Annotated in this window: 61 protein-coding genes (1 of these 61 running past the window's edge); 49 read left to right on the forward strand and 12 right to left on the reverse strand. The window is 46.8% G+C overall.

Annotated elements, in window-relative coordinates:
• The 19 genes from QP794_RS11150 to QP794_RS11240 all read left to right on the forward strand — a co-directional run.
• Nucleotides 1-222: IS3 family transposase (locus QP794_RS11150; protein ID WP_285076508.1), on the forward strand; the 222-nt coding region annotated here is incomplete at its 5' end.
• 297 nt (nt 223-519) lie between these two features.
• The gene (locus QP794_RS11155; RefSeq protein WP_285076509.1) at nt 520-1440 is read left to right on the forward strand and encodes a phosphate/phosphite/phosphonate ABC transporter substrate-binding protein; all 921 of its coding nucleotides are present in this window, start codon (nt 520-522) and stop codon (nt 1438-1440) included.
• A 34-nt stretch (nt 1441-1474) separates the two neighbouring features.
• Nucleotides 1475-2242 (forward strand): phosphonate ABC transporter ATP-binding protein, encoded by a 768-nt coding sequence (gene phnC / locus QP794_RS11160; protein WP_285076512.1) that lies wholly within the window; start codon nt 1475-1477, stop codon nt 2240-2242.
• A gap of 1 nt (nt 2243) precedes the next feature.
• Nucleotides 2244-3092 carry a phosphonate ABC transporter, permease protein PhnE gene (phnE, locus tag QP794_RS11165; protein WP_285076514.1) on the forward strand — a complete coding sequence of 283 codons (849 nt, stop codon included), beginning with the start codon at nt 2244-2246 and terminating at the stop codon, nt 3090-3092.
• Between the two features lie 23 nt (nt 3093-3115).
• Complete coding sequence (phnE, locus tag QP794_RS11170; RefSeq protein WP_285076516.1) at nt 3116-3841, forward strand: phosphonate ABC transporter, permease protein PhnE; 726 nt, start codon at nt 3116-3118, stop codon at nt 3839-3841.
• 47 nt (nt 3842-3888) lie between these two features.
• Nucleotides 3889-4893: a tyrosine-protein phosphatase gene (locus QP794_RS11175; RefSeq protein WP_285076518.1), complete on the forward strand. Its 1005-nt coding sequence runs from the start codon at nt 3889-3891 to the stop codon at nt 4891-4893.
• 156 nt (nt 4894-5049) lie between these two features.
• Nucleotides 5050-5703: a GntR family transcriptional regulator gene (locus tag QP794_RS11180; RefSeq protein ID WP_285076519.1), complete on the forward strand. Its 654-nt coding sequence runs from the start codon at nt 5050-5052 to the stop codon at nt 5701-5703.
• Nucleotides 5704-6114: 411 nt separating this feature from the next.
• Nucleotides 6115-6558: a GNAT family N-acetyltransferase gene (locus QP794_RS11185; RefSeq protein ID WP_285076520.1), complete on the forward strand. Its 444-nt coding sequence runs from the start codon at nt 6115-6117 to the stop codon at nt 6556-6558.
• Nucleotides 6559-6612: 54 nt separating this feature from the next.
• Nucleotides 6613-6822 (forward strand): hypothetical protein, encoded by a 210-nt coding sequence (locus QP794_RS11190; RefSeq protein WP_285076522.1) that lies wholly within the window; start codon nt 6613-6615, stop codon nt 6820-6822.
• On the forward strand, nt 6806-7174 hold the full coding sequence (locus tag QP794_RS11195) for a hypothetical protein (protein WP_285076524.1): 369 nt from the start codon (nt 6806-6808) through the stop codon (nt 7172-7174). Before QP794_RS11190 ends, QP794_RS11195 begins: the two co-directional genes overlap by 17 nt.
• Nucleotides 7175-7213: 39 nt before the next feature.
• Nucleotides 7214-7714: a GNAT family N-acetyltransferase gene (locus tag QP794_RS11200; RefSeq protein WP_285076526.1), complete on the forward strand. Its 501-nt coding sequence runs from the start codon at nt 7214-7216 to the stop codon at nt 7712-7714.
• A gap of 50 nt (nt 7715-7764) precedes the next feature.
• On the forward strand, nt 7765-8277 hold the full coding sequence (locus QP794_RS11205; protein ID WP_285076529.1) for a DUF6886 family protein: 513 nt from the start codon (nt 7765-7767) through the stop codon (nt 8275-8277).
• A gap of 212 nt (nt 8278-8489) precedes the next feature.
• Nucleotides 8490-9038: a glutathione peroxidase gene (locus QP794_RS11210; protein ID WP_079344136.1), complete on the forward strand. Its 549-nt coding sequence runs from the start codon at nt 8490-8492 to the stop codon at nt 9036-9038.
• Between the two features lie 159 nt (nt 9039-9197).
• Nucleotides 9198-10058: an AraC family transcriptional regulator gene (locus QP794_RS11215; RefSeq protein ID WP_285076533.1), complete on the forward strand. Its 861-nt coding sequence runs from the start codon at nt 9198-9200 to the stop codon at nt 10056-10058.
• A gap of 53 nt (nt 10059-10111) precedes the next feature.
• On the forward strand, nt 10112-10882 hold the full coding sequence (locus QP794_RS11220) for an acyl-[acyl-carrier-protein] thioesterase (protein ID WP_285076535.1): 771 nt from the start codon (nt 10112-10114) through the stop codon (nt 10880-10882).
• Nucleotides 10883-11062: 180 nt separating this feature from the next.
• Nucleotides 11063-11308 carry a hypothetical protein gene (locus QP794_RS11225; RefSeq protein WP_024632073.1) on the forward strand — a complete coding sequence of 82 codons (246 nt, stop codon included), beginning with the start codon at nt 11063-11065 and terminating at the stop codon, nt 11306-11308.
• A gap of 129 nt (nt 11309-11437) precedes the next feature.
• Nucleotides 11438-12040: a nitroreductase family protein gene (locus QP794_RS11230; RefSeq protein WP_079344139.1), complete on the forward strand. Its 603-nt coding sequence runs from the start codon at nt 11438-11440 to the stop codon at nt 12038-12040.
• Nucleotides 12041-12189: 149 nt separating this feature from the next.
• The gene (locus QP794_RS11235) at nt 12190-13818 is read left to right on the forward strand and encodes an S-layer homology domain-containing protein (protein ID WP_285076539.1); all 1629 of its coding nucleotides are present in this window, start codon (nt 12190-12192) and stop codon (nt 13816-13818) included.
• Between the two features lie 197 nt (nt 13819-14015).
• Entirely contained in the window at nt 14016-14978 is a 963-nt protein-coding gene (locus QP794_RS11240) for an NAD(P)/FAD-dependent oxidoreductase (protein ID WP_285076541.1), read from the forward strand.
• A 100-nt stretch (nt 14979-15078) separates the two neighbouring features.
• Here QP794_RS11240 and QP794_RS11245 read toward each other — a convergent pair whose 3' ends face one another.
• Nucleotides 15079-15267, reverse strand: coding sequence for a hypothetical protein (locus QP794_RS11245; RefSeq protein WP_024632069.1), 189 nt, complete (start codon nt 15265-15267; stop codon nt 15079-15081).
• A 129-nt stretch (nt 15268-15396) separates the two neighbouring features.
• Here QP794_RS11245 and QP794_RS11250 point away from each other — a divergent pair, with 129 nt between their 5' ends.
• The 8 genes from QP794_RS11250 (at nt 15397) to QP794_RS11285 (ending at nt 20634) form a co-directional block, all read left to right on the forward strand.
• The gene (locus QP794_RS11250) at nt 15397-15852 is read left to right on the forward strand and encodes an FAD-binding oxidoreductase (protein ID WP_285076543.1); all 456 of its coding nucleotides are present in this window, start codon (nt 15397-15399) and stop codon (nt 15850-15852) included.
• 18 nt (nt 15853-15870) lie between these two features.
• A complete protein-coding gene (locus QP794_RS11255) occupies nt 15871-16842 on the forward strand; it encodes a D-arabinono-1,4-lactone oxidase (RefSeq protein ID WP_285076545.1) in 972 nt (323 codons plus the stop codon).
• On the forward strand, nt 16839-17384 hold the full coding sequence (locus QP794_RS11260; protein ID WP_285076547.1) for an MFS transporter: 546 nt from the start codon (nt 16839-16841) through the stop codon (nt 17382-17384). The genes QP794_RS11255 and QP794_RS11260 overlap by 4 nt, the downstream gene beginning before the upstream one ends.
• Before the next feature lie 108 nt (nt 17385-17492).
• On the forward strand, nt 17493-17840 hold the full coding sequence (locus QP794_RS11265) for a DUF3243 domain-containing protein (protein WP_024632066.1): 348 nt from the start codon (nt 17493-17495) through the stop codon (nt 17838-17840).
• 281 nt (nt 17841-18121) lie between these two features.
• Entirely contained in the window at nt 18122-18688 is a 567-nt protein-coding gene (locus tag QP794_RS11270; RefSeq protein ID WP_285076550.1) for a hypothetical protein, read from the forward strand.
• A 156-nt stretch (nt 18689-18844) separates the two neighbouring features.
• The gene (gene cyoE / locus QP794_RS11275; RefSeq protein ID WP_285076553.1) at nt 18845-19702 is read left to right on the forward strand and encodes a heme o synthase; all 858 of its coding nucleotides are present in this window, start codon (nt 18845-18847) and stop codon (nt 19700-19702) included.
• 198 nt (nt 19703-19900) lie between these two features.
• The gene (locus QP794_RS11280) at nt 19901-20383 is read left to right on the forward strand and encodes a tetratricopeptide repeat protein (RefSeq protein ID WP_285077405.1); all 483 of its coding nucleotides are present in this window, start codon (nt 19901-19903) and stop codon (nt 20381-20383) included.
• 47 nt (nt 20384-20430) lie between these two features.
• Entirely contained in the window at nt 20431-20634 is a 204-nt protein-coding gene (locus QP794_RS11285; protein ID WP_024632062.1) for a hypothetical protein, read from the forward strand.
• Here the strand turns inward: QP794_RS11285 and QP794_RS11290 are convergent.
• A complete protein-coding gene (locus QP794_RS11290; RefSeq protein WP_285076556.1) occupies nt 20631-21506 on the reverse strand; it encodes a LysR family transcriptional regulator in 876 nt (291 codons plus the stop codon). The genes QP794_RS11285 and QP794_RS11290 overlap by 4 nt on opposite strands.
• A gap of 166 nt (nt 21507-21672) precedes the next feature.
• On the opposite strand from QP794_RS11290, the gene QP794_RS11295 reads away from it, so the two are divergent.
• The 3 genes from QP794_RS11295 to QP794_RS11305 all read left to right on the forward strand — a co-directional run bounded on the left by QP794_RS11295 (nt 21673) and on the right by QP794_RS11305 (nt 26646).
• Entirely contained in the window at nt 21673-22620 is a 948-nt protein-coding gene (locus QP794_RS11295) for a DMT family transporter (RefSeq protein WP_285076558.1), read from the forward strand.
• 214 nt (nt 22621-22834) lie between these two features.
• Complete coding sequence (locus QP794_RS11300) at nt 22835-23842, forward strand: LacI family DNA-binding transcriptional regulator (protein WP_285076561.1); 1008 nt, start codon at nt 22835-22837, stop codon at nt 23840-23842.
• A 254-nt stretch (nt 23843-24096) separates the two neighbouring features.
• Entirely contained in the window at nt 24097-26646 is a 2550-nt protein-coding gene (locus QP794_RS11305; RefSeq protein ID WP_285076563.1) for a beta-mannosidase, read from the forward strand.
• A 135-nt stretch (nt 26647-26781) separates the two neighbouring features.
• Here the strand turns inward: QP794_RS11305 and QP794_RS11310 are convergent, their stop codons facing one another.
• A complete protein-coding gene (locus tag QP794_RS11310; RefSeq protein ID WP_285076565.1) occupies nt 26782-27456 on the reverse strand; it encodes a hypothetical protein in 675 nt (224 codons plus the stop codon).
• 43 nt (nt 27457-27499) lie between these two features.
• The gene (locus QP794_RS11315; protein ID WP_024632056.1) at nt 27500-28021 is read right to left on the reverse strand and encodes a zinc metalloprotease; all 522 of its coding nucleotides are present in this window, start codon (nt 28019-28021) and stop codon (nt 27500-27502) included.
• A 226-nt stretch (nt 28022-28247) separates the two neighbouring features.
• Here QP794_RS11315 and QP794_RS11320 point away from each other — a divergent pair, with 226 nt between their 5' ends.
• The 5 genes from QP794_RS11320 (at nt 28248) to QP794_RS11340 (ending at nt 32296) form a co-directional block, all read left to right on the forward strand.
• Entirely contained in the window at nt 28248-28925 is a 678-nt protein-coding gene (locus QP794_RS11320) for an SOS response-associated peptidase (protein ID WP_079344152.1), read from the forward strand.
• Nucleotides 28926-29119: 194 nt separating this feature from the next.
• Nucleotides 29120-30250: an NADH-dependent flavin oxidoreductase gene (locus QP794_RS11325; RefSeq protein WP_285076567.1), complete on the forward strand. Its 1131-nt coding sequence runs from the start codon at nt 29120-29122 to the stop codon at nt 30248-30250.
• Nucleotides 30251-30401: 151 nt separating this feature from the next.
• A complete protein-coding gene (locus QP794_RS11330) occupies nt 30402-31169 on the forward strand; it encodes a DeoR/GlpR family DNA-binding transcription regulator (RefSeq protein WP_024632053.1) in 768 nt (255 codons plus the stop codon).
• 19 nt (nt 31170-31188) lie between these two features.
• Nucleotides 31189-31647, forward strand: a complete 459-nt coding sequence (locus QP794_RS11335; protein ID WP_285076570.1) for an OsmC family protein — start codon at nt 31189-31191, stop codon at nt 31645-31647.
• 58 nt (nt 31648-31705) lie between these two features.
• On the forward strand, nt 31706-32296 hold the full coding sequence (locus tag QP794_RS11340) for a DUF2062 domain-containing protein (protein ID WP_024632051.1): 591 nt from the start codon (nt 31706-31708) through the stop codon (nt 32294-32296).
• Here the strand turns inward: QP794_RS11340 and QP794_RS11345 are convergent.
• Nucleotides 32274-33203 carry an AEC family transporter gene (locus tag QP794_RS11345; RefSeq protein WP_285076572.1) on the reverse strand — a complete coding sequence of 310 codons (930 nt, stop codon included), beginning with the start codon at nt 33201-33203 and terminating at the stop codon, nt 32274-32276. The two genes, QP794_RS11340 and QP794_RS11345, sit on opposite strands and share 23 nt — an antisense overlap.
• 214 nt (nt 33204-33417) lie before the next feature.
• On the opposite strand from QP794_RS11345, the gene QP794_RS11350 reads away from it, so the two are divergent.
• The 13 genes from QP794_RS11350 to QP794_RS11410 all read left to right on the forward strand — a co-directional run bounded on the left by QP794_RS11350 (nt 33418) and on the right by QP794_RS11410 (nt 49425).
• Nucleotides 33418-34500: a lactonase family protein gene (locus QP794_RS11350; protein WP_285076573.1), complete on the forward strand. Its 1083-nt coding sequence runs from the start codon at nt 33418-33420 to the stop codon at nt 34498-34500.
• Between the two features lie 403 nt (nt 34501-34903).
• Nucleotides 34904-35536: a 3-hexulose-6-phosphate synthase gene (gene hxlA, locus QP794_RS11355; protein ID WP_024632048.1), complete on the forward strand. Its 633-nt coding sequence runs from the start codon at nt 34904-34906 to the stop codon at nt 35534-35536.
• A 6-nt stretch (nt 35537-35542) separates the two neighbouring features.
• On the forward strand, nt 35543-36106 hold the full coding sequence (hxlB, locus tag QP794_RS11360; protein ID WP_285076575.1) for a 6-phospho-3-hexuloisomerase: 564 nt from the start codon (nt 35543-35545) through the stop codon (nt 36104-36106).
• A gap of 284 nt (nt 36107-36390) precedes the next feature.
• Complete coding sequence (locus tag QP794_RS11365; protein ID WP_079344158.1) at nt 36391-36756, forward strand: winged helix-turn-helix transcriptional regulator; 366 nt, start codon at nt 36391-36393, stop codon at nt 36754-36756.
• A gap of 399 nt (nt 36757-37155) precedes the next feature.
• Nucleotides 37156-38958, forward strand: a complete 1803-nt coding sequence (gene pepF, locus QP794_RS11370) for an oligoendopeptidase F (protein WP_285076577.1) — start codon at nt 37156-37158, stop codon at nt 38956-38958.
• Nucleotides 38959-39075: 117 nt separating this feature from the next.
• A complete protein-coding gene (locus QP794_RS11375) occupies nt 39076-39582 on the forward strand; it encodes a DUF2500 domain-containing protein (RefSeq protein WP_285076579.1) in 507 nt (168 codons plus the stop codon).
• A gap of 240 nt (nt 39583-39822) precedes the next feature.
• Nucleotides 39823-41316, forward strand: coding sequence for a rhamnulokinase (locus QP794_RS11380; protein ID WP_285076582.1), 1494 nt, complete (start codon nt 39823-39825; stop codon nt 41314-41316).
• A gap of 1 nt (nt 41317) precedes the next feature.
• The gene (locus QP794_RS11385; RefSeq protein WP_285076584.1) at nt 41318-42079 is read left to right on the forward strand and encodes a DeoR/GlpR family DNA-binding transcription regulator; all 762 of its coding nucleotides are present in this window, start codon (nt 41318-41320) and stop codon (nt 42077-42079) included.
• A gap of 67 nt (nt 42080-42146) precedes the next feature.
• Nucleotides 42147-42875: a (Fe-S)-binding protein gene (locus QP794_RS11390; RefSeq protein WP_285076586.1), complete on the forward strand. Its 729-nt coding sequence runs from the start codon at nt 42147-42149 to the stop codon at nt 42873-42875.
• Nucleotides 42872-44389, forward strand: a complete 1518-nt coding sequence (locus QP794_RS11395) for a LutB/LldF family L-lactate oxidation iron-sulfur protein (RefSeq protein ID WP_285076588.1) — start codon at nt 42872-42874, stop codon at nt 44387-44389. Before QP794_RS11390 ends, QP794_RS11395 begins: the two co-directional genes overlap by 4 nt.
• On the forward strand, nt 44379-45104 hold the full coding sequence (locus tag QP794_RS11400; RefSeq protein ID WP_285076590.1) for a LutC/YkgG family protein: 726 nt from the start codon (nt 44379-44381) through the stop codon (nt 45102-45104). The genes QP794_RS11395 and QP794_RS11400 overlap by 11 nt, the downstream gene beginning before the upstream one ends.
• Before the next feature lie 220 nt (nt 45105-45324).
• Nucleotides 45325-45879, forward strand: coding sequence for a glutathione peroxidase (locus QP794_RS11405; RefSeq protein WP_285076592.1), 555 nt, complete (start codon nt 45325-45327; stop codon nt 45877-45879).
• A 372-nt stretch (nt 45880-46251) separates the two neighbouring features.
• A complete protein-coding gene (locus QP794_RS11410; RefSeq protein ID WP_285076595.1) occupies nt 46252-49425 on the forward strand; it encodes a bifunctional cytochrome P450/NADPH--P450 reductase in 3174 nt (1057 codons plus the stop codon).
• Nucleotides 49426-49638: 213 nt separating this feature from the next.
• Here QP794_RS11410 and QP794_RS11415 read toward each other — a convergent pair whose 3' ends face one another.
• Nucleotides 49639-50055, reverse strand: coding sequence for a hypothetical protein (locus QP794_RS11415; protein ID WP_285076596.1), 417 nt, complete (start codon nt 50053-50055; stop codon nt 49639-49641).
• Between the two features lie 125 nt (nt 50056-50180).
• Between QP794_RS11415 and QP794_RS11420 the strand changes: the two genes are divergently transcribed.
• Nucleotides 50181-50525: a hypothetical protein gene (locus tag QP794_RS11420; RefSeq protein ID WP_079344167.1), complete on the forward strand. Its 345-nt coding sequence runs from the start codon at nt 50181-50183 to the stop codon at nt 50523-50525.
• A gap of 209 nt (nt 50526-50734) precedes the next feature.
• On the opposite strand, the gene QP794_RS11425 is transcribed toward QP794_RS11420, so the two are convergent.
• The 6 genes from QP794_RS11425 to QP794_RS11450 form a co-directional block, all read right to left on the reverse strand.
• Nucleotides 50735-52381 (reverse strand): MGH1-like glycoside hydrolase domain-containing protein, encoded by a 1647-nt coding sequence (locus tag QP794_RS11425; protein ID WP_285076598.1) that lies wholly within the window; start codon nt 52379-52381, stop codon nt 50735-50737.
• Nucleotides 52382-52404: 23 nt separating this feature from the next.
• Nucleotides 52405-53721: an ABC transporter substrate-binding protein gene (locus QP794_RS11430; RefSeq protein ID WP_285076600.1), complete on the reverse strand. Its 1317-nt coding sequence runs from the start codon at nt 53719-53721 to the stop codon at nt 52405-52407.
• An 80-nt stretch (nt 53722-53801) separates the two neighbouring features.
• Nucleotides 53802-54641: a carbohydrate ABC transporter permease gene (locus QP794_RS11435; protein ID WP_285076602.1), complete on the reverse strand. Its 840-nt coding sequence runs from the start codon at nt 54639-54641 to the stop codon at nt 53802-53804.
• A 5-nt stretch (nt 54642-54646) separates the two neighbouring features.
• Nucleotides 54647-55561: a carbohydrate ABC transporter permease gene (locus tag QP794_RS11440; protein WP_285077406.1), complete on the reverse strand. Its 915-nt coding sequence runs from the start codon at nt 55559-55561 to the stop codon at nt 54647-54649.
• A 121-nt stretch (nt 55562-55682) separates the two neighbouring features.
• Nucleotides 55683-57284, reverse strand: a complete 1602-nt coding sequence (locus QP794_RS11445; protein WP_285076604.1) for a response regulator — start codon at nt 57282-57284, stop codon at nt 55683-55685.
• A protein-coding gene (locus QP794_RS11450; RefSeq protein WP_285076606.1) for a cache domain-containing sensor histidine kinase crosses the window boundary here: on the reverse strand, nt 57256-57671 show its 3' end. Its footprint extends 1402 nt past the window's final position; the window shows 416 of its 1818 coding nt (coding positions 1403-1818); its start codon lies beyond the right edge, outside the window; its stop codon occupies nt 57256-57258. The genes QP794_RS11445 and QP794_RS11450 overlap by 29 nt, the downstream gene beginning before the upstream one ends.

Here is a 57671-nt window from a genome sequence, read left to right on the forward strand (position 1 = left end):
AGTCAATCCATGTCACGTAGAGGAAACTGTTGGGATAACGCTCCACAAGAATCATTCTTTGGGCATTTTAAAGATGAAACGAATTTCAAAACGTGTATGACTTTGGAAGAAGTTACGCAAGAAGTGAAAAGCTACATGATCTATTACAATCATTATCGAGGTCAATGGAACTTAAAGAAGCTGCCGCCTGCGCGTTACAGGCAGCAACTTGAAGTGGCCTAACCTTTTTTTAATTGTCCTTTACAAGGGGTACATTTTATAAAGGGCTGCCTGCGAAGGTGGCCTTTTTTTGTATATGCTAACTTTCCATACGGCTATTTAGAAATTGTTGAAAAATTGAAAATATAACTTAATCCTATAATTTAGTTTTTTTATTCAATTTTATGATTACTACCACCCTTAAATGTTTTACAAATTCGGTGATTTACCAAATCATTCTTCTTACATTCAACTTGTATCCTACTTGTGTACCAGAGAAAAAAGAATGGAATCAAACCAAATTTCAGGAGGGTATACATTGTGAAAAATAGTAAACGCAAAGGTTATCAAAGCTTGATCCTCTCGCTTGTATTTATGCTTGTCATCCTGTCTGGATGCGGGGCATCAGCAAGTTCAAGCTCCAGTGAAGGTGGAATGCCGAAAGTAATCCGAATCGGGATTATGCCAAGCGAAGAGGGCGAGATGAACCGTTCCCAGGAACAGTTAGCAACAGACATTACTGAAGCAACCGGCATCCCTTCTGAAATTTTTGTAGCTGAAGATTATAACATGGTTATCGAAGCCCTCCGTGCAGGCAAAATTGAAATTGGATTAATCGGACCATTTGGTTACATCATTGCAACGGAACGTGCCCATGCCAAACTGCTTGTCCGTTCTGAAAGTGATCAACAATCGAATACGGTCATCCTCGTTCGTAGTGACTCTCCTTATCAAAGTGTACAAGATCTGAAAGGAAAAGATTTTCTGTTTGCCGATCCGGCATCCACATCAGGCAATCTGTATCCACGTGCCACATTGATGAAAGAGCTTGGTCTTTCCAATAAGGAATTGGATTCCTTTTTCGGCAGTGTAGCGTTCTCCGGTGGACATGATAAATCACTACTTGCACTGGCAAACGGCAATGCGGATGCGATTGGTACGTCAAGTCTCATGGTGCCGATGATGGCAGAATCAGGACTTGTCAAAGAGGAAGATTTCCGCGTAATTGCCGAATCGGATCCGATTGTCGGTGGAGCTCCGCTGCTTTATCGTCAAGAATTGCCAGAGGAATTGGTTACACAGCTGCGTGATCTTATGTTGGATTACGATACGAAAAATCCTAAATTCCTCGAAAGTGTAGGCGCAGCCCGTTTTGTAGAAGGCAGTGACAGTGATTTTGATCCCATCCGTGAAGTCGCCAAAGCACTGGACATGTCCCCAGAAGAACTGCTGAAGAAGTAGGTTTAAAACTTGAAAGAGATAAGGAGGAATTAATATGACACTTTTACAAGTGGAAGGGTTGTCCAAGGTCTATCCAGACGGAACAAAAGCGTTGGATAACTTGAACCTGATGATAAATCCCGGAGAGTTCGTTGTCATCATTGGACCGAGCGGCGCCGGGAAGAGCACCTTGCTGCGCAGCCTGAACCGAATGATCGAGCCGACAAACGGAAAGATTCAGTTTAAAGGCAGTGAAACTATGGGCATCAAGGGTAAAAAGCTCCGTGAACTCCGCCGTCATATGGGCATGATCTTTCAGGGATATAATCTGGTCACACGCGTGTCCGTTCTTAATAATGTGCTGCATGGACGATTAGGCTATATGAATCCGCTCAAAGGGGCACTGGGTCTCTACTCAAAAGCAGATACAGAAGCAGCCAAGATCATGCTTCACCGTGTGGGTTTACATGAGCAAATGTACAAGAGGGCAGATGAACTCAGTGGGGGTCAGCAGCAGAGAGTAGGCATTGCACGTGCACTTTCACAGAAGCCGGATTTGATACTGGCGGATGAACCCATAGCCAGTCTCGACCCTGCTTCCTCAGAAACGATCATGCATTATTTGTATACGATCTGCAAAGAGGAAGGCATTGCCTGTCTGTGCAATCTGCATCAGGTAGATATCGCGAAGAAATACGCAACCCGTATCATCGGGATTCATAAAGGGTCCAAGGTGTTTGATGGTACACCTGATGAACTGACGGAAGAAATGATCCGGCTCATTTACAACCAGACTAACCCCAAAGTGAAGGAGACAGCCTGACATGAATGCTGCTCAGTTGCAATCTGCCCGAAAAATGAAACGCACGCAGATGATATTGTTCTTTATCGTGCTGTTGGCTCTCATCATCTGGTCTTCCATCGGCGCAGAGTTTTCATTAGGAACTTTGTTCGCAGGGGTAGGGGAGAGCTTCCGATTTATCATTTTTGATTTTCTTCCACCTGATCTTTCTTCGCTTTCCCAGCTCATTGAACCTGCACTGCAGACCCTTTATATGAGTATGGTAGCGATGGTCATCGGGTCGATTGTAGCAGGGATGCTATCCTTTTTAGCCGCGGCCACGACAAGCCCGCACCCTTACCTTCAAGTATTTGTTCGTGCGGCTACATCGCTGTTTCGTAACATCCCGGTAATTATTTGGACGATTCTGCTTGTTGCAGCATTTGGACTTGGGGCTGTAGTCGGTACGATGTCGCTGATCCTGATCTCGATCGGGATGTTGACCCGTTCCTTTGCCGAGGTGCTTGAAGAGATTGATATGGGGCAGGTAGAAGCGGTTCGTGCTGCTGGCGGAAGTTATTTTCAAGTGTTGTCCCAAGCAGTATTTCCACAATTCTTACCCGGGTTTATCGGCTGGAGCCTGTACAACTTCGAAATCAATGTACGCGCATCCACGATTGTAGGCATGGTTGGAGGCGGTGGTCTCGGATTTATCTTGCAATCAAAATTGAAGTTGTTTCAGTATCAGGAAGCTAGCATGGCCGTGCTGCTTGTGCTCGTTATCGTTCTTGTTGTGGAAACGATCACCAATCGCGTAAGGAAGCGAAGCAATCATTTACGCTGTATACTTCCATCCCAGAGCCACCCAAGCCGAAAAGGAGCAAGTTATTAGTCATCGGTCTGCCGCTAATTGCTGTGCTTTTTGTGTTCAGTCTCGTTCAGCTGCAGTTCGACTATTCCAAGATTGCCCAGGGCTTTACGAAACTAGGCGGTTACATGGGAACCATGTTCCCACCTGATTTCTCGGCCTGGCGCCATGTCCTGCTCGCTGCTGTAGAATCATTGCAAGTTGCCATTCTTGGATCGGTGCTGGGGATCGTCGTAGCGTTCTTTCTCTCCTTTTTGGCTGCAAGCAATTTGACGCCTCATCCGTTCGTTGCTTGGATCGTTCGAAGCGCTGCTTCCTTGCTTCGTGCGATTCCTACAATCGTGTGGGCTCTCATCTTTATCGTGTCTGTTGGTCTTGGACCACTTCCCGGAGTGCTTGCGATTGCTGTCTCTGCGGCAGGTATGCTTGTCAAAGTATTTGCCCAGTCACTGGAAGAAATCGACAAGGGCGTACTCGAAGCGATGCAGTCTACGGGTGCTAGCTGGCTGCAGATTGTCATACAAGGTATTTTGCCTACGGTGAAAACAGCCTTTATTGCCTGGTGCGTGCTGCAGTTGGAAGGCGGTATCGCCGAATCCACTATTCTCGGTGCAGTTGGCGCGGGAGGCATTGGATATGAGATGACTCATGCAATGAAATCCTATAACTTTGCGGCTGCTTTGTTTGTCGGATTGGTCGTTTTCGCCATGGTATTCAGCGTGGAGTTTGTGGCAAACCGATACAAAATGAAGCTAAAAACACGTTTGAACTAATTCATTCAAATTCATAATGATGAATACTACTTTGAGGAGGAATATCAATGTCAACATCTAATTCACTTTTGAAACAAGGCCCTCAGGTTCAGGCTAAGTACAGCGATAATAACGGGATTATGTTAGCCTGGAATATGGCAGAGAACATGGAGGCGGAGGCAGTCTACCATTCTGTTAGTCCGGAATTTATGGAATCCGGCAGCACGCTGCTTGATATAAAGATTGACCCGGCAGGAACGGTATTTACGAGAACGGTGTCTCCTGGCCGCAACTATTATCATGTGAAGTTCACGAATGGGTCGGTGTCTACCATTAACGATCGCATGATTTACACTGATGGCGTAATTAATTTCCGGGATATGGGTGGTTACCTCACAGAAGATGGTCGTACGACCCGATGGGGGATGCTGCTGCGATCTGCTGACTTACATGAGCTTAGTGAGCAGGACCTACAAACGGCAGCCGCGCTGGGTATTGACTGGATTTGTGATCTGCGCAGCGATTTTGAAGTAGTCAGCCGTCCAAGCCCGGCCATTGGTCATGCGATCAACACGAATATTCCCTTTATGGCGGAAGTAAGTCCTGAGGAAATGCAGAAGATCGGGCATGATCTGCATGCAGGATACAAAGCAATGATTTTAAATACGGACAAATGTACACTTATCCTAAATGAACTATTAAAAGAAGAGCGGGATACCTCCTTATTCCACTGTGCCGCTGGTAAAGACCGGACCGGAGTTGTATGTGCATTGATCCTTCTCACCTTGGGGGTTCCACGTGATGTGGTTATTGAAGACTACGAGTTGACGAATCTCGCGGTGGACGGACTCATGCAGCGTTTCCTCTCCGGTAGCAACAAGGATTATCAAAAATATATGGCCCAAATGCCTGAACTACAGGGAGCGATTCCGGAAATGATGAAAGCGGCCTTTATACAGGCTGCCCTCGAAGCCATCGACGAGAACTACGGGTCTTTCGAGCAGTACCTTACAGAGGGGCTTGACATTAGTGCAGAGCAAAGGACAGCTCTTCAAACCAAATATCTGATTTAAAAAAATGGAGTCCAGACATGGGAATACAGTGTTGGACTCCTTCTTGTCTCAGTCTGGTTGCGTAACTTCTTCTAGGACTGGTAATATAGGGTGAAATGTGTAGATCGCGTTAAAATTCAAATGAAGTCCTCATCAATGGGAGAAAGGGATTATGATATGAACAAAATATCGCTTGTCGATACAGCTTACATGATGCTGCGTGAGCGAATGGTTAGCGGAGAATTGATGCCTGAAACCCTGCTATCAGAGAACGAATTGGCGGAGGAGTATCAAATGAGCCGTACACCAATCCGTCATGCCATTGCTCGTCTTGAATCAGAAGGTTATGTGACTTCTCTCAAAAATCGTGGTGTATTGGTCAAGGATGTAGGCGGGAAGGAATTCCTAGATCTGATCGAACAGATTCAATCCATGCTTTTTTACTGTTTCGAAATAATGAAAAATCCGAACAGAGAGATCTATTTAGATCTTGAATCGCTTGCAGCTCATGTTGAAGTACAGCGAACCGCCGAGAAAAGGAATGACTATGCCTTATACACCGAACATCATTTTCTTTTTATGCGGGAGATTGTTGGATCCTTGAATAATGGCGTAATGCTAAACACATTTGACTCATTTCGGGATAAACTTTACATGTATTCCATGGTCCGCTTCAAGCGAACTCCGCATATCAAGCACTATAATGCGATCGGAATTAATCGGGATACGCTGCAAGCATTATCCAGCAATGATTATAAGGCAGCTCAAAAGGTTGTGTTATCCCTCATTCCGATAACCAGAGAACGCATGCTGGCCACAGGGCAATTTTAACTTCTTTCCTCACGTCAAAGGCTTGTTGTTTTAAGACATTACTCCTCGGAATTCTTTGTTATACTTTTTCTATAACATTGCGATTGGGGGTTATTCAGATGGCAATGCTGAATTGCTTGTTAGCTTGAAATAACTCATGCAAAGCCTGATCGGGGGCGATATTTTGCGTGGGGTGCGATAGTGTAGACTCTTTCGCCCATACTTAACTTTATCTTCTAGTAGCAGGCTTTGCCTGTATTATTATAAATCGCTGGAGAAAGCTTTAAATATAACAATCTTCATTTTATTTATTATTGGAATGGTATAATCAAGTCGGGGATATTGATATTTTTTATTAATATCAGTTGAATGATCATTGAGTTTTTCCAGTGCACATAGCCCCAAATATTATGAATCGTGAGGACCTAAAATATGAATAGTCCTACTCATAACGATGAATTGAAAATTGTATTTGAAGATCATGAGGAGGATTACCATGCTGTCTGTAGTAACCTGTATCAATACAATTTAAGAGAAACAAACGGTTTGTTAAAGAAACCTGGAAAAAGCATCAATTTGTTTCTAAGAGATAAGACTGGCAAAGCAGTGGGTGGGATCTTCTGTGCAACGTACTGTTATACTTTATATATTGATAACTTTTGGATTGATGAAGAATACAGAGAAAATGGGTATGGGAAATCATTAATCATGCAAGTAGAGAGCATTGCAGTTAAAGAGGGCTGCAAACTTGCACACACAAGTACATTCTCTTATCAGTCTCCTGAATTTTACAAGAAGATGGGTTATGAAGTGTTTGGAATGATAGATGAATATCCGGAAGGAATTATTCAATATTTTTTGAAGAAAAGATTGTAAATTTACATAAGAATCTCAAAATCATTTATATAACACATACAAAGGAGAAACAATATGACGATCGTTGGAATATTGGGGACGATTCATAATCCAGAATTAAGAGAGAAATATAATAGCTCACTTACCTTGTATCAGGATTTGATTACAGAATTCAACCCGGATATTATCTGTGGTGAAGTGCATCCCCTAAGTTGGAAGAAGTATAACGTGGATAAACAGGATAAGGGATACTGGGGAGAGCCGGCCAGTGAGTATTGGGAATGATTTTGATCCCTTTAACGGTTTCACAGAAGAGGAGCGCAAAGCGTTGGAGAAGATCGATGATGAATGGTTTGCTAAACAAATGAATACATATGACGTTGGATCGATTCCCTTTAACTCGGATGCGTTTGATACTATGACCAAACAAAAATATGAATGGCTGGATAAGATTAATCCAAAAGCCAATAACTTTAGATGGATCGTACGAAATCAGATTATGATTCAACGTGTGAAGAACACATATCATTCAAATCCGGGTAAGAAAATTCTATGTGTTGTGGGAGCAGATCATAATTATATTTTCAAAGAGGAATTGAGTAATGAACCGATTGAATTGATATATCCTTTACGATAGTTCAATCCATATACTATGAACCTTTAGGAGGCTTATGTCATGATCAGATTGTGCAATAGCATGGATACGGATGCAATGGTTGAGATCATTAATGATGCAGCAAAGGCATACCATGGAGTGATTCCTGAGGATCGCTATCATGAACCCTATATGTCATTGGAAGAATTGAAGCAGGAAATCCGTGATGACGTCGTATTTTGGGGTTTTGAAGATGATCATAGATTATGGGGCGTTATGGGAATTCAGGATAAAGGCGATGTTGCTTTAATTCGGCATGCGTATGTAAGAACTCACCAACGGGGGAGCGGAATCGGCACAAAGCTGTTGGCTCATCTGGTGGCATCAACCGATAAACCGATATTAATAGGAACGTGGGATTCCGCAGAATGGGCTATCAAATTCTATTTGAAAAATGGTTTTACCCTAGTTTCATCGGATGAGAAGAAGCAGTTATTAACTCGATACTGGAATGTCCCCGAAAGACAAATCGAAACCTCTGTCGTTTTATGTGACGGGAAGTGGAACACTTCTCGGAATTAGAAAGCATTAGTCGGAGATTAAATCGTAACTAAATGATGAGAGGTGCTTGTATGCTTTATCATTTTAGCGAGGTTTCAGATATCCAAGTCTTTATTCCGAGGGAGAAACAAAACAGACCTGAATTTCCTGCAGTGGTGTGGGCCATTGATGAAGAGCATGAATATTCATATTACTTTCCAAGAGATTGCCCGAGAATCATCTGTAATAAGACAAACACGATAAGTGATGAGAATAACGAGAAGTTTTTCAAACATTCTAATGCCAATATCATCGTTACGGTTGAAAGTTCATGGTATCCAAAAATCACGAATCAGATCATGTACAGGTATCATTTCGATGACACCAATTTCGAGCTTTTTGATCCAACCGCGGGATACTATATATCTTATCAGGTTACTAAGCCTCTACATATAGACCGCATGGATGGTTTAATAGAGAGATTATTGAAGAAAGGAATTGAACTCAGATTTACTCCAAATCTTTACCCGCTGAGAGAGGCGATACTTACATCGGATTTCGATGAATTGGGAATACATAGATTCAATAATGCAACTAAAATGTAGAGAGAAAACTTTTCACCAAGATCCATCATGATAAGCTGCTTAAAAGAAAGAGGAAATTCATCATCGAAAATCAGCCCGTAATGAGATTGATGTGTTCGTAGCGTTGCAGTAGTTATAGACTTTTTTTGCGATACAGAATCTTCTATTTCGTATATAATAGAAATTCATATGAGTCTATATAACTACATAACATCGCGAGGTGCACTAATCTTATGCCAACCATCTATGACTTTAGCGTAACCAAAACGAGTGGTGAACGTTTCCCGCTCTATCAATACGAAGGAAAACCTGTACTGATCGTGAACACAGCGAGCAAGTGCAAGTACACACATCAGTTCGACGACATGCAGAAACTGTACGATCGTTATAAAGAGCAAGGCCTTCAAATCATTGGTTTCCCATGTAACCAATTTGCGGAGCAAGAGCCGGGAAGCAGCGAAGAGGCAGCATCCTTCTGTCAGATTAACTATGGCGTGAAATTTCCCATGTTCTCCAAAATGGATGTCAACGGCGAAGCGGCGCATCCCTTATATGACTTTTTGAAGAAGTCGGGACCTTTTGCAGGCTTTGATGAGTCAGATATACAAGCGAAACTGCTGAAGCTGATGGTGGCAGACAAAGCACCGGAATGGCTGCATGGGGATGCAATCAAGTGGAACTTCACGAAGTTTCTGATTGATGCCGAAGGAAATGTGGTCAAACGTTTTGAACCTGTTGACTCGATCGACGAGATTCAGGCGAGTATTGAACAGCTACTTTAAGTTATCTTTCATAATCTCAAAGGGCCATGACACGTACCGTGCATACAAACGGATATGTGCATGGCCCTCTATATTTCAAAACTCCGCCCAGTACTATCCGACATGATGTGAAACGGGTAAAATGGGAAGAAACCTCTCCAGAACAGGAGGTGCTTGAACGTGCCAAGTATCATGCAAATTAGTGGTCCAATGGAATATAACTACCGCTCCACCAGCGCGTACGATCCTGGAGTGTCGGACGGATTTCATTCGCATCCGCATTACGAGGTGTATTATTTTCATGATGGAGAATGCACCTATCTTATTGGAGATCGAGTGTACAACCTTGAACCGGGTGATCTGGTCCTCATGCATGGCATGACCCTTCATCGACCACATCCAATGCCGGGCAGGCCGTATGTGCGAACGACGCTGCATTTCGACCCTTCGGCTCTCCGCAGCAGTCTGCACCCGGAACGGGTCAGCGATGTACTGAGGCCGTTCGAAGAACTGAGAAACTGCCGCATCAATTTGACAGGGAATACCCGCTCCGAATTCGAAACCTTGCTGCTGAATCTTCATCAGCTTATGGTGAATCCGGGGGATTTCAAAGAGGAGCGCATGAACGTTCGATTATGTGATCTGCTGTATGTTATAGCTGGCATCTGCCGAGGCAGGGTCGAGGACCACAGTCCCTCTTCCGAGAAGGAGCGGCATGTACAGCATATCATTCGTTATGTGGACACCCATTACATGGAGGACATCGGTCTGGATGATCTGGCAAGTGAGCTTCATCTGTCCAAGCCTTATCTGGCAGGACTGTTTAAAGAGATGACGGGCAGTACCATCTTTAAATATGTGTATGACCGCCGTATCAATCAGGCCAAGCTGTTATTCCAGTTCCAGCCGGAAATCAGTGTAACAGAAGCCAGCCGGTTGGCCGGGTTCAAACGGTTATCCCATTTCAGCCGAATGTTCAAACAAAGTGTAGGGTGTGCACCTGATCTGTACCGCAGTCGTTTACATCGATCCCTTGATTAATGTAGGTTACAGTCCAGAGATTACATACTGCACAGCCTGAGGAGGTTTATTCAATGCAATCTGAACAACCATTCAAGCTTCATTACCGAATTGGATCAGCTGATGCCGATTACCAATCTCAATGTCGTCCATCTGCCTTACTGGAGCTTATGCAGTTGGCAGCAGACCGTGATTTAGCAGGCATGGGAGTTACCGTATCGCAGATGCTGGATCAGGGATTCGGATGGATGCTGTTAACGACAGATGTCACGATTTTACGCCCAGCTCAATTGGAAGAAGAAGTATCTTTGCAGACGTGGCATAAAGAAAATAAAGGTGTGACCTGGTTAAGGGATTATATCCTTACAGATCGAGACGGAACACATCTGGCTGAGGCTCGCACGGCTTGGGCATTGGTCGATCTAAAGAGACGCAGGGTCGTCAGACCATCAGCTCTGCCTTTTGAAGTGAAATCGCATCCCGATTTATCATTGGGCGAACCCCCTGCCAAAGTGACGGTTCCCTCTGAACTGAGATTGCAGGAACAATATCGTCTAACTGTACAATATAGCAGCACAGACAGTAATGGACACATGAATAATGCCAGATATGCAGACGTGTGTTGTGATGCGCTAACACAAGAGGAGCTGGCCGCAGGTATAATCCGTCTGCAAATATCATATCACCGTGAGATTCGCATGCAGGAGCAAATGATCGTTGAGCGTTCAGCGGTTACGGATGGAGCTGTGTGGGTCCGAGGAAAATTGGCAGAAGAGAATGAGAGTGTTATTTTTGAAGCCAAATTGAGCTTGGGGGATTTCACCACACCGCCCCTTGTTGAATGAATTACAGTTGAATACAAGTAGATCCAAGTCAACTAGTCTGTTCTGGTTGGCTTTTTGCTATTTTGCCTCGTGATGCACACATGGAATAACTTTTTACGTTCATCTCATATGTACTCCGTGTTTAGAAGGCAGACAGAAAAGGTAAAAGAAGGGTAAATGAAAATAGAGGAGGAATCACGAATGAAAGAGCGCACCCCGGATCAAAATAACAAGGATACACATCAAGATCGTTCCCATGATAATCCGGAGCAGTATCCGACAGAGAAGGAAAGTTTGCTTGATCGGCATGAAGAAGAGCAGACGGTGGACCCCATTCCGATGGAAGATCTGAATATGGAGAAGCAGGAAGAGAAGAATAAGGATCAAACCAAGAGCAATTCCTCAACGGAAGAAAAATATCGAGCGGATTATCGCGAGTCGCAGTGATCAGATTCATTCTAAAGAATAAAAGTACATTTAGTGAAAATAAAATAGTTTGTTGACTAATGTATGTTACTATATTATAGTTACTGTGTTGGCAAATTAGGAAATACCATTTTGGGAGGCGAATGTTTTATGTCTAAATCTTTCTTTGAAGCATTGAAAAACAGAAGATCTTATTATGGAATCAGCAAGGAATCCACAATCTCGGATGCTAAAATCCAGGAAATTGTGGAAGAAGCGGTGAAATACACTCCGACTTCATTCAACTCACAAACATCTCGCGCCGTAGTATTGCTTGGTGAACAACACGACAAACTGTGGAATCACACAGAAGAAATTTTGCGTGAAGTAGTTGGAAACGAAGAAGCATTCCAATCTACAGCTGAGAAAATGGCCGGATTCCGCAGCGGATACGGTACTGTACTTTTCTTCGAAGACAACAATGTGATCGCACAGCTTCAACAAAACTTTGCAGCTTATGCGGATAACTTCCCAATCTGGGCGAACCAATCTAATGGTATGTTGCAACTGGTGATCTGGACTGCATTGGAGCAAGAAGGTCTGGGCGCATCCCTGCAGCATTATAACCCGTTGATTGACGAGAAGGTCAAATCGGAATGGAACATTCCCGAGAACTGGAGACTGATCGCTCAAATGCCATTCGGCAAACCTACTGCAACACCAGGCGAGAAAGAATTCCAACCGATTGAACAACGTGTAAAAGTACACAAGTAAGGCTTTCGCCTGAATTCGAATGTCGACCTTGATTGAAAATATTGAGGTACATCACTTCAGCGAATTTCCCAATATTTAACCACATACGGCCTCGCTTCAATTTGATACGATTGTGTAGATCGTACTCCAATGAAGCGAGGCTTTTTGATGTGAATAATAGAATAAACAAACGTACCCGCCAAAAGCTATGGAATGCTGTGTTGTGCGGTGTACTTGCAATAGGATCAATCTCCATCGGTAACCCCACAGCTCAAGCAGCAGCTCAGCAGGTGTTCCAGGATACAACCTCCAGCTATGCGAAGGATGCCATTGCACATCTGGTCAAGGCGGGAATTGCTGCTGGAACCTCAGAGAATACGTTTGAACCGAAAAAGGCGGTTACTCGTGCTGAATTTGCAACATTTGCCGTGAGACTGCTAGGGTTGAAGCCCGTTAAGAACAATATTAATCCATATAACGATGTCAATATCAACGCATGGTATTACGGCAATGTCGCAGCCATGACGAATCTTTCCATTCTTGAGGGCAAGAGTCAGGGAGTGTTCCAGCCAAACGCCTCCATCACTCGGGAAGAAGCAGCTGCACTATTAGTGAGGATGTTAAAACAATCTTCCAAATCAACGAATCTCCTGTCATCCACATATGACGATGCAGCTGAGATATCCGACTGGGCGCGTCCGTATGTGCAAACTGTATATCAGCTTGGCTTAATGCGCGGCAGTGACGGCAAGTTTCGGCCGCATGACCAGGTGACCAGAGAAGAGGCAGCAGTGATGCTGGATGCCATTTTGCAAAAGAAAACCTGGTCAGACCAGCTGAAAAGTGAAGACCAGCTCGGTATCCAGCTGGGATGGCAATATAATGCCTCTACTGCTGAGTTCAAGAAACAGATTGAACAGTCGGAAGCAAACACACTCGTTCCTCGTTGGTTCTTCCTGAACAGCAGCATGAAAATCACGGATCTCACGGACACATCACTATTATCCTGGGCATCTGCTACAGACAGACAGGTATGGCCATTGCTTGGCAATCGTTCAAACCCGGACCTTACCCATCAGATGTTATCCAGTTCTGCCAATCGGGCGGCGGTGATCTCACAAGTCACGTCGTATGTAAAAACATACAAACTGGATGGTATTAACGTGGATTTCGAGAACGTACTGCCTGCTGATCGCGCAGGAATGACCGCATTTATCACCTCTCTGACAACGTCATTGCATCCCCTGGGAGCCGTCGTATCCGTGGATGTATCCCCCGATCTGGGGACAGACTGGACCGATGCATTTGATTATGCCCAATTGGGTGCCGTCTCGGATTACATGGTACTGATGGGATATGAGGAACATTGGAACGGCGACCCACAGGCGGGATCAGTGGCATCTCTTCCTTGGCTCGAAAAGGCTCTGGATACGATGCTCGCTGAGGTCGTTCGCGCCAAAACAATTCTGGCCCTGCCCTTATATACACGAGATTGGTCTTCCGTTAATCCGGCAGCCAGTTCATGGGATATCACCCTGGCAGAACAAGGAACACGTGCACGAGCTTCAGGTTCTGTGAGACGGTGGGATGCATCTCTGGTCCAATATGTCATTGGATATAACAGTAACGGTACGCCAAGATATATATGGGCAGAGGACAGTCGTTCATTATCCGCGAAAGTAATGATGAGTGAAGAACGTAACATTGCTGGATTAGCCTATTGGTATATGGGCGGAGAGACGGCAGATGTATGGAATGCCATTTCTAACGCTTCACGATTTGAATCATACATTTTCTGAATTCCGGAATTATCATTCTTTCTTAAACTGACCCAAACACACCGTTATTCAGTCGGATGGTTTGGGTTATTTTATTTTGGTAAAAGCTAAGTTGTAACAGATAACGTTTGATTCTGGTTGAATGGTGTAAATGGATAGAAGGATAGTGAACTGTCCAATAACATATAAGAGATAGAAGCATAGGAGGGAGATGGAGCATGCGAGAGTATGATTGCATTATCGTAGGTGGAGGACTCGCAGGACTTCAGGCGGCTATTCAGATGGGGCGATACTCTTCCCATCGGGTGTTGGTGGTGGACGCAGGAGAAGGCAGATCAACGTTATGCCGAACCTATCATAATATTCTTGGTTTTCCTGATGGAGTATCCGGTGAAGAGCTGCGCACCAAAGGCAGAATGCAGGCAGAAGGGACTGGAGTAGCTTTTGAGAAAGACCGTATCATTAAAGCAGGACGCCGGGGAGAACAGATTCAACTATTCGGCTCCTCCGGCTCTGAATATATGGCAAAAACAGTCCTGCTGGCAACCGGACTAACGGACAGGATACCAGACATCCCGGGATTAATACCTACGTTGGGACGAACCGTATATGTGTGCCCGGATTGCGATGGATACGAGATTCAGGATCAGCGCACGATATTGCTGGGTGCAGGTGAAGCGGGTGCAAACATGGCTATGGTTTTAATTCAACGTACCACTGAGCTGCTATACATCAACCATGAGCAGTCACCCATCTCCGCTGAGCTTCATCGCAGCATGAAAGAGGCAGGCGTTCGTTATCTTGAGGCGGCGGTCCAAGAAGTGCAGCAGATGGAGGATGGCCATATAACAGGTGTACTGACGGAAGATGGACAGATTTTTGAGTCGGAGCGTGGATTTATTGCGTTTGGAGGCAATCGTGTACATTATGAACTGGCAGAGCAGCTTGGTGCCGTCATCGCGGATAATAAACATGTGGAAGCCAACCCGCGCAGCATGCTGGCCGCACCTAATGTATGGATTGCAGGGGATCTCGGCCTGCACGCGGAACAAGCTACGGTTGCCATGGGCGAAGGTTCGATTGCAGCGATCTGGATTCACAAGGCATTGCAGCAGATGAATAAGGAAAACGAAGTGAATCAGATCAAAACGCAAATTGTGAACGGACCGATTTCTCATTAATACAAACACCAACAATGCAAAAGTCCCCCCACCGGTTATGACTAAGGCTGGAGGGACTTTTTGCGTTGGCGCAAACGGCTTGCCAAAGAATGATCCAGATTTACTTGCTGTTTGTATTGCGGGTCTCGTTTGTTTTGGCTTTGTGAGGGTGGGTGATGTTGTCGACAATATCTCCTACAGCTTCCTCGATCATGTCTGTCGGTCCAGGATTGTTAGGGTCCGGATGAAGAATGGTATTAACACCAGGTTCGAGATCCTTGTTTTTTCGCTCCTTTTTATGTTCGCTCATGGAAAATTCCTCCTTATTCAGGTATGTTTAAGGTGTTCCTTAACATATCCAATCCTTGTAATGTATATGTAAACGATTAACCAATGGAATTAAATTGAAACGTTATGTTTTAGGAGAGGAGGAGTCCATTTGTTCAAAAAGACGAGCGTGCTCCTGTTACTTCTGATTTTATGTGTGTGGACATATTGGAGAACCGATAGTGATGATCAGAATCCGTATTTGATTACCGATTACAGCCGCCTGCATCCGGTTAAGGTTGAACGTATAGTGGAAGGGCGTGAAGAGCAGCAGCTCGTTGAACTGCTTCAGGATGCACGAAAGCGAAATCTGACGATATCTATTGCCGGGCAGCGTCACAGTCAGGGAGGGCACACCTATTATAAGGACGGCATTGTCATAGACATGACCTCGTATAACAAAGTGCTGGAAGTTAATGTCGATACCAGAAAGGTACGTGTACAGGCTGGTGCAACCTGGGCTGACGTACAGCGAGCCATTAACCCCTATGGATTGGCAGTCAAAAATATGCAGTCCCAAAATATTTTCACCGTAGGCGGATCTATCAGTGTAAATGCACATGATTGAGAGCTCCATCAGGGTTCCTTGATTCAAAGTGTCGATTCCTTTCGTCTTTTGACGGCAGATGGTCAGATTCGGCAAGTGAGTCGCACCGAAAATGCCGAGCTTTTCCCGCTTGTACTTGGGGGTTACGGATTGTTTGGACTGATTCTGGACGTTACATTGACGTTAACGGATGATGAAGTCTATCGTCTCACGACGGAACAGGTGCAGGTTGAAGACTATCCGTCTTATTTTCAAAAGAGCGTGCTTGGAGATCCGATGATGCAAATGCATTTGGCCCGAATTTCAGTTCAGCCTGGTGAAGGCTACTTTCGTGAAATGTACGCACTGAATTATGCCCTTGATCCAACGGCTTCATTGGATGATTATAATCATCTGGATGAACGTGAAAGGGGCGTGCTTCCTAGCAAACTCCTGTTCAACCTAAACCGTGAATTCGAGTGGGGCCGGGCCTGGTTTTGGCCGCTGCAAAAGCGTTACTTCGAATCGCAGGAGGGCAAAAGATTGAGCCGCAACAATGCGATGGCTTCTGCGTCTGCCTTTATGGAATATCATCAGCCGGGCGAAAATGATCTGCTGCAGGAATATTTTATTCCGGTGGAAACGTTCCCGGCATTTGTGCAGGAGATGGGAGAGATCGTTTCCCGGGAGCAGTTGGATTTGCTTAATATTACCGTTAGATATGTGAAACACGATGAAGAAGCTGTGCTTTCATATGCAACGCAGGATATGTTCGGTCTTGTCTGTTTGTTTCACGCTTCATTGTCCGAGGCAGAACAAGAAAAGTTCAAGGGCCATATGCAGCAGTTGATGGATGCCGTCTTTCGATATAACGGAACTTATTATCTGCCCTATGCAGGTTACGCATCTTCAGAACAATTCGAACAGGCTTACCAACGGAAGAATGAGTTTTTTGCAGCCAAAGAAAAGTTTGACCCCAATCATCTTTTTATGAATTACTTTATAGAGCAGTATGGAGGAAATCATCCATGAATATCAAGTGGCTTGTTCGATCTCAAAGCATCGTTACGCTCGCATCGGGCATGATTTATCCGTATTATCTTTTGTTTCTCAAAAATCTGGGTAACAGCTTCTCCAAATACGGACTTGCTTTTGCTGTATTTACAATCACCTCGGCTGCTGCTTCGCAATGGCTCGCTCCCCGAATGGATCGACATGCCAAGCAGTGGCTCACGGTAAGTTCGGTGGGGATGGCAGCAGCCATGATTGCCTTTCCGTGGGTCATTTCATACATCTGGGTGCTGCTACTGCAAATGTTGATGGGGATATGTAATGCGATGCAGCGAATGAGTGAGCGGGTGTTGCTCGCGGATTACACGATGGCTGGACAACGGGGCCCAGCTGTAGGTAACTATCATTTCTGGACATCCGCCGCGTCAGGATTTGCCGTTATTGTAGGCGGTATTCTGATCGATTGGCTGACAATCGATGTATTATTTTATCTCAGTGCCATTTTATATATGTGGGGAGCACTGGCAGTATGGCGATTACGAAGTATTTCTGATGAAGGATAGAAATGGTCTGATTAATCTCCAGCGAGAAGTTTATATTATAGATAACACTGGTATGATTAAGCATTTTGCTTAGTCCCCAAAACGAATATTCTCAAGGAGGTTTTTCAAATGAATGAACATGTGATCCACAAAAATGGCCAAGTTTCAACTGACAAGGTTGACAATGCGATTGAGAAGATTGCCCCTGAAGAAAGACAACAGATTTTACAGAACTTTGATTCTTTCAAAGAATATCTGGGCAAACGAATTGCAATGGGCGAATCGATTGGGCTGGGCGAAGAACAGATGGCCAAAATTGCCGAGAAGGTTGCCGATTATTTAGCAGCCCGGGAAGAACCGCGTAACCGTGAAGAGAAGTTGCTGCAAGAACTGTGGAATGTCGGGAAAGAGGAAGAGCGTCACATGCTGGCTCACATGCTTGTGCGTCTGGCGCAAGGCTCAACCCCGAATCATTAAGATTAAGCTATAACTAAAAGCTAAGCCAATAGAGACTCTGGATGCCAAGGCATACAGGGTTTCTTTTATGATGATGTTATCCTACTTTTGTTAAGATGCTTCGCACAAGGACTGATGACACCTATTGTAACTATTTTTCATCTGGCTGATACTTTTGCAGAGTGCACACCTAGTATGATAGGGAAAGTAGAAAACAGGATTAAATATTTCATATGAGCGTTTGAAGGGGAAGCCTTCCGGTTAAGGATTAGTAACGTTCATAATAAGGAGAGATGCTGCCTATGAAGAACGCGGCGAAACAATGGAAATTACGAATGCTGGGTGCGGCTGTTGCTTTACTTGGCATGATTGTGCTTGCTACATATTTACTTACGCCAGCGAACGCTGAGGAGAGCACGGACCATGTTCAGGCATCTGCCAAAGAGGCTCAGGCTGCAAACTCCGAGATGTTTACAGCGTATGTGGATGATATACAGCATGAAGATGGTAAGTTATTCTTAATTGTAGACAAGATTGGCTGGTACCAGGGGACAGAGGCTGATAAAGTTTTTGAACAACGGAATCCAGACTCCGGTATAGATGGTGCTCCTGATGGATATTATATTGTCAACGACAGCAAAGAGCAGGAAAAGGTGGAAGTTAGTGCTAATGCTGAAGTGTTGATGCAGTTGTATGATCGTGACGGTACGGTGCAGGGCACCAACATTCAATGGAATGAGTCAGTGGCGCTCAGCAAGTTCAAATCCTTGTATGACAATACGAAACTGCTCGATCTGTCCATATTCCCGTATCACCTCACTGTACAAGACGGAAAAGTGATCAAAATTGTGCAGCAGTACATTCCATAAATTCAAATTCAACTTTTAATGGTTAAGCATTCCTCCGGTTCCATACCGGGAGGAATGCTTTTTGGTTATGACAAATTCATGAAGGAGATTGTAATTCATGTTATGTACAGGTATCATTATAGGAATGGTGTTTTTACATAGTTCAGGAGGCTTCTCATGCTTAAAGACATGATCGCATTAACGAAACCCGGACTTTTGCGGCTGAATGTGTTTGCGGTAGCCGTAGGGTTCTGGGTCGCTTCAAAATGGGATATCTCGTGGATATCGCTGCTCATGGTATTGATTGGATCAACCTTGGTCATCGCTTCGGCTTGTGTCATTAATAATTACTGGGATCGTGAATTGGACCAGAAGATGGAGCGAACCAAAAAACGGATTGATTACATCAACCATCTTAAACCCAACTTTGTATTGGGGTATGGAATTGTTCTCGGTCTGGTCGGTTTTGTGCTTCTATACTTCCTGGTCAATCCGTTGTCCGGTTGGATGGCACTGGTCGGATGGTTTGCTTATATCGTGATTTACACGATGTGGCTCAAACGCAGCTCGACCTGGAGTACTTCACTGGGTGGAATTGCGGGGGCGATGCCGCCAGTAATAGGTTATTGTGCGGTAACCAATCAGATCGATGTAGGTGCCTGGTTGCTGTTCGCGCTGTTATTTCTGTGGCAGCCGCCTCACTTCTGGTCACTCGGTATTCGCAGAGTGGAGGAATATCGTGCAGCAGGTTTCCCGTTGTTGCCGGTAGTCAAAGGTGTGAAGCGTACCAAGTTCCAAATGATTCCTTATGTGTTTCTGTTGCTTCCTGCTGTATTTCTGTTGTATTACTACAACTACGTTGGTCTTGTGTTTCTGCTTGTCTCCGCTATTGGTGGTCTGATCTGGTTTGTACATACACTAAGCGGATTGAAAACTCAGGATGATGAGAAATGGGCAAAGGTTAACTTTCTGATCTCTGTCAATTATCTCATGGTTGTATTTATCGTAATGGTGGTAAACACAACCTGGTCCTGAGCGAATCATCACTTTGTACATTACTTGAATATGAAGATGCCAATGGAGTTGGCACCTTACGAAGAAGCATGCTGCGAAATCGGTTTGGACAACCTCTGGTTGCTCCAGCCTATTTTGCGGGATGTTTTTTTGCTATAATGAATGAATGATTTCCATACTATGGAAAATGGGATTTTGGAAGGATGGGAAGTACCGTATATGAATGATTTGGATCAGGCTATTCTCTTGAGGCAAGAGGGGCAAATGCAGGAGGCGATTGAGCTATTACAGGAACTGGCATTACAGGAACCGGAGAATGCGCAGATATGGTACCAGCTGGCTTGGGCTCATGATTCACTTGGATTGGAGCGGGATGCAGTACCGCATTATGAGAAGGCCTTAAGTCTAGCGCTTCCGAGTGAGGACAGGGCAGGTGCCATACTTGGACTGGGCAGCACCTATCGGACTCTGGGGCAGTATGGGCAGGCGAAGGTTTGGTTTGAAAAGGGATTAAGTGAATTCCCGGAGAACCGGGAATTTGAAGTTTTTCTTGCCATGGTGCTCTACAATCTGGGCGAGCATGCAGAGGCAATGAAACGGCTGCTGATACAACTGGCAGATACATCAAGGGATAAGGGAATAACCGACTACAGCAGAGCCATCCGTTTTTATGCAGATCAACTGGACCGGGTGTGGGAGTAAACAGAGTGTATACAAGCGATAACACCTAACTTAAAGGAGATGATTGGATGAATTCGAATCACGAACTTGAAGAGGTGCACGAGAGACTAGACCGGATGGAACAGAAGCTGAATTATCTGGCAGAAGCTCAACAGGTGAATAGACGCTCACCCGGCGTACGCTTCTTGATTGGTGTTGCAATTGTGATTGCCATCGCATTTGTTTTAATGATGGTCATTGGCATCATACAATTTGTAAGTAACGTCGATTAGAGCGATGGAGTTAGCCATTCTTGTACCTCTTCAATGAAACGACGCGAAGCGGGTGACAGATTGATAAGAGACGGGCAGGCTATGCCAATCGTACGATAGGGATCTCCAGTGAGTGGAACGAGAGCCAGCTCATTGGTATGGTGTTGCAGAACCATTTCAGGCAAGAGGCTGATTCCAAGGCCGTTTCGAACCATTGCCATAATGGCCTGATCCTCGGCAACTTCATAGACGACATTCAATTTGGCTGCATGCTGCCGGATCAATCGTTCGATTTCGTTATCACCGCCCCATTTGGGCAGAATAAAGGGCTGTTCGAGCAATACATCAAATGAGACAGATCTCTGCAAAGCGAGTGGATGCTCCAGAGGCAGGATGCACATCATCCTGTCTTTTTGTAATGGAATGGTTTCAAAAGGCGAGGAATCCCCAAGAGAAAGAAAGCCGAGATCGATGGCGCCTCCGGCTAGCCAGCCTTCAATTTCTGCATAGTCTCCTTCCCACAGCTTAATTTCGATTCCAGGATGATGCAGGCGAAATTGCTTGAGGATACCAGGCAGCCACTGTGTGGATACACTGGCGAATGTGCCAATACGCACGGTTCCAATCTCGGCGCCGCGAATTAATGAAATTTCCTGGTTCATCAGTTCCGTCCAGCGCAGAATTTCACGCGTATAGCCCAGAATACGTTCCCCCTCGGCAGTCACTCGTACACCTGAGCGGCCACGATTTAGCAGCGAAAAACCACACTCGGTCTCCAGACTGGCGATCGCATGACTGACCGCGGATTGGGTAATATTCAGTGCTTCCGCTGCTTTCGTAAGGCTGCCGTATTCGACTACGGCATTCAAAATTTCGTATTTGACCAATGACATGAAAGATTCCGTTCCTTTCCTCATTTAATACATGAGTTTATTTCATATATACTATTATAAATATTCATTTTTATAATGCAAAGAGATCGTTTATACTTGCCAAGGCGAGTTAGTTCGAGAGAGCCTCGGATCGATTACAATACATAGAAATGAAGGTAGAAGCAAGATGAACGGAGTACGTGCACTACAAGGTCAGGCATCAAGAAGAGCGGATTTGCAGATGCTGCTCGCAACGGTAATATGGGGATCATCCTACCTGTTTATGAAATCTGGACTAGAGTCCATGCAGGAGCTGAATCTGGTCGCTTTTCGGTTCGGCATTGCCTTTATCGCGGCAGCGGTCCTTTTCCATCGGCGACTGTTCAGAATAGATCGCAAGACGCTTGTGGCAGGGGTTATCATGGGAACAGCGTTATTCGCGGCCTTTGTATTTATCACATATGGAGTCCAGCGCACAACGGCTTCGCAGGCAGGATTTCTGATCAGTTTGGCAGTGATCTTCGTGCCTATCCTGACGACAATTTTGCATCGAAGATTGCCAGATTTGCGGTTAACGATAAGTATTCTCGTGGCGGTAGCCGGGCTCGGATTGTTGACGCTTCAGCATCAGCTCAGTCTGCATATGGGAGATATCCTTTGTATTCTCGCAGCATTAATGTACGCAATCTATATTATGATTGCTGGCAAGTATACGCCGAAGCATGATCCGCTAACCCTGGGAACGGTTCAACTGGGCGTTGCAGCTCTGTGGGGGTTGGCTGCTACATTCCTGCTGGAGACACCACGTCTGCCTGACACGCCGCAATCTTGGGCGGCCATTCTGGGTCTGGGGGTATTGTGCAGCGGCATTGGTTACATTTTGCAGACCCTTGCCCAGCGGCATGCTTCACCAACGAGAACGAGCCTGATCTTTTCGCTCGAACCGTTGTTTGCCGCAGCATTTGCGTTTACCTTCCAAGGGGAGTCTCTTACGATGCAAGGGTATGCGGGTGCTGCGTTGATGCTCATTGGTGTTCTGATTACGGAGATCAGAGTCCCTTATCCGTTATTCTGGCGCAGAAAGCGGACGGCATTACAGACCGAACTGGGAGATCAGGGAGCACCGAGCATATAGTTTTGAAATAATGGAAGAGTTCTTCCATCATCTTCATCGTGAAGGTGGTAGAGGAACTTTTTTTATTACACTCGGGAGAGTTTCAAAATCCCTAGCAAAATAACCTAACAAAATGGAGTTTTTCATAACTTGTTTTGTTGAATTGCTATTTTTATGCTACACTAAATGAAAAATGAAGGAAAAACGGGTGAGTAGGATGGGCAAAAGAGTAACCATGCAGCAAATTGCTGATGCTGCGGGGGTATCCAAATTCGCAGTCTCCCGTGCGTTGACCGGCAAACCTGGTGTCAGTGAACATACCCGGGAGATGATTGTCAGGACGGCAGGACAGCTTGGATATTTCAAAGCTGAACCGAAGCGTTATTTGGTAGAACCCAATGTTGAACAGGAGATGAGACTGGATAGACAGGGGACTATTCTGATCTTGTTCCCCAATATCCGTTCACAGAATCGTTCCTCCCTGTACTGGGGTCCCATCTTTGACGGAATTTCTGCACGGCTGAATGAGAAGGGCATGGATATCCTCACCTTGACGGAACCTTCCTCGGATCGCATGTTTTCGGTGCTTAATCCCGAAGCCATCAGCGGAATTATTACCGTCGGTTCCATTTCCACATCCGTATTGCTCGAAATCTACCGACTGCACATTCCGCTTGTGATGGTTGATCATGAAGACCCGGCGATTCATGGAGATACGGTATTTACAGATAACATGAAATGCATGAAGGAACTGGTGCTGATGCTTGTTGGAAAGGGCTATAGGCGGCTGCAGTTTGCTGGTGAATTGCCTGATGCAGCCAGTTTCAGAGAGCGATGGCTCGGTTATCGTTCGGTTTTGGAAGAGATGCAATTGCAAGTTACGCAGCAAACCGATCTGCTGGGACCCGATCTGGATCACATTCGGGAATCCATCGTGGCTATGCAGATGGAAGACATCCCCGAAGTGATGGTATGTGCGAACGATCACATGGCTGCTGTTGTGATTGGTGCACTCCAAGGCAGGGGCATCGAGGTGCCGGAGCGCTGTGCAGTAACCGGGTTCGACAATACACGTTCAGAAGAGCCTATTCTTGCTACGGTTCATATTGACAAGGAGAACATGGGCAGACGGGCGGTGGACCAACTATTGTGGCGCATGGAGCATCCGGATGGGCCTTTTGAAAGAAAGCTGATTTATTCGGAATTAATCATTCGTGATGAGTACAATGCTATTTTGCAATGAAGTGAACGAGCGCGGTTCTGGAATGCCAAGGATAGAACGCACCATTCTATATAATCATGGGGTGAAAAGACATGGAGAGATAAGGCTTCATGTCTTTTTTTGTTTGAAGAAAAAGGTTTTTAGAAATAAATCACAAAACAGATTGACTGAATTGAGCATATCATGTTAATTTTGTTTTGTAAGTTATTTGTTTTTATAATAACAAAACCTAACAAATTGTTTTCCAAACAACTTCAACGATAACGGAGGCTGTCATGAGCAAAATACAATCGCAGACATTTCAGAATTGGACGTTCAAGGCTTGTGAGGATCAGGAGTGGATGCCGGCTCACGTGCCCGGCTGTGTGCATACGGATTTGCTGAAATTGGGTAAAATACCGGACCCTTTCTATGGAACTAACGAAAAGGAAATTCAATGGGTCGACAAGAAAGACTGGGAATATCGTACCGAATTTGACGTTAATGAAGTCCTGCTGTCACAGCAGTATCTGGAGCTGGTCTTTGATGGTCTGGATACGTATGCCGATGTGTACGTGAATGAAGAGCATGTGTTGTCGGCGGATAATATGTTCCGGGTGTGGACAGTTGACGTGAAATCGGTTGTAAAGGCAAGCGGCAACATCCTCCGAATACGTTTTCGTTCCCCGATAAATGAAGACCTGCCGAAGCTGGAGAAGCTCGGCTATGCCCTGCCTGCATCGAATGATCAATCTGACGTGGGGGGACTAGGCGACAAAAGAGTGAGTATTTTTGCACGGAAAGCTCCGTATCATTATGGCTGGGACTGGGGGCCACGTTTTGTAACCAGCGGAATCTGGCGCGAAGCGCGTCTCGAAGGCTGGACCGACGTGCGGATTAATGATGTTTTTATCCAGCAAAAAGAAGTAACCGCTGCTTCCGCTTCTCTGACTGCTGTCGTGGAAGTGGAGTCTGCGCAAGTAATAGAAACGGTTATTCGAGTAGGAACGGACGGACAGAGCTGGGAGCAGGCTGTAACGCTGAAACCGGGCGTCCAGACTGTGGAGGTTCCAATCTCCATGGATGAGCCGAAGCTGTGGTGGAGCCGCGGACTGGGTGACCCGCATATGTATTCCTTCCTTACGGAAGTGATTCAGGGAGAGCAAGTTGTGGCTGAGTCCACGGTGAAAACGGGCATTCGTTCCATACGTCTAGTTCGTGATCAAGATGAAGCGGGAGCCTCCTTTTATTTTGAATTAAACGGAGTTGCTGTCTTTGCCAAAGGTGCAAATCACATTCCAAATGATAGCTTCATTACAGAAGTGACGCGTGAGCGTTATCTGCATGAGATTGTGTCAGCTGCCGAGTCGAATATGAATATGCTCCGTGTATGGGGTGGTGGCTTCTATGAGGAAGACGTGTTCTACGAGTTGTGTGACGAATATGGTCTGCTCGTATGGCAGGATTTTATGTTTGCTTGCAGCATGTATCCTGGAGACGAGGCTTTCCTGAACAGTGTGAAGCATGAGGCGATTGATAATGTAAAACGTCTGCGCAATCATCCAAGCATCGTGCTGTGGTGTGGCAATAACGAGATTGATTCCGCATGGGCGCATTACATTGAGGATGGCGGCTGGGGCTGGAAAAAAGATTACAACGCAGAGCAAAGAGAACGCATTTGGGCGGATTACGAAGCTATTTTCCATGATCTTTTGCCGGAAGTGGTGGAAGCCTATGCTCCTGGTGTGGATTACTGGCCTTCTTCGCCACTCGTATCCCTGTCGGGAGACGAGAAACAGCATGCCCATCCATCCACGTCAGAAGGGGATATCCACTATTGGGGTGTATGGCATAATGTGGAGCCATTTGAGAACTACAACGTTCATGTGGGACGCTTCATGAGTGAATATGGCTTCCAGTCCTTCCCTGAATATGATTCGGTTCGCAAGTATGCAGAGGAGGAGGACCTGGCGCTGGAGTCTGAAGTGATGCTGGCGCATCAAAAGAACGGGGCGGGTAATCGTCTGATCAAACAATACATGGACATGTACATGCATGAACCTAAGGATTTCCCTTCCTTCCTCTATATGAGCCAGGTGCTTCAGGCTGAAGCGATGAAAACAGCCATTGAGGCTCACCGTCGCCGCAAACCGTTCTGTATGGGAACGCTCTATTGGCAGATGAACGATTGCTGGCCGGTAGCATCATGGGCGGGGATGGACTACTTTGGCCGCTGGAAAGCATTGCAATATTACGCCAAACGCAGCTTCAGCGATGTTTTGGTATCGGTAGATGGCACGAAGCAAGATGTGACGGATATTTATCTGATCTCGGATCAGCTTGAACCTGTGAAAGGGAAACTTCAGCTGCGCCTAATCGGCTTTGATGGCACGGTATACCGTGATGAAGAGCATGAAATCGCTCTGGCATCCAACTCTGGTCAACAGGTGCTGTCATTGAGTCAGGCTGAATGGCTGGAAGGTCGTGATGCTGCAACAACGTTGCTGCGCATTGATCTGAAGCAGGATGGGGCAGCCGACATCGTACAGGAGCATTATTTTGTACCATCGAAGGATCTTTCACTGCAACCAGTGCAAATTAAGGTAACCGAAGTGACTGAGAACGATGGCGTACATTTGGTCCTGGAAAGTGATGTGCTTGCGAAACAAGTGTGGATTTCTACAGAGGCAGAAGGGGTGTTCTCAGACAATTTCTTCGATCTCATTCCTGGCATTCCGGTGAAGGTTAAGTTCACATCCAGAGGGGAATTACAAGGATCTGATGGCGCTGTCTCCCAGGCTGGGGCCATCCAGGTTCGTTCTATGGCTGACTTTATCAAATTGTAATTCATCATGTATCAAACAGGCATAGTAGTCTATTATTAAACTCAAAAAAACGTGCTGCCCAGTCTCTACTGAGCGGCACGTTTTTACTATATATGACTGAACAGTAGGAGGGGAATGGGTGCAGGTCCAATGAGGTTATTTGTTCTGATCTTCGTTCTGGATTTCTTGCAGCTCCTCGATGCTTAGCGTGAGATGATTCTCAGGGTTGGCGCTCACAACAACTTCGGACTTCGATTGCTGCTCGCCGGGTTGAGTTGATTTAGCTGCGGGTTTGATCACATACAGGCTTTGCACGGAATTCAGCAGGCTGGCGGGAGTGTCCTCATACGTCTCCAGGAAGAGCACATAATCTTTGGTGGGGATGAATTTGATATTGTCATCGTTAATAATCTCGGTATTGCCCAGCTGTCCGCCAAGCTGCTTCACTTCAATGGTGTCCCCGGCTGTATGAATTCCCTTGAAGGATTCAGCAACCTTAATCGTATATATCGTATAGATTTTATCAAAAGGAACGATGTCCTCACCGCCCGGATTCAATTCTTCATCCAGAGCACTTTTATTTACAGCCGGGGCTTGTACCATGTCATTCAATGATTCAACCCGTGTCTGGATAACACTGCCTCTGACGATGGTATTGGCTCTCTCGGATAGATCACCGATGCTTGAGTAATTGGGGAAGTCCTCGGAAGCAATCATGGTAATGGGTCCATCCTTCGTGGCAGCCGTATTAGTCGTAACTGAGGAGCAACCTATAGCAGACAAAATGAAAATGGAAGAGGCCAGCATCGTCAATACTCGAATTTTTTTCATGGGTAGAAATCCTCCTTGGTTTTAGGGGTTTGAGAATAGCGGATTAGTACTTGGATCTGACATTGTTGATATCGAAGGTTTGAGGCTTAGTCATGGTGTTCCGGTTGCGGGAGTACAGCATAATGGAAGGGCTGGTGGTGGTTGGGTTGTCTCCAAGCCAGACTGAATGTCCGAGCTCATGAACGAATACACTTTGAATAAAATTGGACAAGTTGGTTGCGTCAGCCGTAATGGTGGTTGCATTCAATTCAATGCGGAAGCTTACGACCTGACTGCCTGATACAGAAGCGTAGTTGACGCCATACGCCGTGTTATTGAAATTTCCGGCAGTAATGGTATTGGGGGAGCTGCTCGTTTTGGTAAACTGTACTTTGGCACCGGCATTGTTCCAATTGCTGAGGGAAGCGTCCATGGGAGCTTGCCACGTAGAGGCGTAATTGTAAGTGCGAATCGGAATTGTCGAGCTCGGGTAGCCGTAGGTTAGAAACGTTGCCGCATAGATCGTACTGCCGAACATCGCGATGGCTGAAAACAACATGATGCTCATGAGAAACTTCCTTTTCATACTTAAAACCTCCAATAATTGTATTTTTTCTCTATTATAGTAACAAGGAATAGAACTGTTGAAATGAGTCTTAAGTCTTTGTTTTCGTGATAAAAACAATGGATTCTGCTGAATTAGACCTTATTTTCGTCTGAAAAAGTCGATTGCTGTCCATATATGCATGCATAATTTCCCTGCAATAACAAACAATACATTCAACTTCACACAGGGAAAGGAAGCGTTGAACATGTGTAACCGTTTTTCATTGGCAGCCGATTTGGATGAGGTCAGAGATCATTTCAAGATTGAACGGGTGATGTATTATTACAAAAACCGGTACAACATCAGCCCAACCCAGCACACACCGATAATTTTGCATCAGGATGGAGAACGGGTATTGGACGAGTTCCGGTGGGGCTTCATTCCGTTCTGGGGGCGCGATGCAGTTAACGCCAATCTTATGACGGTGCATGAGAATCCAGCCTACTATAAGCTGGTAGAGACGAAGCGTTGTGTTATCCCATGTAATGGTTTGTACTACTGGCGTCAGGAAGGCAAGAAAAGCTATGCGGTGCGTGTGGTTATGCCGGATCGTGGATTGTTTGGCATTGCGGGATTATACGAGGTATGGAGAGATACACGCAAACAGCCACTGCGTACCTGCACGATGCTGATGGCGGGTGCGAACATGGTTACACGTGAATTTGGCAGCAAAATGCCGGCGATTCTGTCTGAAGAGGAGATTAATACTTGGCTGGATCCGGCAAATACACGAGTGACCCAGCTGCTGCCTTTGTTGAAATCCTACAACAGTACTGAGATGAATCTGTATCCGGTCACTCCGATGGTAGCCAATGATGAGCATGACTGTTATGAATGTGTGGAAGAGATGGATCAGAAGCTAGCCTACGTACGCAGTTTCTAAGCGGATAAAGGGAGTGAAAGAGGCGGAGAGTCACAGGACACTCCGTCTTTTTTGGGTTGAGCAACGAAATAAAATGTACTGAAAAAAATGAAAAGTTGCAATGTGAGTGAAACGTAACTATAATAATTACAGTAAGTGGAAATGTATATTCATATATCTATTAAAAGAGATGTTTAATCAGGAGGGAACCACGAATGAATCCAAAGTATAGCCCGATGTTTGAACAAGTTTCACTGCCAAGCGGCATTACATTGAAAAACCGGATTGTGCTCGCTCCCATGACTCATATGTCCTCGAACCCGGATGGTACTGTTTCAGACGCTGAACTTGCTTATTATGCACGTCGTACCGGCGGTGCGGGCATGTCCCTTACAGCGGTAACTCATGTAAATCCGAATGGAATCGGTTTTCCGGCTCAGTTCGGTAGTTATGACGACAGCTTTATTCCTGGTCTGAAACGTCTGGCCGATACCATGAAGCAGCAAGGTTCCAAAGCCGTACTGCAAATTTTCCATGCAGGTCGACTCACGCCAGAACAAGCGGTTCCAGCCGGTCAAGTCGCTGCTCCAAGCGCTGTTGCCAGTGAGCGTCCGGGATCTCCTGTACCAAGAGAGTTGACTGATGACGAAATTACGTCCATCATCAAGGACTTTGGGGAAGCAACCCGTCGTGCCATTGAAGCTGGATTTGATGGAGTTGAGATTCATGGTGCGAACGGTTATCTGATCCAGCAGTTCTTCTCTCCGCATTCCAACCGACGTGAAGATCGCTGGGGTGGAAGCATCGAGAAACGTCTCACATTCCCACTCGCTGTAGTGGATGAAGTACAGAAGGTTGTAGCTGCACATACGAAACTGCCGTTTATCGTTGGATACCGTTTCTCCCCGGAAGAGCCGGAAACACCGGGATTGACCATGGAAGAGACGTATGCATTGGTGGATTCGCTAAAAGATAAAAATCTGGATTATCTGCACGTATCCGTTAACGAGTTCTGGTCCAAACCAAGACGAGGTGAAGCCGATACACGCTCCAGAATTGAATTTATCCTTGACCGTGTGGCGGGTAAAATGCCTGTCATTGGTGTAGGTTCTATCCATACTGCAGACGAGGCAGCTGAAGCTCTTCAAAGTGGTGTGTCATTGCTTGCGCTTGGTCGTGAGCTTATTATTGAGCCGGATTGGGTTGAGAAAATCGAAAGCGGTCGTGAAGAAGATATCGAGACGATTCTTACCAAATCGGATCAGGAACGTCTGGTTATCCCTGACGGACTGTGGAATGCAATCATTCACACACCGGGCTGGTTCCCTATGGCTGATGATAAATAAGACACATGATTTCATTGAAATTGGAGGGAGCGGAAGCTCCCTCTTTTTTGCACTCACTGCATTTCGATGAAATTCTACTTCCGGGAGCACTGTGGTATGATGAGATGAACAGGATTCATCTTGGATAATCAACGGTTTGGAGTGAATGAAGATGCTCGTGGCTGAACGTTATGAGAAAATTGTGGAATGGGTAGATGCGCAGGGAAGCATGCGTGTGACCGAGCTTAGTGAGCGCTGCGGAGTGACGGAAGAGACGATTCGACGTGATCTGGACAAGCTTGAACAGGCTGGAAGGCTCAGGCGTTCCCATGGTGGGGCTGTCAGCGTAAAATATAAAGAAGAAGGACAGTCGGAAATCCCTTATCCGGAGCGGGCTGTAACTCATGCAGAAGAGAAACGCAGAATTGCGGACGAAGCAGTAAAAATGGTAGAGCCTGGCGACCGGATAGCGCTGGATGCCAGTACAACGGCGTGGTATATGGCGGCAGGACTGCCGAACATACCGCTCACCGTGTTGACCAACTCCATTAAGGTTGCGGCTGAGCTGAGCAACAAGGAACAGATTCGTGTGATCGCTACAGGTGGGCAGCTTGCTTCGAAGTCCTTGTCGTTTGTAGGACCGCTGGCTGAACGTTCGCTGGATGCCTATCATGTGGATAAAGTTTTCTTATCCTGCAAAGGTGTACATCTGACCAAGGGCATCAGTGAGTCGAATGAATTGCAGGCACTGGTGAAGCAGAAGATGCTCAGCATTGCGGATGAAGTTATTTTGCTGGCGGATTCAAGCAAATTTGGCGTGCAGGCTTTTACAAGAGTGGCGGAACTCAGCAGTGTGGCCAAAGTAATAACGGATCTGGGTTTAGATGAAGAACAGGTTAGCACACTAAATGAACAATCCATAACATGTGTCCGTGTCTAATTCGAAAGGAATGAATATAATGAAACATCCTTTTCACCTGAAAGCCGTTTGGAATGGTGGACGAAACAGTGAAGGGCATATTGATGCAGGCGGATTAAAAACAGTTATTTCGATTCCACAGGAGATGGGTGGTCCGGGTACCGGCACCAATCCGGATGAAATGCTGCTTGGTGCAGCGTCCACCTGTTATTTGATTACACTCGCAGCGATGCTGGAGCGATCGGATATTACACCGGATGAGCTGACACTGGAGTCCGAAGCGACGGTGGATGTGACCAATAATGTATTTACGTACGAGCGGATCGTACACAGACCTCGAATTGTGCTCAAAGCGGATGCATCTGATGCTGATGTGACGAAGGCAGAGCGCCTGGCACATAAAGCAGAAGAGTCCTGCATGATCTCCAGAGCTGTAGCTGGCAATGTTGCTATCGAGACACAGCCAGTGATTATAACAGCAGGCGTTAACGCGGTGTGATATACTGAAGAATAGGCGGCTTGAGCCGTCATTTGTGTAAGATAAGGGGAAGTTCGGTATGAACCTACAGAAAAGCAAAAACTCACGTTTTGCACGTTTAACACGTGCTTTGAAGCTTAATTTTCTCAAATTGTTACGTGCTCCCGGCGGGGCACATAAAGTATCTACCGGATTTGCTTTGGGTTTTGGTCTGGAACTGATCGTTATCTCGACTGCCTCACTGGTTTATCTCGTGTTCTATCCGATTGTACGTTTGTCCGGTGGTTCGCTGCCAGCAGCTATCGTGGGCAATGTGGTCGGCAAGCTGACATTCCTGCCCATCATTTTAATGCCGCTTGCCAAGCAAATTGGTTCCTGGATCTTGCCGGCACATAGCATGGGGCAGGGACCTGTTCATGAGAGTGCCTTTATGGAGCTGTTTCGCGGCAACTGGTCCGCACTAAGTGAACTTTTGCTGGGTGGTTTGGATATTCTGGCAGGTATGTCCGTCTTTGGAGTTATCCTCGGCGTGATTTCTTACTTTGTCGTCAAGTTCTTCTATGTGAGAGCACTCAAACGCCGCTTTGAACGCCGATTGGAGAAACGCAAGCAGGCAGCGATGTCTCCAACACCAGCTTCTGTGCTGATCAGGAAGACATCACAATCATGATCGGCAGAATAACCATTGACGCCGCGGTTGTCCACAGAATACAGCGGGACACAAACTGCGGAGAGGCATTGAATTGCTCGGCCAAAATTACTGCGTTCACTGCGGTCGGCATTGATGCCAGGATGAGCAGCACACTGAATAACGTTCCTTCAATCTGAAGTGCGGTCAGAATCAGATATGAGAGTACTGGCGCTGCGGCAAGTCGAACCACGAGTCCAGTCCAGAATGCTTTGCGGACGTTGGGCTTCCAAGGTTCCACAGAACCACGCGGCCTTAGCATCTGTGCACCCAGAATGGCCAGTACGACAGGGGAGTAACCGGCTGCGAGCATGGAGATGCCTCCATTCAGTGCCAGGGGCAAGCTCAGATTGGTTGCGCGCAGGATGATGGCTATCGCAGCAGCATAGATGGAAGGCATACGGAAGACGGACAGGATCGCGTTTTTGACGGTAAATTCGGATCTGGCTGCAAAAAAGATTCCTACCGTGTTAACAATGATCATCTGTCCGATGACATATACCGAAGCCTTATCCAATCCAAGCTGTCCAAAAGCAAGTAATACAAGCGGGAGCCCATAATTCACGCAGTTTGTAAACGTAGATACAAGGGTGAGGCCCGCTTTTTCGCTTGCGCCAAGATGGAATATCCGGCTCAACAGTTCAGCCAGTGCCCATAGGGCGATTAAATTAATAATAGAAAACCAGAACGTACCGGTTACGTCTGTCCATGTAATCTCGGCATGCAGCAGTGTATCAAAGATCAGTGCAGGGCTCAAAATATAAAGGGAAAAGGTTGACAGCGGCCGGGTATCCCAATTTTTGAAACGTTTTAACAAAATGCCTCCAATCACCGGAAGAGATATCGGCAGAAATACATGATATAACGTGAGCAGAAATGAATTTAACAACCGAATTCAGTCCTTTCTGGATGAAAAACCTATTTTATCATAGCAGAAGTTGTCCTTCGTCCGGAATGGATTTTGGTATTGTCTTACATAGTGGGCGATGTGGATGCCGCTTCTTTGATGGCTGCGCAGGGGCGGTGGATTGCTATTTTGATATGGCAGATTTATTATAGAAGAGGTGCAACCAGATTACATACACATAGAGGAGGAAACTGTAATGAGTGAATCAAAACGCTTGCTCGTATTGGCCGGCTCTTATGCCGAAGCGGAAAATGAGGGCATTTACGCATATGAATTGAATGAAGACACAGGTAGCCTTTCCAAGCTTGACGGCATCTCGGGCGTGAAGAACCCAACGTTTGTAAACGTGGATGCTGAAGGTAATAAACTGTATGCGATCGGTGAAACGGCGTCTGCTGAAGGCAATAAAATGTCTGAAGCTGTAGCTCTGAGCATTGATCCTTCTACAGGAAAATTGTCTTTGCTGAATCGTCATGATTCGATCTCGGCTCCGCCATGTCATATCCAACGCGACCCATCCGGTCGTTACTTGATCCTTTCCAGCTACCACGGTGGTCTGGTCGGTCTGCAAGCTCTGACGGATAACGGTGAAGTTGGAGAACTTCTGGATGAGAAGAAACATGAAGGCAAAGGTGCGCATCCTGAGCGTCAGGACAAGCCACATGTGCATTCCGCGTTCTTTAGCCCGGATGGCAAATTCATGATGGTACAGGATCTGGGTGCGGACAAAATCGCAATCTACTCCATAGATGCAGACAAGAACGAACTTGTACTGCACAGTGAAACCAAAACACATCCGGGTGCAGGGCCGCGTCACCTGGCATTCCATCCGAATGGTCAATTCGCCTATGTCATTAACGAAGTGGATTCCTCCATTACATCGTTCCGTTATGATGCAGCAGCAGGCACGTTGAAAGAGGTTTCCACCGTGTCCACATTGCCTGATGGCTATGACGGCAGTGAAAACACAACAGCTGAAATCGCCGTATCCAACGACGGACGTTTCGTATACGGTTCGAACCGTGGACACGACAGCATTGTTGTATTTGCAGTAGACGCTGAAACAGGACATTTGAAACTGGTTGAGCATGTATCTGCTGAGGGTAAACACCCGCGTCACTTTGCACTGACTCCGAATGGCAAGCTGCTGATTGCAGCTAACCGCGATACCAACAATATCGTTTCCTTTACAGTGGATCAGGAGAGCGGACGTCTGAAATACACAGGTCACAGCACAGGTGTATCCAAGCCGGTATGTGTCAAACCTGTTTATCTGTAAACCCAGGATTCGTAAGATAACCGAGAGGTTTGAATAAGGCTTTAGATCAATAGATTTGAACTAATTGACCTAAAATTTTGGGAAGACCCTGCCCTTGTGGCGGGGTCTTTTTTGATGAGGTGAGCATGGCGACTTCCTAAATGCTCGTACTTGATCCTTGTGGAATATAACATTTTTCATGATATCAGTTCAGATAACAATGAAATTAAGTCAATAGTATCGTGGAGGTAACTACCTGACTTCAAAGTGCGTACTTCCCCATTGGATAGTCAGGATCTACAATGAATGAGCAGCCAGGAAAAATAGTGCTTGCATCTGAACAGGTGGATTAGTGCAGGCTAAACCTTTAAATAATCTTTACGGAAATACTACTCACACTCGAACAACAAAGGAGAAATAAATGATGAAATTGCAATTGGCACTCGACTTGGTAAACATCCCTGAAGGTATCGCACTGGTTAAAGAGGTTGAACAATATATCGATATCGTTGAGATTGGTACCCCAATCGTTATTAATGAAGGACTGCATGCGGTTAAGGCGATGAAAGAAGCTTTCCCTAATCTGCAAGTACTCGCCGATCTGAAAATCATGGACGCAGGTGGCTATGAAATCATGAAAGCTGCTGAAGCTGGTGCGGATCTGGTCACAGTCCTTGGAGTAAGCAACGACATGACGATCAAAGGTGCTGTTGAAGAAGCGAAAAAACAAAACAAACTCGTTCTGGTTGACATGATCAACGTGTCTGATATCGAAACACGTGCACGTGAAGTGGATGCCCTTGGCGTAGATTACATTTGCGTACACACAGGTTATGATCTGCAAGCGGTTGGACAAAGCCCGTTCGAAGATCTGCAAACGATCAAAAAAGCCGTGAAAAACGCCAAAACGGCTGTAGCTGGTGGCATCAAACTCGAAACTTTGCCAGAAGTAATTAAAGCACAACCTGATCTGGTCATTGTAGGCGGCGGAATCACTGGACAAGCAGACAAAGCCAAAGTAGCAGCTGAGATGCAGCGTCTAGTTCAACAAGGGTAAGAACAGATGAGCAGCCGACAATACGCAGCAGACATCTTGAAGGAGTTGGAACGGACGTTAAGCCAGATCGACGACTCGGAGATGCAGGCCATGGCGGAACATATTTTGGCGGCCGAACAGATTTTTGTGGCAGGCGCAGGTCGATCGGGTCTGATGGGCAAGGCTTTTGCCATGAGGCTGATGCAGATGGGGCTTCGGGTATATGTCGTTGGAGAGACCGTAACACCGGGGATCAGCCCGAAAGACTTCCTCTTGTTATGCTCAGGCTCAGGGGAGACAGGCAGTCTGGCAGCGATGGCTCAGAAGGCCAGTAAAGCAGGTGCTCCTGTTGGTTTGATTACGATCAAGCCGGAGTCCACAATCGGACAACTGTCTAATACCGTGGTTCGTCTTCCGGCATCCGCCAAAGAGGATACGGCGACCACCGGAGCGGCAGTAACCATTCAACCGATGGGCTCCCTGTTTGAACAGGGGCTACTGCTGAGCATGGATGCCCTGGTGCTCACCATGATGCAAATGAAGAATATGACTGGAGCAGATATGTTTGGGCGTCACGCCAACCTGGAATAGTCCATTCGTCATAGATTGGTGAATTAAAAATAGATGGAAGACCGGAATTCCCTCAGTAGCGGGGAGTCCCGGTCTTTTCTGCTATCGTTGTCTGTGGACTGATTCGGGTCTGCTTAACAACGGGGTTGTGCTGTAGTAGAATGTATACAAGCTGTATTAAACCAATGAACCCGTTATATGATACAAGGAGGCAGCATGCTCTTCTTGTTGCGGAGTGTTATTGTAATATGCGTATTGCATTTTAGCGATATAAGATGAATTGAAAGAAAAGGGGGCTTGGAGCTATGGCGTCCGAAGTCAAGGAACGAATCAACTTGAAAGAGATTAACTGTGAGAAAGAATTGACCCTTGCTGTTATTGGCGGCAAATGGAAACTGATTATTTTATGGCATCTGGGTCTTGAAGGCACCAAGCGTTTCAGTGAACTGAAGCGATTGATTCCTCATATTACCCAAAAGATGCTGACCAACCAGCTGCGTGAACTGGAGGAAGACAAGCTAATTGAGCGCAAGGTCTATGCAGAAGTACCTCCTCGTGTCGAATATACGTTGACGGATCACGGACAGAGCCTGATGCCCGTGCTGCATGCCATGTACGATTGGGGTAAAAACTATGGTGAGAATGTGATCTGGAAATCAGAATCAATTTAAGTTAAAACGAACCGCTGGGTGTAGGGAATTTTTCCATCACCCAGCGGTTTTTCTTTCCCCTTAATTAACTAACAGTTTTACAAAAGTTTTCTTGAAACGTAGAGGGCAGAAATAGCCTGAAGAAGCGGAGCTAAAAGCATTCTGAAAGAAAGCTACATCGGAAGCATGCGCCTAGCCTTTATCACCAGATTTTCACCTTTGTAAAATTGAATCAAAAAATCTGGGGATAACAGCGATCGGAAGGTTGTTCTGTCATCGGAGTGGTAAGTGTGAATATTCTTTAGTCCAATCATATGATCCCTTGAATCTAAAGGCTCATTTTAGGAGATGTAAGGTATAAATGCTTCGAATATGATACGATGAGAGATATTGGAAATGCGAGGAGGATGACATTTAACGATGGAAAAAATACGTACACGCGATGAAGTAAGCCAGGAGACTACCTGGGACTTGCGAGACTTGTTTGGGACTGACGAAGAGTGGGAGCAGGAGCTTAGATCACTGCCTGAGGCCGCTGCCCATATCGAAACATTCAAAGGACATCTGGGCGAAGGCGCCGAGCAGTTACTCGCTTGTCTGGATGCCCGAGAAGCTTTGCAGGAACGCATTAGCAAAACGGCTTCGTATGCCCGGCTGAAACAGTCGGAGGATAGTACCAATCCCGCGAATATTGAGAATTCAGCCAAGGCGGGAGATATTTTATCGAATTTGTCGTCGTCCTTGTCTTTTGTGAATTCCGAGATCGTGGATCTTCCCGATGGAACGGTCAAACGTTATATTGAAGAACTTCCGGGTTTGCAGCCGTATGCTCGCAGCTTGGATCGTCTAATACAGGAAAAGGCACATCGTCTTTCGCCCGAAACGGAGAAAGTACTGGCTTCCCTTGGGGAAGTACTGGATTCGCCATACCGGATCTATCTGCGCGGTAAACTGGCAGACATGACGTTTGACGATGCACTTGATAGTGATGACAATAACCGTCCGCTGTCCTGGTCATTCTATGAGAACAATTATGAAATGTCATCGGATACGAAGCTGCGCCGCTCTGCTTATGCCGCGTTCAGCTCCAAGCTGAATGATTACAAAAATACGTTTGCTGAAGGTTACGCCACCGAAGTGAAGAAACAGGTCGTTTTGTCCAGGCTGCGTGGATACGATGATGTTACGGATATGCTGCTCAGTCCACAGCAGGTAAGCAAAGAGATGTACAACAATGTACTGGATATCATCCAGCAGGAACTCGCCCCTCACATGCGCAGACTGGCCGCGCTCAAGAAACGTGAGTTGGGACTGGACAAACTGATGTTCTGCGATCTGAAGGCACCACTGGACCCTGAATTCAGTCCTGCCATTACATACGAGGAAGCCTGCACGCTCATACGTGAAGCTCTTGCCGTAATGGGACCGGAATATGGCGATATTGTGGAACGTGCATTCAGTGAGCGTTGGGTAGATTATGCTGATAATGCAGGCAAATCGACAGGAGCTTTCTGCTCGTCCATCTACGGTTCCCATTCCTATATCTTGATCTCCTGGGCAAATAATATGCGCGGTGCGTTCACACTTGCCCATGAAGTGGGACATGCCGGACATTTCATGCTTGCCGGGCATTATCAACGGCTTACGAATACAAGACCATCCCTCTATTTCATAGAGGCGCCTTCCACGATGAATGAAATGCTGCTGGCAGATCATTTGTTGAAACGTTCTGATAACCCGAGAATGCGTCGTTGGGTCATTTTGCAATTGCTCAATACGTATTACCATAACTTTGTTACACATCTGCTTGAAGGTGAATTGCAGCGTCAGGTGTATGCACTCGCAACCAAGGATGAACCGATTACGGCGAAGACGTTAAGTCAGCTGAAAGGAAATATCCTCTCCGAGTTCTGGGGGCCTGATCTGGTGATCGACGAAGGGGCCAAGCTGACCTGGATGAGACAGCCTCATTATTATATGGGATTATATCCATATACCTATGCAGCAGGTCTGACGGCATCTACCGCCGCTGCACAGCTAATTCGGGAAGAGGGACAGCCTGCCGTAGATCGCTGGCTCGACGCATTGAAAGCGGGAGGAAGTCTTGATCCGCAAGAGCTGATGAAGCTTGCGGGTGTGGACATGTCCGGAACTGAGCCGATTCGTGCTGCTGTCGCCTATGTTGGCAGTCTTGTTGATGAACTTGAACGTCTGTATTCGTAATCAGGTTCATATAGTATACGGACAAGGCTTGTAGGGTTGTCTGCGTGCACCGTCTCCTTGGCAGGGGGCGGTGCATCTTAATTTGCAGGGAGAAGGGAACGATGATGAATGACGTCGTTGAGCATATCTTCATCGCTGGGCTGGTTAAGCATGGACGGGTTCGGTATTTTTGATGACATGAATGATGTTCCGGGATTTGAGGGCAATCAGGGAGGTTTTTTTTCAGGAATCAATGAGTTCACTACGATGAGCACGTTTGGTTCGATTTTTATTGGCGGCATATTTCTCATTATTGCGGGTGTTATTGTCTATGCCATTATCTCAGGGGTGAGCACATGGTCATCGAACAATGCTTCAGCACTGTTAACCTTGCATTCAACGATTGTGGCAAAGCGCACAGAAGTCACAGGTGGGAGCGGGGACAGCAGTGCATCAACCTGGTATTATGCCACGTTTGAATTGGATAATGGGGACCGTGTGGAGTTAAATGTTGGTGGCAGAAATTACGGAATGTTTGTGGAAAATGACCGAGGCATGCTGACGTATCAGGGGACAAGGTTCAAGCATTTTGAAAGAGATGTGCAGCCTCAGTCCGGTGCGAGCAATAATAGCTTTTATACGTAAAATAACAGGAAAGCGGCTCCTCCCGAGTGGAGAGAGTCGTTTTTGGTATAGGTAAAAGAAACGAATCACAGGGTATTCAAACGCTTACATTGGTGATATACTCATTAAATAAAGCAAAACAGTACTAAACAAAAATAAACAAACAATAAAGTGAAGAATAAAATACAGAGTAGTGATGAATAAAATCAAGCCATGTTCGAGCGCGAAACAGAGTATGGGATGAAAGGCTGGTGAAGAGTGGTGAGTGTACTGGCGTATGATTTGGGTGCTGGAAGTGGGAGAGCACTGCTGGGTCATCTGAATGATCGGGGAATGGAAACGATGGAGATCCATCGGTTCAAGAATGAGCCGGTCAAAGCGGGGGAGCGGCTGCACTGGGATATATTGAGGCTGCACCATGAAATTCTGGAAGGGCTGAACCTGGTCAAACAAAAGAGGGAACTGCCTGAAAGTCTAGGTATTGATTCCTGGGCGGTTGATTTTGGATTGGTTGGAAGTCATGGTGAATTGTTAGGCAATCCGTATCATTACCGTGACACACAGTTTAACGGCATGATGGACCAGCTGCGTAAGGAATTGACCTCTAAGCGGATTTTCGAACGCACGGGCATCCAGTTTCTTAGCTTTAACACACTGTACCAGCTGGCAACACTTAAGCGAAGTGGCTCCCCCCTGATTAACGAAGCGGAGCGTTTCCTCATGATCCCCGATCTGCTTCGTTACTTTCTGACTGGTGAAGCGGTAAATGAGTTTACCAACGCCACCACAACGCAGCTCTATAATCCAACCATAGGCTATTGGGACGCTGAACTGCTCGCACATATCGGCATTTCGGAGACGTTGTTTGGAGAAGCAGTCATGCCAGGTACTCGTGTGGGACAGTTACGCAGCAGCATTTGCAGTGATCTTGGCCTGCCAGCCATCCCGGTTATCGCGGTTGCCGAACATGATACAGGTTCAGCGGTCGTCGCTGTTCCGGCAACAGAGCGTTCATTTGCTTACCTGAGTTGCGGAACCTGGTCACTTATGGGCACGGAGATTGACCATCCTGCCATTAGTTCCGAGAGTTTGGCGCTCAATTTTACGAATGAGGGCGGTGCAGGAGGCACATTCCGTTTGCTCAAGAACATCATGGGCCTGTGGGTTTTGCAGGAATGCATGCGCGAATGGGAACGCAAGGGACAGGGAATCAGCTATGCGGAGTTATTGAGCAGGGCTGAACTTGCACCTCCGTTTGCAAGCCTGTTTGATCCCGACGATGAACGGTTTATGGCAGCAGGGGATATGACCTCTCGTATACAACAGTATTGCCGTGATACAGGTCAGGCTGAGCCGCAAGATCAGGGAGCCATCGTCCGTTCCATTCTGGAGAGCCTTGCACTGAAGTATCGAAGAGTGCTGGAGTGGACAGAACAACTGTCCAGACAATCTTTTAATGGCTTGCATATGGTTGGTGGTGGCATCCAGAATCGCTTGTTGTGTCAATGGACTGCCAGTTCCATTGGCAAACCCGTATGGGCGGGTCCGGCAGAAGGCAGTGCGATCGGAAACATGGCTGTACAGTGGATAGCAAGTGGAGCCTTTAAGGATATATGGGAAGCCCGCAGGGTCATCCGCGATTCATTCCCGGTTACCGATTATGAGCCAAGGGACAGAACGATCTGGGAAGAAGCATACGGCAGATTTCTAAGATTGACCGCATCATCGGAATCGCAAGCCGGGAGCGAGGTGTAACATGCTGGCAGCAGAACGCTATGACCGGATTGTCGAGATGGTTAATGTGAAAGGGAGTATACGTGTATCCGAGCTTAGTGAGCACTGCCGGGTAACAGAAGAGACCATTCGGCGTGATCTGGACCGTCTGGAGCAAGCAGGACGACTGCGTCGTTCCCATGGCGGCGCTGTCAGCGTAAAGGAAGAGCAGCCGGAGATCCCTTACCGGGTAAGGGAAACAACACATGCAGAGGAAAAGAAAAGAATTGCTCAATCGGCCCTCTCCATGATTCGCCCGGGTGATCGAATTTTACTGGATGCCAGCACGACAGCAGGATACATGGCGGCCAATATGCCGGATATGCCACTAACCGTATTGACCAACTCCATACAAGTAGCCACCGAATTGAGCAGCAGGGACAAGATTGAAGTCATCTCGACTGGAGGCCAGCTGGCCCAACGGTCTTTGTCTTTTGTTGGACCGCTCGCTGAACGTTCTCTGGAAACATACCATGTCGATAAATTGTTCCTGTCTTGTAAAGGTGTGCACCTGGAAGGCGGCGGCATCAGTGAATCCAATGAGCTTCAAGCCCGGTTGAAGCAGAAAATGGTCGGCATATCCGACCAGGTCATTTTGCTTGCCGATACGAGCAAGTTTGGGGTTCGTGCATTTGCCCGGGTAACCGGGTTAGATGCGGTCCATGAGGTGATTACGGATCAGTCGCTTGACGATGATTTGATAGAACGTTTGAACGGCTATGATATCAAGATCACAAGGGTCTAAAACAAGCGGATATTCGATACTTATATGGGTTATAACCACAATTCATCAGTTATAGGAGCGTGTAATCATGAAGGTCTCCTTATTCATTACCTGCCTCAGTGATGCCATATATCCCCGTGTGGGGGAGGCGATGGTGAGATTGCTCGCCGCGCATGGCGTTCGGTTGGATTTCCCGTCCGTGCAGACCTGCTGCGGTCAGCCTTCCTACAACAGCGGGTATTGGGATGAGACACGGGTAGCCGCCAAAACCATTCTGGAAGCTTTTGATGACAGTGATTTTGTCGTCTGTCCCTCGGGCTCCTGTACGTATATGATTCATCATTATCCCGAGCTGTTTGCCAATGAACCTGTATGGCTGGAGAAGGCTAAACGCTTGGAAGCCAAAGCATACGAATTTACTCAGTTTCTCGTTCAGGTGCTTGGGATCACGGATTTGGGTGCACATTTTCCGCATAAGGTTACATATCATCCCTCCTGTCATGGCAGCCGTTTGTTAGGCGTAAAGGATGAGCCTATGGCATTACTGTCTGCAGTAAAAGGTTTGGAATTTGTTCCCCTTCCTTTCGGAGAGGACTGCTGCGGCTTTGGCGGAACATTTGCTATCAAAATGGCGGATATTTCCGGTGCCATGGTCACGGAGAAAGTGGATCATATCAAAGAAACGGAAGCCGAAGTTTTGGTGGGCCTGGATATGGCCTGTCTAATGAATATTGCGGGCAATCTGCGGTATCGGAATGAACCGGTACGTGTAATGCATTTGGCCGAACTGCTGTATGAGGGGGTGCAAACAGGATGAGTCAGCCCGGTGTAATGGATGTTACCGTCAAAGAACGTGCAGAACTGGCGTTGAATGATGATTTCCTGCGCAAAGCCGTCAAATTTACGACAGAGCGATTGCGTAATGGCAAGAAGTCTGCATCCGAAGAACATGGCAACTGGGAAGAATGGCGTGAACGTGGACGTCAGATTCGTCTGCATACGATCGCACATCTGGATTATTACCTGAATGAATTCGTCAATAATGCACGTGCTAATGGGGTTCATATTCATTTTGCCGATACTTCGGTGGAGGCAGCGGCGATTGCACTGGATATTGCGACTCACAAGCAGGCTTCCACCGTGGTCAAATCCAAGTCCATGGTGTCCGAGGAAGTGCATCTCAACCATGTATTGGAGTCCGCAGGCATTGAAGCGATAGAGACCGATCTGGGTGAATACATCATTCAATTGGCAGGTGAAGCCCCATCTCATATCGTCATTCCGGCTATTCACAAGAACCGTTACCAGATTGCGGACCTGTTGTCCAAGGAAGCGGGTGAAATTCTAGAACCGGACACCACCGTACTTGCCGGATTTGTACGCAAAAAGCTGCGCGAGAAGTTTCTTGAAGCCGATATTGGCATGACAGGCTGCAATTTTGCGATTGCTGAGACGGGTTCCATGGTCCTATTTGAAAATGAAGGCAATGCCCGCATGGTATCCACCGTGCCAAAAACACAGATTACCTTAATGGGCATGGAACGCATCATTCCATCCTGGACGGATCTCGAGGTAATGGCAACCCTGCTGCCACGCTCTGCGACAGGTCAAAAATTGACAATGTATATGTCAGGCATAACCGGCCCTCGTCGAACAGAAGACGGGGACGGGCCGGACGAAATGCACATTATTATCGTCGATAATGGACGCTCACTTCAGTTGGGTGATCCCGAATTCCAGGAACTGTTGAACTGTATTCGCTGCGGGGCCTGCCTGAACGCTTGTCCGGTGTATCGTCATATCGGCGGGCATGCTTACGGTGGAACGTACAGTGGACCGATCGGAGCAGTACTTACCCCTGCACTGAATGGCAATATCGATGAATGGAACGACATCGCGGGTGCTTCCAGTCTGTGCGGAGCCTGTTACGAAGCCTGTCCGGTCAAAATTCCGCTGCATGATATGCTCGTATATTTACGCAGACGTAAGGTGGAAGAGGGCCATGGCAATAAGCTTGAAAGTGCTGGCATGAAAGGGTTTGCAGCGGTTGTAAGCAATTCTAAACGATTCGGCGCGGCTATTCGTCTCGGACAGATCGGCCAGAAAGCATTTGTACGCAATAACGGAATTTCACTCAAACTTGGGCCTCTTAAGGGCTGGAACAGCTATCGGGTTGCGCCAAGTCTGGCGAAGCGTTCCTTCCGACAGCAATGGAACAAGCTGGATCAGGAGCTGAATCAGGAGCAGAAAGAGATGGATTCCTCCGTGCGAAGCCGAATGGAGCAGATTATTCGTGAACGCGAGGGAGGGGGTGGTCAACATGAACACTGAACATCAGGAATGGCTGGAGCAAATGGAAAAGAAGTCTCGTGCGAAGCAGGAGCACTTTATGAATGATATTGCAACCAAATTGAGAAGACCACGCCAGAGACATGCTCCGACCCAACCTTTTCGCGGTGCACCCGGGTTCTGGACGGACCTGGAGTGGGATATAGATAAGCGCATACAGGCATTCACCGATAATTTTGTGAGTGTAGGTGCTCATATTGCGCGGGTAAGAGATATAGGCGAAGCCGCGGACTTCATCGCTACTAAATCTCATGAATTGAGTGCGAAATATATCATACGTCAGAATGAACAGGCGCTAACGGAGCTTGGATTGGAAAAGCAGCTCCCGGATGTGCAGATTTCAGTGTGGAACAGTCAGGCAGACGAAAACTGGAAGGCGAGGGCAGCTGAGGCAGACATCGGTGTAGTGATGGCGGATTATGCTACAGCATATACGGGTTCCGTCACAGTGCTTTCTTCGCCGGAGAAGGGGCGTTCCGTTAGTTTATTGCCCACGGTACTCATCATTATTATTCCTATCGAACGGCTCTACACCAGACTTGGTGAGACGCTTAATCGCTTCGATGAAGCGGGAAGAGAGAATCTTCCGGCAGGCATTCATTTTATTTCAGGTCCCAGTCGTTCTTCCGACATTGAAAATGATCTGACCATAGGGGTACATGGACCAGGCATTGTATATGGTCTTATTATGGGGTAACTACATTTCGGAAAATTTGCATTAATGACGCTCTTACTAACTGTCCAGGAAGCAGCTTCTGTCTGCTGAGGGCAGTTTTTTGTTGCATTCCTGTATTTTCATTATATAGCCATATCCTATAAATCTAATATTAATTATATATTTAACCTATTAAGAGGATAAGTGTATAATCCATTTCAAGAGAAGGTTTATGTGAGAACCGACCAAGGAGGCGTTATGAATGAGTATATTTTCTTATCAGGTTCCATTCATGGATGGACATACGGGCGACTTATCTGCTTATGAGAGCAAAGTACTACTTATTGTGAATACAGCGAGCGAGTGCAGTTACTCTCGACAATTCACCGAACTTCAGCAACTGTACGAACAGTACTGTGATCAAGGGCTGGAGATTCTGGCGTTTCCCTGTAATCAGTTTAATCACAAGGAGCCGGGGAGCAATGATGAGGTAGCTCAGTATTGCAGAAATCATTTTCATATATCCTTTCCGATTTTTGAGAAGATTGAGGTCACCGGGCAATCCATGCACCCTTTGTTTCGCTATCTGGTCGAGATTGCCCCATTTAAGGGTTATGATACGGCATCGGAAGAAGGTCGATGGATGGATCAATTTGTTAAGGAGAGACATCCCGACTTATACCGGGGAAACGGGATCAAATGGAATTTCACCAAATTTTTAATTGATCGAACCGGGGAAGTGAGTGGCCGCTATGAGACTACGGTTGCGCCGTTAGAGATGGAGTCTGCGATTAAGGATCTGCTGATGAGGTCCTAGATTTAACGATTTATTTCGAGAATGAAGCAGCTCATTAAGTTCTAAAAACTCAATATGGTTGGGCCAAGAGGGGGGGCGAAATTTTCCACATTAATCTGATGGCTACCCATTGGTCCTACGACTTTGAGACTGTTGAAGATTGAGACTGGAAATGTTAGGGTAAAAGAAAGATAACGAAGGAACCCATTTTTTTTAATCTAAAATGACCAATATACCGTTTTGGTCAGTTGGTTCCGTCTATGATTTTTAAGTTATCTGGATGAAATATGAAAATGTGCAGAAAATGAAGTCATGTCTATTGTTCTGAAGTCGTAGTTGAACGAAGGTATTATTTTTTTGTAGAACGTATTACTTGGAAGAGGAGTGAGTATCATGGCGCAAATTTCAGTTCCCCAACCCAAAACGTTTGGGCCTTTAGGAAACTTACCACAGATAAATACCGATGAGCCTGTACAATCCCTGGTGAAACTCGCTGAAGAGTACGGACCCATTTTTCGAATGGAGTATCCGACACGAAGCGAACTGTATATCTCAGGTCACAATCTGGTAGCCGAGGTAAGCGACGAGTCCAAATTCGATAAACGTGTATGGGCACCGCTGGAGAAGGTTCGTGCATTTGCCGGAGATGGCCTGTTTACGAGTTGGACTCAAGAACCGAATTGGAAAAAAGCTCATAATGTGCTGCTGCCAAGCTTTAGCCAACGTGCGATGCAGGGATATCATAACAAAATGATTGATCTCGCTGTACAGCTCGTGCAGAAGTGGTCCAGATTGAACCCGGATGAGACGGTTAACGTACCGGATGATATGACTCGTCTCACCTTGGATACGATTGGACTGTGTGGATTCAATTATCGGTTTAACAGCTTTTACCGGGAAGAACCACATCCGTTCATTACGAGCATGGTTCGAGCACTGGACGAATCGATGAGTTCGTTGCAGCGTTTGCGTCTGCAAGACAAGCTGATGATCACCAAAAAGAAACAGTTTGAGCAGGATATCCGTTCGATGTTCTCTCTGGTGGATCATATTATTGCGGAGCGCAAGCAGCAGCCTCAGGAAGGGGCAGACGATCTGTTGTCCCATATGCTTAGTGGCAAGGACCCGGAAACCGGGGAAACGCTGGACGATGAAAATATTCGATACCAGATTATCACCTTCTTGATAGCTGGACACGAGACGACGAGTGGCTTGTTGTCCTTTGCCATCTATTATTTAATGAAAAATCCGGATACACTCGCCAAGGCTCAAGCTGAAGCAGATCACATTCTGAAAGATCCGGTTCCGACATACAATCAGGTTCGCAATCTGAAATATGTTCGCATGGTTTTGAACGAAGCTTTGCGGTTGTGGCCTACAGCTCCGGCATTCTCCTTATATGCCAAGAAAGACCTTGTTCTGGACGGGAAATATCCTTTGCAAAAAGGGGACAGTGTCAGTGTGCTCATTCCCAAGCTTCACCGGGACCGCGATGCATGGGGTGACGATGTGGAAGCATTCCGTCCGGAACGGTTCGAAGATCCAAGCAAGGTGCCGCATGATGCCTACAAACCGTTTGGTAATGGTCAGCGTGCCTGCATTGGTCAGCAGTTCGCCCTTCAGGAAGCCACACTTGTGCTGGGCATGGTTCTGAAGCATTTTGAACTCATCGATCATGCGGACTATCAGTTGAAAGTGAAAGAAACGTTGACGCTCAAACCTGATAACTTCACGATCCGTGTTCGTGCACGCGGAAATCAGCCGGTCATGGCTGTTCCGGGTGTTGCCATGGAGGAGCCGACTCCGGTTGCCAAAAGACAAGAACCGGATACAGCTAATGCCCATCACACCCCGATGCTAGTCCTGTATGGATCCAATCTCGGGACGGCGGAAGGCATTGCGCGTGAAATCGCAGATACCGCCAGATATCAGGGCTTCCGCAGTGAGGTGGCTACCCTGGATGATCGAGTAGGCAAACTGCCCAAGGAAGGCGCCGTCATCATTGTGAGTGCTTCCTACAATGGTCAACCGCCAAGCAATGCCAAGGATTTCGTTGAATGGATTGAACATGCGGATGCAGGGGAATTCAAAGGCGTGCGGTTCTCTGTTCTTGGATGTGGGGACCACAACTGGGCCAGTACGTACCAGCGCATTCCGCGTTTGATTGATGAACAGTTGTCTTCCAAAGGGGCAGAACGGTTATCACCGATCGGAGAAAGTGATGCCAGCGGGGACTTTGAGAAACAGGTTGGAGACTGGACCGAGCAATTATGGCCAGATCTGGCACGAACGCTGGGTCTCAAGTTAAATACAAGTTCAGGTAGTGAACGCAGCTCCTTGTCTGTACAGTTTGTCAGCGGACTGGCGGTAACACCGCTCGCAGATACGTATGATGCACATGTTGCCGAAGTGCTTGAGAATCGGGAACTTCACGATGCAGGCAGCGAACGAAGCACACGACATCTGGAGATTAAACTGCCTGAAGGCGCAACATATAAGGAAGGCGATCACTTGGGCATTTTGCCACAAAACCCGCCTGAGCTCGTAGAACGTGTACTTAAACGATATGGGTTCACGGGTACGGAACATCTTGTTTTGGATGCCTCCGGTCGCAGCGCTGCTCATCTGCCATTGCACCAACCGGTTAATTTGGTTGATCTGCTCAGTCACAGTGTGGAGCTTCAGGAAGCGGCAACTCGGGCCCAACTGAGAGAACTGGCGGCGTACACGGTGTGCCCACCGCATAAGAAGGAGCTCGAAGAACTTCTTGATGAATCTGTATACATGGAAGAAGTGCGTAAGAAACGCATATCCATGCTGGATTATCTGGTCAAATACGAGGCATGTGAGCTGCCTTTCGAGCGGTTTTTGGAGCTGCTGCCTTCCTTGAAAGCACGATATTACTCAATCTCCAGTTCACCGCGAGTGCAGCCTGAGCAGGCCAGCATCACCGTCAGTGTAGTGCGTGCACCGGCTTGGAGTGGTCAGGGCGAGTATAAAGGCATAGCATCCAACTATCTGGCGAACCTGAAGCCGGGTGAAGAGGTCGTTATGTTCATACGGACGCCTGAGTCCGGGTTCGAACTGCCAGAGAAGGCAGAGGCTCCGATTATTATGGTCGGTCCGGGAACAGGTGTGGCTCCATTCCGTGGTTTCCTGCAGGCAAGACGTGTAATGAAGGAACAAGGTCAGCAGGTTGGCGAAGCCCATCTGTATTTTGGATGTCGCAACCCGGAACATGATTATCTGTACAAAAATGAACTCGAAACAGCCGAGCAAGAGGGTCTTGTTCAGCTTCATACCGCGTTTTCCCGCGTGGACGGGGAAGAGAAGTGTTACGTGCAGCATCTGATGCGAGATGATGCCCACAAGCTGATTCCTCTGCTCGAACAGGGGGGACATCTGTATGTTTGCGGCGATGGCAGCAAGATGGCACCTGATGTTGAAGCAACACTCAAGAAAGCGTACGCTGATGTCAGCGGCAACTCCACGGAGCAAGCCGATGCTTGGTTAGAAGGTTTGCAGCAGGAAGGACGTTATGCCAAGGATGTGTGGACAGGTATCTGATGTGATACATCTTGATCCCTTTAATAAGTAGGCATCTGCGCGGTGAGACACAGAAGGGTTCTGTGCTCACCGCTTTTTGCTATGGCACAATATCCAAGCAGACCCATGCATGTATGAGTTATACTAAGAAAGAGAAACATGCATATTATGACACGAGGTTAACCCCGGTATGGATTATTTCTCTAATCGAGCTGTTGCAGGTAGAGATATGATTTAGCTATTTCTGGACTCCTTATTTCTTCTTTTTTTCGTTGGACGATAGATCGATTCAACCTGGGTTAAAGGAAAGAGAATACGTGAGGAGAATTTACCTTTTCCCTGGAGCTCAATGTAATCCAATCCAACACCAACAAGTCGGATATTTTTAAATGCATTTCTCGATGGGAATACCGTACGAATGCCTACCCGTACACCCCGTCGTGCTCGTGGAATATCAAATACACGAATGGAAAACAAACTAAGTGGAACAAATAACTGCCGATTGACTTTGATAAAACTGCGCGGAAAAACTTTGCTGATTATTCCAGGTTCCAGACCGGACAATGGAGCATTCAATTCTGCCAGATGTCCCTGTAACTCGGCCAGGCGCTGCTGTAGTGTTTTTCCTGTATGAAGTTGGTGCCAATTCATAAGCAATCCTCCGTTCGCCATTTATACCTACTATATGAATGGACGAGGGCAAGAGGTGAGCAAAATGGCGCCCATGTTCTTTACTCATAACAATAGTACAACTTAAGATATAGGGAGTGATTCAGATGATCGTGGAAATGTATAAAGACCTCATTCGGGATGAACGTGGCAACTATTATATCGCGATACAGATGGAGGGGGATGAGCTTACGCTCGTCAACGCCTTTGTTGAAGCATCGTTTACGCCGGAACTGATCTATAATGAAGAATTTCGGAATAAACACAAGGAGATGGAAGGCGGCTTTGTGGGCAAAATCGCAATGGATCTTCTTCGGCATGACGTGGTCATGGGTTTGAAACAAATCGACCGAAAGCTGCTGGAGCTGTCGGAAGTCGAACAGAAGTACACGGTGAACTATATTGATACAATTGAATTCTATCGTCACCCTGCGTGGGAACGGAAAGCGTAAACGAAAGGTTCGTTTGATAATAAAAATAAAGGGAGTCTACGGAACCATCATCGGTTATTCATCCGTTGTGGAGAGACTCATCTCGATAGCAAATCACCAAAAGCGCAAGTACAGGGGGATGTTCCCTGTCACTTGCGCTTTTGGTGTTGTAGCTATTTATCGGGAATGGGCTTTTTAATGTTCCTGAGAGAAGACACTTTTTTAACTCCCTATCGATAGGAAGGATAGATGATGCCGATATCTCGTTCTGATTTCAAGCTTCCGTCTGTATATCGCTGCATTTCATTTCCTTTGATTCGAATTGGAATGGATATACCTCGATAAACCAGTTCACCCTCAATGGTGCGCACGCTCATTCCGATGATACCTTCCAAATGTCCACTGCGGTCCGTAACCAACCGGATTCCCGCTGGACCCTCTATAAGAACGTTACCATCCTGATATACCTTTACCCGTTCTGGCGTGTTCACCAATTCAAAATGCAGCCCATTCACCGTGCGGCTATACGCCGTGTGGCCAGCGACTTCTTCGCCATGATCCATGTCGATGGGGAGAAGACCGGTAAACCACAGTTGGTCCGATCCAACCGGCATGATGCCGCATAACCGTTCCACATAATCAAGCAGGCAAAGCATGGAGGGGGAGTAGGTTTCGGTAAAACCTTCCTCCCCGGTCCAAGGGCTTAATGCCTGCGCAAAACGCTTTGCTTTGGAAAGGGACGACAGGATAGGTTGCATCACCCATGACAATTCCACATACCGATGATGATATTCAAATGCATGCGGTGCACGAATCAGGCTCAGGAAGTTGGACGCTCCGCCCCAGCTATTATAAGAAGAGAAGGGATCAAACCTTGGATCATCCATCGACATGGACGTAAACGGGTACTTGGCAAAAAACTTGCTTGTATTCAGCAAATACCTGCGCAGCATGTGATCAAACATTTCCCGGTCGCCCACCTCGCAGGCCATCACACGCAGCAGCACATCAGACTGTACTCTAACGAATTCGTCATTGCGATCCCGGTCGTAGAAGAACATGTCTTCTTCGTCATAACAGTAACGGAAGAGACTTTCCAGACTGGCTTCAGCTTTTGCTTTCCACTCTGCACCAGACTCCCCGAGCTCCACGGCCATACGGGATAAGTACATGCGCTGGCAATAAATATTGGCGGTTAAGTCTGGTGCCAAAAAAGGCAGAACCGGAGAATCCGGATGGTAAGACGCGGCATCATTCTTATAAGGCGTATCCGGAACATGCCAGAAGCGGGGGGACAGATCATGCCCGGTATCAAAGGTGCTAAAAGCCTCCACACAGCCGGTCCCTCGGGTATTGCGATACGTTGCAATCCATTCGTCATAACGTACCATGGCCTCGTACATGGTCTTCAGGAACGAACGGTCCTTTCCATGAAGCTGATAGTGATTCCATACACTTCGTGCCAATGGTGTAACGAGCTGAATCTGGCGAAAGGAAGGACCGTTCTCCGTTAGCTTATATGGCAGCAATCCATCTTCTCTCTGGTGTTGGACAAAAGCGAGATAGGTCGTTTCCGATACAGAAGGAATCAGACGTGACAGCAGCTCCGCATTAATGGTGCCGGTACTCTCCAGCCAGCAGCCCAGATAGATGCCACCTTCCTGAAGAATGGGCTCACTGCCATTCAGGGGCACAATGCAAGTGAGTAACTTCTCCAGGGCGGAATAATAAGTCGCTTCTAGTCGTCCTCCGGATGCCGCGAATCGAACACCCGACGCCTGCCATTCCTGTATTAACTTTTGATCTTCCGGTTTATCTGGCTTCACATTATCGTGGATCGAGATCTGGCGCAGCTTGTTCAGCACGGCTTCTGTCATGTCGACCTCCTTCTAGCGGTTATTTATTGATTGGATTCAAAGATTCGCACGGTGCCATTATAGAAGTCAGTTACAGCTTGCTCCACACTTTTTCGGCCAAAGCCGATTTCCTGGTTGGTTGTCTGGGCCAGCTTGGAGAACTCAGCAAATCCCGGAGGATTATAGCTTACGTCGAAAGGCTCCGTTTTTGTAGCATCAGATACAAAGCTGGTGTAATTATATACAATCTCTTCAACAGGTCCCGCTTCTTGCTGAAGCAGATTGCGGTTGGCTTCCGTCACAGGTACGCCGCGGTCGTTACCGAGAATTTTGGCTGCATCCGGATCATTAATCCAGAAATCCATCAGAATCGCGACTTCCTTGGCATGCTTGGTATTTGCATAACCTGACAATCCCTGACTGGACTCGAATACAACTCCAGTTCCCTTTGGACCTCTCGGTACAGGTAAAAGAATTAACTTGTCTTCGGTCAGACTCTGGAAAGCAGCCAGTTGATTTGAAGGAAGCAGGCTCATCGCCGCTTTGCCTGTAATAAGCAAGGATTTACTGGTGTCATCCGGTGGATTGGAAACTTGCAATTCAGGTGTGACCACACCTCCCGACTTGGAAGCCTGCTCCCAGTAGGTGAACCACTTCAGAATGTCTTCTTTTGCAAATCCGAGCGTGCCGTTCTTCATATCATATAGCTGTTTGCCGTGCTGTTTTAAAAAGATGTCCATACCGTCAACGGTGAAATTATAAGTTCCGTAATAGCCCTTGCCGAGTTTGTCGGACAGCTCTTTGCTGATCGCAGCATAATCTTCCCAAGTCCAATCTGAGGCTGGCAGCGGAATTCCCGCTTGATCGAACAGCGCCTGATTGACGACAATGCCCCGTGCATTCGCACCAGCGGAAATATGCTGCAGCTTTCCATCAAGACGGCCATACTCAACCATGGTGGTATCCATGCCGTCCAGATTCAGTTCATTACCAACATGTGGGTCGAGATTCAGAAGGACATCCTTCTTCGCGTAATCAACTACATTACCACCGAGGAAGAAAATATCCGGAGCAGTGCCTGACGCCAGCTGTGTATTTAACTTGTCAAAATATCCAGAGGAAGGTGCAAATTCACCTACAATTTTAATATTCGGATGTTTCTCCTGAAAAACCTTCAGGGCTTCATTCGTAATATCTGCCCGTTTTTGATCGCCCCACCACATCATGCGCAGTTCGACTTGCCTTCCTTCAGCGGTTCCTGTTCCTGTCTGCTCATCGGCACCAGTATGATCCGTTCCAGAGCAGGCAGTTACCAATAACAGGAGTGAAGCTATACTACTAATCATCAATCGTTTGAACATGATATATCCCCCTGACGATAGATAATGAAGAGCACAATATCTGTTGTACACTTATTGCGTCTGGACAGGTATTTTCGTACTCATTTCAGTCCAGTCGTTGCAATCCCCTCAAGAAAATAACGCTGAAATACCAGAAAGATGATTGTCACTGGCATCAGAGACAGCGTGGACATGGCGAGCAGTGCTCCCCAATCCGATTGTCCTGATGGATCGAACAGGGACCGAATGCCCAGCTGTACGGTAAACAGATCAATTTTGCTCAGATAGATCATCTGGCTGAAGAAGTCATCCCAGCTCCAGATGAAGGTGAAGATCGCTGTTGTAATCAGTGCAGGAACGAGAAGAGGCACTACGATTCGGAAAAAAATCTGCGATTGCCCGCAACCGTCAATGGTTGCACTCTCATCCAGCTCCCGTGGGATACCACGGATGAATTGAACCATGAGCAGAATAAAGAAGGAATCCTGTGCCAGCCACTTGGGCAGAATGAGCGGAAAATACGTATTAATCCAATGCAGCTCGTTATACAGAATGTACTGAGGTACCAGAGTTACATGGTAAGGGAGCATGATCGTGACCAGCATAATGCTGAACCACAGTCCTTTGAACTTAAATCTCAATCTGGAAAAGGCGTAGGCTGCAAGGGAGCAGGAGATCACATTTCCCAGCACACTCATGACCGAGATCAGCGCCGAGTTGCCGAAGAAGCGGCCAAACGACACACCCTGTAATCCTTTCCATCCATTTATAAAATGATCAAGAGTGAAGCTGGTTGGAATGAGGCTGCTATTGGTGAAGATGAGATGATTCGGTTTAAACGAACTGAGAATTAACCATAACACCGGATACAACATCAGCAGACCGAAGAGGATAATGGCGGTGTGCCTCCCGGCTTGAACCAATCGTCGCTTTAATGGCATGTGCATTATCTCCCTTCCTGATTGTCGCTGTAGAATACCCAGAATTTTGAGGTGAGAAAGACGATTGCAGTGAATACCCCGATAATGACCAGCATGATCCACGCCAGGGCAGAAGCGTAACCCATATCAAAGAACGAAAAGCCTTTCAGATACAAATACAAGGTATAGAACATCGTTGCGTCGAGCGGGCCTCCCCGTCCATCCCCAATCACATAAGCGGGTGTAAAGGCTTGAAATGAATTGATCATGCTCATGATCAGGTTGAAAAAAATAACAGGGGAGAGCATCGGGAGTGTGATGCCGAAGAACTGGCGTATCTTTCCGGCCCCATCTACGTCCGAAGCTTCATATAAATCGGCTGGAATTTGCTTCAGACCGGCAAGGAAAATAACCATGGCCGAACCGAACTGCCATACAGAGAGCGTGACGATCGTATAGACCACGTAATCGGGATGGGCAATCCAGGCGGGGCCGGTGATCCCGAACCAGCTTAGGAACTGATTGACCAAGCCACTTCCCTCGAAAATCTGGCGCCAGACGATCGCAATGGCCACACTGCCGCCCAATAGGGAAGGGATGTAATAGACGGTCCGGTATAAGCCGAGCCCCCGAATTCCTTTGTTCAGCGCCATCGCTACCAGTAGGGCAAAGGCAAGTCTTAGCGGAACGGATAGAAATACATAGTAGAACGTTAGCCCCAAAGATCTGCGAAAGGTATCGTCTTCGGTAAAGATCTGGACATAGTTGCTGAGCCCCGTCCACGTGGGTGGTGACAGCAAATTAAATTTCGTCAAGGATAGGTAGAATGACGCAACCATAGGTCCCAGTGTCAGACAGAAGAGTCCGATGAGCCAGGGCAGCAGAAACAAATAGGCTGTCATATTCTGCTGGTCATATAACGGCTTGGACAGCTTTCTCATCATAGGCCTCCCTTCAGGATGGATGTGTTTCATGATCACCTCGGAATTGAATCCGCTTACAATACTGGCGGCGATTCTCTTGGTAAATTCATCATACCGAGGAGGGCGGAAAGCTGGAATCTCATTTCTTCGGATCATCATTATCATTTTTTTCGGAATGCAGTAATCGATAGTCCGAGGGACTCATATGGAACATTTTTTTGAACTTTGAACTGAAATAGCTTGGAGAATGGAAGCCTGTCAGTTCTGTAACATCCCAGACAGTTAATTGGGTTTCCTTCAGTAGACGAAGAGCATGTTTCATTCGAACTTCGGTCACATACTGAATAAAAGAGACCCCGGCAGCCTCCTTGAACATTTCCGAAAAGTAGGTTGGGTAGTAGTTATATTGCTCCGCTAACGAAGTTAATGTCAGTTCCAGCATGTAATTTTCCTCGATATATCGCTTGGCCGATTCAATGACCGTAGCTTCTCCAACCTCGGATGGCTGCTGTTGATTCACGAAATCCTCTGCCCAATGCATCAGCAGCAGTTCTGCCTGCTCTGGAGTCTTTAGCCAAAGCACCCATTCCGGGGAAATCCACGTGGATTCCTGTTCGAAAGGAGGCTGATTAAATTCGATAGCGATGGACTCCATCAATAATGAAATTTGAAAAAGGCTTCGGATCATACGGGAGGTGGATAGCCGAAAGGAGTCAGTAAGTTCCTTTTGAATCACGTTGCGGAAGGAATCCAGTTCTCCACGTATAAGACATCGATGCAGCATTCGGTTGGTTTCCTCAGGCAGCAATGGACTATGATCTACTACGGGCACACGATCCTGTGCACCTTTGCGTCCAGCAGAGTTCCATGCCAAGAGGGAATGAATATAGCCATCTTTCCAGCGCTCAAGCCCTGATACGGGCAATCCTAATCCAACCTGTACGTCCATCGTAATGACGGAGCGTGTCTGCGCTGTGATTTGCTGAGCAAATTCGTGCTGAATCCCGTCCAATGTAATGAAATGCATCATCCCGGGGTGTGCTCCGTCATGGAACACTTGAACGTTATCTGGATAGGACTGGGCCAGTTCGTGACAAAGCAGCTCAAAGGCAAGATGGAGCTTTTCGGGAACACGCTCCACCGAGGCAGTCTGTATATCGGAGTCTCGCATGCCGGCGGTGATGAAACAGACGCTGTGATCCTGCCAGGATTCCAGATGAAACAGCCGCATCCGCTCTGGCAATGAAGATGGAGGGAGGCTATGACCCCGAACGAGATCTAGCAGGAAACGTTGCTTCATTTCTTTGTAATACTGGGAGAGACGCCATTGCATCATTTCCGAATCGCCGTGTACCTTTTTCTTGTTATCCAACGTCTCTTTGATTTTGTATAATGTGGTTTTCAGTTCATCCCGGGTTACAGGCTTCAGCAAATAATCCATGGCCTGGCTGCGCACACCTGCTCTGGCATAGTGGAAATCTTCATATCCTGTGATGATCATAATCTGAATGGAAGGATTATGACTTCGGCAAATGTCCAACAATTGCACGCCGTCCATCACAGGCATGTTCATGTCTGTAATTAACAAGTCAAAATGTTCAGCTTTCAGAAGCTTCTCGGCTTCGATGCCATTTGCCGCTTCACCTGAGATGGCAAAGCCCATGCCTTGCCAATCTACTTTCAATTTTAACCCTTCGCGGACCTCAAGCTCGTCATCTGCGATCAATACGTTGTACATCATATTCCTCCTGTACGGGTAGAGTCAGTTCAATACATGTGCCGCAACGTTCTCCGTTCTTGATCTGAATTGCAAACAGGGTGCCGTAATGCAAGCGGCAGCGTGCAACCACATTTCCGAGTCCGATGTGCCAGCTTTGGCTTCGCAATAGGGGCTCCAGTTGAGAAGCTTCAACAGGATCATGGAGTTTTTGGATAATCTCGACCGGAATACCGGGTCCATTGTCTGAAATGTGGAAATGCAGGCGGTTATTCCGTCTGGAGATCCGGATGTGTATCTCGGCAGTTGTCTGGTGCTGGAAGCTGTATTTGACGGCATTCTCAACAAGTGGCTGAAGGATAAATTTGATGATGACCAGGGAATCCAGCTTGCCTTCCTGTGTCAACGTAA

Source organism: Paenibacillus sp. UMB7766-LJ446 (genome assembly GCF_030226665.1).
GTDB lineage: Bacteria > Bacillota > Bacilli > Paenibacillales > Paenibacillaceae > Paenibacillus > Paenibacillus vandeheii.

Coding starts and splice junctions, on each gene's coding strand:
- phnC (WP_285076512.1), top strand. CDS start 1,475: ATGACACTTTTACAAGTGGAAGGGTTGTCCAAGGTCTATCCAGACGGA.
- phnE (WP_285076514.1), top strand. CDS start 2,244: ATGAATGCTGCTCAGTTGCAATCTGCCCGAAAAATGAAACGCACGCAG.
- QP794_RS11175 (WP_285076518.1), top strand. CDS start 3,889: ATGTCAACATCTAATTCACTTTTGAAACAAGGCCCTCAGGTTCAGGCT.
- QP794_RS11180 (WP_285076519.1), top strand. CDS start 5,050: ATGAACAAAATATCGCTTGTCGATACAGCTTACATGATGCTGCGTGAG.
- QP794_RS11185 (WP_285076520.1), top strand. CDS start 6,115: ATGAATAGTCCTACTCATAACGATGAATTGAAAATTGTATTTGAAGAT.
- QP794_RS11190 (WP_285076522.1), top strand. CDS start 6,613: ATGACGATCGTTGGAATATTGGGGACGATTCATAATCCAGAATTAAGA.
- QP794_RS11200 (WP_285076526.1), top strand. CDS start 7,214: ATGATCAGATTGTGCAATAGCATGGATACGGATGCAATGGTTGAGATC.
- QP794_RS11205 (WP_285076529.1), top strand. CDS start 7,765: ATGCTTTATCATTTTAGCGAGGTTTCAGATATCCAAGTCTTTATTCCG.
- QP794_RS11210 (WP_079344136.1), top strand. CDS start 8,490: ATGCCAACCATCTATGACTTTAGCGTAACCAAAACGAGTGGTGAACGT.
- QP794_RS11220 (WP_285076535.1), top strand. CDS start 10,112: ATGCAATCTGAACAACCATTCAAGCTTCATTACCGAATTGGATCAGCT.
- QP794_RS11225 (WP_024632073.1), top strand. CDS start 11,063: ATGAAAGAGCGCACCCCGGATCAAAATAACAAGGATACACATCAAGAT.
- QP794_RS11230 (WP_079344139.1), top strand. CDS start 11,438: ATGTCTAAATCTTTCTTTGAAGCATTGAAAAACAGAAGATCTTATTAT.
- QP794_RS11240 (WP_285076541.1), top strand. CDS start 14,016: ATGCGAGAGTATGATTGCATTATCGTAGGTGGAGGACTCGCAGGACTT.
- QP794_RS11245 (WP_024632069.1), bottom strand. CDS start 15,267: ATGAGCGAACATAAAAAGGAGCGAAAAAACAAGGATCTCGAACCTGGT.
- QP794_RS11260 (WP_285076547.1), top strand. CDS start 16,839: ATGAATATCAAGTGGCTTGTTCGATCTCAAAGCATCGTTACGCTCGCA.
- QP794_RS11265 (WP_024632066.1), top strand. CDS start 17,493: ATGAATGAACATGTGATCCACAAAAATGGCCAAGTTTCAACTGACAAG.
- QP794_RS11270 (WP_285076550.1), top strand. CDS start 18,122: ATGAAGAACGCGGCGAAACAATGGAAATTACGAATGCTGGGTGCGGCT.
- cyoE (WP_285076553.1), top strand. CDS start 18,845: ATGCTTAAAGACATGATCGCATTAACGAAACCCGGACTTTTGCGGCTG.
- QP794_RS11280 (WP_285077405.1), top strand. CDS start 19,901: ATGAATGATTTGGATCAGGCTATTCTCTTGAGGCAAGAGGGGCAAATG.
- QP794_RS11285 (WP_024632062.1), top strand. CDS start 20,431: ATGAATTCGAATCACGAACTTGAAGAGGTGCACGAGAGACTAGACCGG.
- QP794_RS11290 (WP_285076556.1), bottom strand. CDS start 21,506: ATGTCATTGGTCAAATACGAAATTTTGAATGCCGTAGTCGAATACGGC.
- QP794_RS11295 (WP_285076558.1), top strand. CDS start 21,673: ATGAACGGAGTACGTGCACTACAAGGTCAGGCATCAAGAAGAGCGGAT.
- QP794_RS11300 (WP_285076561.1), top strand. CDS start 22,835: ATGCAGCAAATTGCTGATGCTGCGGGGGTATCCAAATTCGCAGTCTCC.
- QP794_RS11305 (WP_285076563.1), top strand. CDS start 24,097: ATGAGCAAAATACAATCGCAGACATTTCAGAATTGGACGTTCAAGGCT.
- QP794_RS11310 (WP_285076565.1), bottom strand. CDS start 27,456: ATGAAAAAAATTCGAGTATTGACGATGCTGGCCTCTTCCATTTTCATT.
- QP794_RS11315 (WP_024632056.1), bottom strand. CDS start 28,021: ATGAAAAGGAAGTTTCTCATGAGCATCATGTTGTTTTCAGCCATCGCG.
- QP794_RS11320 (WP_079344152.1), top strand. CDS start 28,248: ATGTGTAACCGTTTTTCATTGGCAGCCGATTTGGATGAGGTCAGAGAT.
- QP794_RS11325 (WP_285076567.1), top strand. CDS start 29,120: ATGAATCCAAAGTATAGCCCGATGTTTGAACAAGTTTCACTGCCAAGC.
- QP794_RS11330 (WP_024632053.1), top strand. CDS start 30,402: ATGCTCGTGGCTGAACGTTATGAGAAAATTGTGGAATGGGTAGATGCG.
- QP794_RS11335 (WP_285076570.1), top strand. CDS start 31,189: ATGAAACATCCTTTTCACCTGAAAGCCGTTTGGAATGGTGGACGAAAC.
- QP794_RS11340 (WP_024632051.1), top strand. CDS start 31,706: ATGAACCTACAGAAAAGCAAAAACTCACGTTTTGCACGTTTAACACGT.
- QP794_RS11350 (WP_285076573.1), top strand. CDS start 33,418: ATGAGTGAATCAAAACGCTTGCTCGTATTGGCCGGCTCTTATGCCGAA.
- hxlA (WP_024632048.1), top strand. CDS start 34,904: ATGAAATTGCAATTGGCACTCGACTTGGTAAACATCCCTGAAGGTATC.
- hxlB (WP_285076575.1), top strand. CDS start 35,543: ATGAGCAGCCGACAATACGCAGCAGACATCTTGAAGGAGTTGGAACGG.
- QP794_RS11365 (WP_079344158.1), top strand. CDS start 36,391: ATGGCGTCCGAAGTCAAGGAACGAATCAACTTGAAAGAGATTAACTGT.
- pepF (WP_285076577.1), top strand. CDS start 37,156: ATGGAAAAAATACGTACACGCGATGAAGTAAGCCAGGAGACTACCTGG.
- QP794_RS11385 (WP_285076584.1), top strand. CDS start 41,318: ATGCTGGCAGCAGAACGCTATGACCGGATTGTCGAGATGGTTAATGTG.
- QP794_RS11390 (WP_285076586.1), top strand. CDS start 42,147: ATGAAGGTCTCCTTATTCATTACCTGCCTCAGTGATGCCATATATCCC.
- QP794_RS11395 (WP_285076588.1), top strand. CDS start 42,872: ATGAGTCAGCCCGGTGTAATGGATGTTACCGTCAAAGAACGTGCAGAA.
- QP794_RS11400 (WP_285076590.1), top strand. CDS start 44,379: ATGAACACTGAACATCAGGAATGGCTGGAGCAAATGGAAAAGAAGTCT.
- QP794_RS11405 (WP_285076592.1), top strand. CDS start 45,325: ATGAGTATATTTTCTTATCAGGTTCCATTCATGGATGGACATACGGGC.
- QP794_RS11410 (WP_285076595.1), top strand. CDS start 46,252: ATGGCGCAAATTTCAGTTCCCCAACCCAAAACGTTTGGGCCTTTAGGA.
- QP794_RS11415 (WP_285076596.1), bottom strand. CDS start 50,055: ATGAATTGGCACCAACTTCATACAGGAAAAACACTACAGCAGCGCCTG.
- QP794_RS11420 (WP_079344167.1), top strand. CDS start 50,181: ATGATCGTGGAAATGTATAAAGACCTCATTCGGGATGAACGTGGCAAC.
- QP794_RS11425 (WP_285076598.1), bottom strand. CDS start 52,381: ATGACAGAAGCCGTGCTGAACAAGCTGCGCCAGATCTCGATCCACGAT.
- QP794_RS11430 (WP_285076600.1), bottom strand. CDS start 53,721: ATGTTCAAACGATTGATGATTAGTAGTATAGCTTCACTCCTGTTATTG.
- QP794_RS11435 (WP_285076602.1), bottom strand. CDS start 54,641: ATGCCATTAAAGCGACGATTGGTTCAAGCCGGGAGGCACACCGCCATT.
- QP794_RS11440 (WP_285077406.1), bottom strand. CDS start 55,561: ATGAGAAAGCTGTCCAAGCCGTTATATGACCAGCAGAATATGACAGCC.
- QP794_RS11445 (WP_285076604.1), bottom strand. CDS start 57,284: ATGATGTACAACGTATTGATCGCAGATGACGAGCTTGAGGTCCGCGAA.